Origin of the sequence: Hydrogenophaga sp. SL48, from assembly GCF_021729865.1 — a bacterium.
Taxonomy (GTDB): Bacteria; Pseudomonadota; Gammaproteobacteria; order Burkholderiales; family Burkholderiaceae_C; genus Hydrogenophaga.
Window position 1 is genome coordinate 675,817 of record NZ_CP063400.1, and the last position, 54,596, is coordinate 730,412.

The 54,596-nt window shown below is 65.9% G+C and carries 57 protein-coding genes and 1 pseudogene (2 of these 58 only partly in view); 31 read left to right on the plus strand and 27 right to left on the minus strand.

The genetic code is table 11. The features are described 5' to 3' along the window. Positions 1 to 834, plus strand: the 3' portion of a protein-coding gene (locus IM738_RS03235; protein ID WP_236964458.1) for an FGGY-family carbohydrate kinase. The gene continues 576 nt to the left of window position 1, outside the view; the window shows 834 of its 1,410 coding nt (coding positions 577–1,410); its start codon lies beyond the left edge, outside the window; its stop codon occupies positions 832 to 834. A 1-nt stretch (position 835) separates the two neighbouring features. On the opposite strand, the gene IM738_RS03240 is transcribed toward IM738_RS03235, so the two are convergent. Continuing rightward, the gene (locus tag IM738_RS03240; protein ID WP_236964459.1) at positions 836 to 2,329 is read right to left on the minus strand and encodes a potassium/proton antiporter; all 1,494 of its coding nucleotides are present in this window, start codon (positions 2,327 to 2,329) and stop codon (positions 836 to 838) included. 76 nt (positions 2,330 to 2,405) lie between these two features. Between IM738_RS03240 and IM738_RS03245 the strand changes: the two genes are divergently transcribed. Then, positions 2,406 to 3,503 carry an enolase C-terminal domain-like protein gene (locus IM738_RS03245; protein WP_236964460.1) on the plus strand — a complete coding sequence of 366 codons (1,098 nt, stop codon included), beginning with the start codon at positions 2,406 to 2,408 and terminating at the stop codon, positions 3,501 to 3,503. A gap of 10 nt (positions 3,504 to 3,513) precedes the next feature. Here the strand turns inward: IM738_RS03245 and IM738_RS03250 are convergent, their stop codons facing one another. Then, entirely contained in the window at positions 3,514 to 3,897 is a 384-nt protein-coding gene (locus tag IM738_RS03250; protein WP_236964461.1) for a VOC family protein, read from the minus strand. Between the two features lie 151 nt (positions 3,898 to 4,048). Between IM738_RS03250 and IM738_RS03255 the strand changes: the two genes are divergently transcribed. Both IM738_RS03255 and IM738_RS03260 read left to right on the plus strand, forming a co-directional pair. Further along, positions 4,049 to 4,480 carry a DUF2267 domain-containing protein gene (locus tag IM738_RS03255; protein ID WP_236964462.1) on the plus strand — a complete coding sequence of 144 codons (432 nt, stop codon included), beginning with the start codon at positions 4,049 to 4,051 and terminating at the stop codon, positions 4,478 to 4,480. Then, positions 4,477 to 4,989 carry a GNAT family N-acetyltransferase gene (locus IM738_RS03260; RefSeq protein WP_236964463.1) on the plus strand — a complete coding sequence of 171 codons (513 nt, stop codon included), beginning with the start codon at positions 4,477 to 4,479 and terminating at the stop codon, positions 4,987 to 4,989. Before IM738_RS03255 ends, IM738_RS03260 begins: the two co-directional genes overlap by 4 nt. A 125-nt stretch (positions 4,990 to 5,114) precedes the next feature. Here the strand turns inward: IM738_RS03260 and IM738_RS03265 are convergent, their stop codons facing one another. Genes IM738_RS03265 through IM738_RS03275 form a run of 3 tightly spaced genes read right to left on the minus strand, consistent with a single transcriptional unit; the run spans position 5,115 to position 5,875 of the window. Further along, a complete protein-coding gene (locus IM738_RS03265) occupies positions 5,115 to 5,279 on the minus strand; it encodes a type II toxin-antitoxin system Phd/YefM family antitoxin (RefSeq protein ID WP_236964464.1) in 165 nt (54 codons plus the stop codon). A 15-nt stretch (positions 5,280 to 5,294) separates the two neighbouring features. After that, entirely contained in the window at positions 5,295 to 5,675 is a 381-nt protein-coding gene (locus IM738_RS03270; RefSeq protein WP_236964465.1) for a type II toxin-antitoxin system VapC family toxin, read from the minus strand. Further along, complete coding sequence (locus IM738_RS03275; RefSeq protein ID WP_236964466.1) at positions 5,672 to 5,875, minus strand: type II toxin-antitoxin system VapB family antitoxin; 204 nt, start codon at positions 5,873 to 5,875, stop codon at positions 5,672 to 5,674. The genes IM738_RS03270 and IM738_RS03275 overlap by 4 nt, the downstream gene beginning before the upstream one ends. Positions 5,876 to 6,017: 142 nt before the next feature. Between IM738_RS03275 and IM738_RS03280 the strand changes: the two genes are divergently transcribed. The 4 genes from IM738_RS03280 to IM738_RS03295 all read left to right on the plus strand — a co-directional run bounded on the left by IM738_RS03280 (position 6,018) and on the right by IM738_RS03295 (position 7,976). Beyond that, on the plus strand, positions 6,018 to 6,293 hold the full coding sequence (locus tag IM738_RS03280; protein ID WP_236964467.1) for a type II toxin-antitoxin system Phd/YefM family antitoxin: 276 nt from the start codon (positions 6,018 to 6,020) through the stop codon (positions 6,291 to 6,293). 5 nt (positions 6,294 to 6,298) lie between these two features. After that, positions 6,299 to 6,619, plus strand: coding sequence for a type II toxin-antitoxin system RelE/ParE family toxin (locus IM738_RS03285; RefSeq protein ID WP_236964468.1), 321 nt, complete (start codon positions 6,299 to 6,301; stop codon positions 6,617 to 6,619). A gap of 102 nt (positions 6,620 to 6,721) precedes the next feature. Continuing rightward, on the plus strand, positions 6,722 to 7,258 hold the full coding sequence (locus IM738_RS03290) for a hypothetical protein (protein ID WP_236964469.1): 537 nt from the start codon (positions 6,722 to 6,724) through the stop codon (positions 7,256 to 7,258). Between the two features lie 52 nt (positions 7,259 to 7,310). Further along, positions 7,311 to 7,976: a hypothetical protein gene (locus IM738_RS03295; RefSeq protein WP_236964470.1), complete on the plus strand. Its 666-nt coding sequence runs from the start codon at positions 7,311 to 7,313 to the stop codon at positions 7,974 to 7,976. An 81-nt stretch (positions 7,977 to 8,057) separates the two neighbouring features. Here IM738_RS03295 and IM738_RS03300 read toward each other — a convergent pair. Next, a pseudogene (locus IM738_RS03300) lies at positions 8,058 to 8,661 on the minus strand (acyl-CoA dehydrogenase family protein); the annotation flags it as partial. A 106-nt stretch (positions 8,662 to 8,767) separates the two neighbouring features. Here IM738_RS03300 and IM738_RS03305 point away from each other — a divergent pair. Together IM738_RS03305 and IM738_RS03310 are read left to right on the plus strand one after the other, a co-directional pair. Further along, complete coding sequence (locus IM738_RS03305) at positions 8,768 to 10,027, plus strand: AAA family ATPase (RefSeq protein WP_236964471.1); 1,260 nt, start codon at positions 8,768 to 8,770, stop codon at positions 10,025 to 10,027. Then, positions 10,024 to 10,599: a hypothetical protein gene (locus IM738_RS03310; RefSeq protein WP_236964472.1), complete on the plus strand. Its 576-nt coding sequence runs from the start codon at positions 10,024 to 10,026 to the stop codon at positions 10,597 to 10,599. Before IM738_RS03305 ends, IM738_RS03310 begins: the two co-directional genes overlap by 4 nt. A 132-nt stretch (positions 10,600 to 10,731) precedes the next feature. Here IM738_RS03310 and IM738_RS03315 read toward each other — a convergent pair whose 3' ends face one another. Next, complete coding sequence (locus IM738_RS03315; RefSeq protein WP_236964473.1) at positions 10,732 to 11,919, minus strand: acyl-CoA dehydrogenase; 1,188 nt, start codon at positions 11,917 to 11,919, stop codon at positions 10,732 to 10,734. A 120-nt stretch (positions 11,920 to 12,039) separates the two neighbouring features. On the opposite strand from IM738_RS03315, the gene IM738_RS03320 reads away from it, so the two are divergent. Next, complete coding sequence (locus tag IM738_RS03320) at positions 12,040 to 12,924, plus strand: LysR family transcriptional regulator (protein ID WP_236964474.1); 885 nt, start codon at positions 12,040 to 12,042, stop codon at positions 12,922 to 12,924. Between the two features lie 168 nt (positions 12,925 to 13,092). On the opposite strand, the gene IM738_RS03325 is transcribed toward IM738_RS03320, so the two are convergent. Beyond that, positions 13,093 to 14,034: an AraC family transcriptional regulator gene (locus IM738_RS03325; RefSeq protein WP_236964475.1), complete on the minus strand. Its 942-nt coding sequence runs from the start codon at positions 14,032 to 14,034 to the stop codon at positions 13,093 to 13,095. Between the two features lie 361 nt (positions 14,035 to 14,395). Between IM738_RS03325 and IM738_RS03330 the strand changes: the two genes are divergently transcribed. From IM738_RS03330 to msrA, 5 genes are all read left to right on the plus strand, one after another. Further along, positions 14,396 to 14,869: a (2Fe-2S)-binding protein gene (locus IM738_RS03330; RefSeq protein ID WP_236964476.1), complete on the plus strand. Its 474-nt coding sequence runs from the start codon at positions 14,396 to 14,398 to the stop codon at positions 14,867 to 14,869. 13 nt (positions 14,870 to 14,882) lie between these two features. Continuing rightward, positions 14,883 to 17,132 (plus strand): xanthine dehydrogenase family protein molybdopterin-binding subunit, encoded by a 2,250-nt coding sequence (locus tag IM738_RS03335; protein WP_236964477.1) that lies wholly within the window; start codon positions 14,883 to 14,885, stop codon positions 17,130 to 17,132. 19 nt (positions 17,133 to 17,151) lie between these two features. Further along, entirely contained in the window at positions 17,152 to 17,595 is a 444-nt protein-coding gene (locus IM738_RS03340; RefSeq protein WP_236964478.1) for a cyclophilin-like fold protein, read from the plus strand. Positions 17,596 to 17,616: 21 nt separating this feature from the next. After that, on the plus strand, positions 17,617 to 18,666 hold the full coding sequence (locus IM738_RS03345) for an XdhC family protein (protein WP_236964479.1): 1,050 nt from the start codon (positions 17,617 to 17,619) through the stop codon (positions 18,664 to 18,666). A gap of 103 nt (positions 18,667 to 18,769) precedes the next feature. Continuing rightward, entirely contained in the window at positions 18,770 to 19,303 is a 534-nt protein-coding gene (gene msrA / locus IM738_RS03350; protein ID WP_236964480.1) for a peptide-methionine (S)-S-oxide reductase MsrA, read from the plus strand. A 128-nt stretch (positions 19,304 to 19,431) separates the two neighbouring features. Here the strand turns inward: msrA and IM738_RS03355 are convergent, their stop codons facing one another. From IM738_RS03355 to aztA, 4 genes are all read right to left on the minus strand, one after another. Continuing rightward, the gene (locus IM738_RS03355; protein WP_236964481.1) at positions 19,432 to 20,310 is read right to left on the minus strand and encodes an EamA family transporter; all 879 of its coding nucleotides are present in this window, start codon (positions 20,308 to 20,310) and stop codon (positions 19,432 to 19,434) included. Between the two features lie 73 nt (positions 20,311 to 20,383). Further along, positions 20,384 to 21,316, minus strand: coding sequence for a metal ABC transporter substrate-binding protein (locus IM738_RS03360; RefSeq protein WP_236964482.1), 933 nt, complete (start codon positions 21,314 to 21,316; stop codon positions 20,384 to 20,386). Positions 21,317 to 21,332: 16 nt separating this feature from the next. After that, complete coding sequence (locus IM738_RS03365; RefSeq protein ID WP_236966451.1) at positions 21,333 to 22,157, minus strand: metal ABC transporter permease; 825 nt, start codon at positions 22,155 to 22,157, stop codon at positions 21,333 to 21,335. 89 nt (positions 22,158 to 22,246) lie between these two features. Beyond that, positions 22,247 to 23,056 (minus strand): zinc ABC transporter ATP-binding protein AztA, encoded by an 810-nt coding sequence (aztA, locus tag IM738_RS03370; RefSeq protein ID WP_236964483.1) that lies wholly within the window; start codon positions 23,054 to 23,056, stop codon positions 22,247 to 22,249. A gap of 94 nt (positions 23,057 to 23,150) precedes the next feature. On the opposite strand from aztA, the gene IM738_RS03375 reads away from it, so the two are divergent. From IM738_RS03375 to IM738_RS03400, 6 genes are all read left to right on the plus strand, one after another. Further along, the gene (locus IM738_RS03375) at positions 23,151 to 23,663 is read left to right on the plus strand and encodes a Fur family transcriptional regulator (protein WP_236964484.1); all 513 of its coding nucleotides are present in this window, start codon (positions 23,151 to 23,153) and stop codon (positions 23,661 to 23,663) included. Next, entirely contained in the window at positions 23,660 to 24,319 is a 660-nt protein-coding gene (locus IM738_RS03380) for an ABC transporter ATP-binding protein (protein ID WP_236964485.1), read from the plus strand. The genes IM738_RS03375 and IM738_RS03380 overlap by 4 nt, the downstream gene beginning before the upstream one ends. Beyond that, positions 24,316 to 25,527, plus strand: a complete 1,212-nt coding sequence (locus IM738_RS03385; RefSeq protein WP_236964486.1) for an FtsX-like permease family protein — start codon at positions 24,316 to 24,318, stop codon at positions 25,525 to 25,527. The genes IM738_RS03380 and IM738_RS03385 overlap by 4 nt, the downstream gene beginning before the upstream one ends. A gap of 5 nt (positions 25,528 to 25,532) precedes the next feature. After that, positions 25,533 to 25,772, plus strand: coding sequence for a hypothetical protein (locus IM738_RS03390; RefSeq protein ID WP_236964487.1), 240 nt, complete (start codon positions 25,533 to 25,535; stop codon positions 25,770 to 25,772). A gap of 110 nt (positions 25,773 to 25,882) precedes the next feature. Then, positions 25,883 to 26,449 (plus strand): DUF3299 domain-containing protein, encoded by a 567-nt coding sequence (locus tag IM738_RS03395; protein ID WP_236964488.1) that lies wholly within the window; start codon positions 25,883 to 25,885, stop codon positions 26,447 to 26,449. An 82-nt stretch (positions 26,450 to 26,531) separates the two neighbouring features. Continuing rightward, positions 26,532 to 27,488 carry an AEC family transporter gene (locus IM738_RS03400; protein ID WP_236964489.1) on the plus strand — a complete coding sequence of 319 codons (957 nt, stop codon included), beginning with the start codon at positions 26,532 to 26,534 and terminating at the stop codon, positions 27,486 to 27,488. 111 nt (positions 27,489 to 27,599) lie between these two features. Here IM738_RS03400 and IM738_RS03405 read toward each other — a convergent pair whose 3' ends face one another. Beyond that, complete coding sequence (locus tag IM738_RS03405) at positions 27,600 to 28,055, minus strand: hypothetical protein (protein ID WP_236964490.1); 456 nt, start codon at positions 28,053 to 28,055, stop codon at positions 27,600 to 27,602. Positions 28,056 to 28,116: 61 nt separating this feature from the next. Beyond that, entirely contained in the window at positions 28,117 to 28,656 is a 540-nt protein-coding gene (locus IM738_RS03410) for a GNAT family N-acetyltransferase (RefSeq protein ID WP_236966452.1), read from the minus strand. A gap of 192 nt (positions 28,657 to 28,848) precedes the next feature. On the opposite strand from IM738_RS03410, the gene rpsP reads away from it, so the two are divergent. The 6 genes from rpsP (at position 28,849) to IM738_RS03440 (ending at position 32,812) form a co-directional block, all read left to right on the plus strand. Beyond that, positions 28,849 to 29,106, plus strand: coding sequence for a 30S ribosomal protein S16 (gene rpsP, locus IM738_RS03415; protein WP_077334312.1), 258 nt, complete (start codon positions 28,849 to 28,851; stop codon positions 29,104 to 29,106). 47 nt (positions 29,107 to 29,153) lie between these two features. Next, positions 29,154 to 29,744: a ribosome maturation factor RimM gene (gene rimM / locus IM738_RS03420; protein ID WP_236964491.1), complete on the plus strand. Its 591-nt coding sequence runs from the start codon at positions 29,154 to 29,156 to the stop codon at positions 29,742 to 29,744. Positions 29,745 to 29,755: 11 nt separating this feature from the next. Continuing rightward, the gene (trmD, locus tag IM738_RS03425; protein ID WP_236964492.1) at positions 29,756 to 30,532 is read left to right on the plus strand and encodes a tRNA (guanosine(37)-N1)-methyltransferase TrmD; all 777 of its coding nucleotides are present in this window, start codon (positions 29,756 to 29,758) and stop codon (positions 30,530 to 30,532) included. Positions 30,533 to 30,677: 145 nt separating this feature from the next. Beyond that, positions 30,678 to 31,034 (plus strand): 50S ribosomal protein L19, encoded by a 357-nt coding sequence (gene rplS / locus IM738_RS03430; RefSeq protein ID WP_077334306.1) that lies wholly within the window; start codon positions 30,678 to 30,680, stop codon positions 31,032 to 31,034. A 119-nt stretch (positions 31,035 to 31,153) separates the two neighbouring features. Next, the gene (locus IM738_RS03435) at positions 31,154 to 31,852 is read left to right on the plus strand and encodes a CoA pyrophosphatase (RefSeq protein WP_236964493.1); all 699 of its coding nucleotides are present in this window, start codon (positions 31,154 to 31,156) and stop codon (positions 31,850 to 31,852) included. 30 nt (positions 31,853 to 31,882) lie between these two features. Further along, complete coding sequence (locus tag IM738_RS03440) at positions 31,883 to 32,812, plus strand: CobD/CbiB family protein (protein ID WP_236964494.1); 930 nt, start codon at positions 31,883 to 31,885, stop codon at positions 32,810 to 32,812. A gap of 8 nt (positions 32,813 to 32,820) precedes the next feature. Here IM738_RS03440 and rsgA read toward each other — a convergent pair whose 3' ends face one another. Both rsgA and IM738_RS03450 read right to left on the minus strand, forming a co-directional pair. Beyond that, the gene (rsgA, locus tag IM738_RS03445; RefSeq protein WP_236964495.1) at positions 32,821 to 33,816 is read right to left on the minus strand and encodes a ribosome small subunit-dependent GTPase A; all 996 of its coding nucleotides are present in this window, start codon (positions 33,814 to 33,816) and stop codon (positions 32,821 to 32,823) included. Beyond that, complete coding sequence (locus IM738_RS03450; RefSeq protein WP_236964496.1) at positions 33,813 to 35,081, minus strand: M48 family metallopeptidase; 1,269 nt, start codon at positions 35,079 to 35,081, stop codon at positions 33,813 to 33,815. The genes rsgA and IM738_RS03450 overlap by 4 nt, the downstream gene beginning before the upstream one ends. Before the next feature lie 96 nt (positions 35,082 to 35,177). Here IM738_RS03450 and orn point away from each other — a divergent pair, with 96 nt between their 5' ends. The 3 genes from orn (at position 35,178) to IM738_RS03465 (ending at position 39,744) form a co-directional block, all read left to right on the plus strand. Next, entirely contained in the window at positions 35,178 to 35,777 is a 600-nt protein-coding gene (gene orn, locus IM738_RS03455) for an oligoribonuclease (RefSeq protein ID WP_236964497.1), read from the plus strand. A 103-nt stretch (positions 35,778 to 35,880) separates the two neighbouring features. Further along, the gene (locus tag IM738_RS03460) at positions 35,881 to 37,470 is read left to right on the plus strand and encodes an inorganic phosphate transporter (RefSeq protein ID WP_236964499.1); all 1,590 of its coding nucleotides are present in this window, start codon (positions 35,881 to 35,883) and stop codon (positions 37,468 to 37,470) included. Between the two features lie 354 nt (positions 37,471 to 37,824). Next, positions 37,825 to 39,744 carry a DEAD/DEAH box helicase gene (locus IM738_RS03465; protein ID WP_236964500.1) on the plus strand — a complete coding sequence of 640 codons (1,920 nt, stop codon included), beginning with the start codon at positions 37,825 to 37,827 and terminating at the stop codon, positions 39,742 to 39,744. Between the two features lie 131 nt (positions 39,745 to 39,875). Here the strand turns inward: IM738_RS03465 and IM738_RS03470 are convergent, their stop codons facing one another. The 11 genes from IM738_RS03470 to IM738_RS03520 form a co-directional block, all read right to left on the minus strand. After that, positions 39,876 to 41,843: an acyltransferase family protein gene (locus IM738_RS03470; protein WP_236964502.1), complete on the minus strand. Its 1,968-nt coding sequence runs from the start codon at positions 41,841 to 41,843 to the stop codon at positions 39,876 to 39,878. 95 nt (positions 41,844 to 41,938) lie between these two features. After that, positions 41,939 to 43,081, minus strand: coding sequence for a hypothetical protein (locus IM738_RS03475; RefSeq protein ID WP_236964503.1), 1,143 nt, complete (start codon positions 43,079 to 43,081; stop codon positions 41,939 to 41,941). Positions 43,082 to 43,182: 101 nt separating this feature from the next. Then, positions 43,183 to 45,117, minus strand: coding sequence for a polysaccharide biosynthesis protein (locus IM738_RS03480; protein ID WP_236964504.1), 1,935 nt, complete (start codon positions 45,115 to 45,117; stop codon positions 43,183 to 43,185). A 29-nt stretch (positions 45,118 to 45,146) separates the two neighbouring features. Further along, positions 45,147 to 45,707, minus strand: a complete 561-nt coding sequence (locus tag IM738_RS03485) for a sugar transferase (protein WP_236964506.1) — start codon at positions 45,705 to 45,707, stop codon at positions 45,147 to 45,149. Beyond that, entirely contained in the window at positions 45,704 to 46,651 is a 948-nt protein-coding gene (locus IM738_RS03490; protein ID WP_236964507.1) for a UDP-glucose 4-epimerase family protein, read from the minus strand. The genes IM738_RS03485 and IM738_RS03490 overlap by 4 nt, the downstream gene beginning before the upstream one ends. Further along, positions 46,652 to 47,596: a glycosyltransferase family 2 protein gene (locus IM738_RS03495; protein WP_236964509.1), complete on the minus strand. Its 945-nt coding sequence runs from the start codon at positions 47,594 to 47,596 to the stop codon at positions 46,652 to 46,654. Positions 47,597 to 47,669: 73 nt separating this feature from the next. Beyond that, the gene (locus IM738_RS03500) at positions 47,670 to 49,373 is read right to left on the minus strand and encodes a DUF2142 domain-containing protein (RefSeq protein WP_236964511.1); all 1,704 of its coding nucleotides are present in this window, start codon (positions 49,371 to 49,373) and stop codon (positions 47,670 to 47,672) included. A gap of 33 nt (positions 49,374 to 49,406) precedes the next feature. Then, positions 49,407 to 51,581 carry a glycosyltransferase family 2 protein gene (locus IM738_RS03505; protein ID WP_236964513.1) on the minus strand — a complete coding sequence of 725 codons (2,175 nt, stop codon included), beginning with the start codon at positions 51,579 to 51,581 and terminating at the stop codon, positions 49,407 to 49,409. An 8-nt stretch (positions 51,582 to 51,589) separates the two neighbouring features. Continuing rightward, positions 51,590 to 53,683, minus strand: coding sequence for a glycosyltransferase family 4 protein (locus tag IM738_RS03510; RefSeq protein ID WP_236964514.1), 2,094 nt, complete (start codon positions 53,681 to 53,683; stop codon positions 51,590 to 51,592). 169 nt (positions 53,684 to 53,852) lie between these two features. Continuing rightward, complete coding sequence (locus IM738_RS03515) at positions 53,853 to 54,458, minus strand: class I SAM-dependent methyltransferase (RefSeq protein ID WP_236964516.1); 606 nt, start codon at positions 54,456 to 54,458, stop codon at positions 53,853 to 53,855. Positions 54,459 to 54,532: 74 nt separating this feature from the next. After that, positions 54,533 to 54,596: the 3' end of a hypothetical protein gene (locus IM738_RS03520; protein ID WP_236964517.1), read on the minus strand. 818 nt of this gene lie beyond the right edge of the window; the window shows 64 of its 882 coding nt (coding positions 819–882); the start codon falls outside the window, past its right edge; its stop codon occupies positions 54,533 to 54,535.

Consider the following 54,596-nt stretch of genomic DNA (forward strand, 5'->3'; position numbering starts at 1 on the left):
GCCGCGCTGTTCGCGCCGCTGAAAAAAGCCTGGGAGGTGCTGGGCCAGGTGAAGCCCGCCCTGGCCGCGCGCCTGCAGCTGCCCGCCACCTGCCAGGTGCACGTGGGCGTGCACGACAGCAACGCCTGCCTCGCCCGCCACCTGCACGCCGTGCCCCACGGCACGGTGGTCTCCACCGGCACCTGGTGCGTGGTCATGGCGCCCGGCGGCTCGGCGACGGCGCTCGCGCCCGAGCGCGATGAACTGGTCAACGTGTCGGTGGAAGGCGGGGCCGTGCCCACCGCGCGTTTCATGGGCGGGCGTGAGTTCGCCGCCCTGTGCGACGGCGCCGACCCCGCGCTCGCCACGCTGGTCGCGCTCGACGAGCTGCTGGCGCAAGGCTGGGCGGCCACGCCGTCGTTCGCGGAAGCCGGGCCGTATCAGGGCCAGCAGGGCCGCGTGTGGCAAGACGGGTGGGCACAGGCCGGTGGCACACAGGCGGTGCCCGCGCACCTGCGGCCGGCGCTCGCGGCGCTCTACTGCGCCGACATCACGGCCGAGCTGGTGGCGTCGCTGGCCACCGGCGACGCCTCGGCGCCCGCGGTGGTGGAAGGGCCGCTCGCGGGTAACGTGGTCTACACCACGGCGCTCTCGGCGTGGCTGGCCGGCCGCCGTGTGCTGCGCTCGACCGATGCGCTCGAAGGCACGGCCCGCGGTGCCTGGATGCTGGCCGACTGGCCCGCGCGCGCACGGCTCTCGGGCTGGTACGAGCCCTTGCCGGTGGTCGGGCCGGATCTGCGGCAGCGGCTGCAACGCTACCGGGACCAACGCACGGCCTTGCTCCAGGCCGCGTGAATCACCCCAGCCGGATGCCCACCCGCGTGATGCGGTTGCCGTCCATCTTGCGCACGCTCAGCTCGGCGGCGCCCAGCAGCGCGCCGTCGCCCACCACCGGCGGGCGGTTGATCTGTTGGTTCAGCCAGGCGGCCACGTCGGTGGTGGATTCCGCCGGCATCGGCAGCCCGTAGAACCCGCACAGCGTGTCCATCGGCGTGGTGGCGTCGATCACGAAATCGCCGAACACCAGGCGGTTGCCCAGTTCGTCCTTCGGGTCCGGCAAGGCCACGCCCAGGCGCCGCGCGCTCCAGGCGATCGTCCCGCCCTGCAGCAACAGCGAGGTGAGCACCACCACGAAGGCCACGTTGAAAAACGTGCGGGCCCCGACCACCCCCGCCAGCAGCGGGTACACCGCCAGCACGATGGGCACCGCGCCGCGCAGCCCCACCCAGCTGATGAAACCGATCTCGCGCCCGCTGAAGCGGAACGGCACCAGGCACAGCCACACCGAGACCGGCCGGGCCACCAGCATCAGCACCGCCGACACGCCCAGCGCCGGCCACAGCGAGCGCAGCATGTCGCTCGGCGTCACCAGCAGGCCCAGCAGCAGGAACATGCCCGCCTGCGCCAGCCAGGCGTAGCCGTCCATGGCCGAGAGCGCCCGCCGCACCGGGTGCCGCGCCCGGTTGCCCACCACCACGCCCATGGCGTACACCGCCAGAAAGCCCGAGCCGCCCAGCCAGGTGGTGGCGGCGAACACCGCCAGCCCGCCCGACACCACCAGCAGCGCGCGCACGCCGCCGCCGCCGTCCGACCCGCGGCCCAGGCCGTTGAGCAAGGCCGCCAGGGCCCAGCCGCTGCCCAGGCCCATGGCCGTGCCCCAGCCCAGGTGCAGCAACAGCGCCCACACCGCGTGCAGCACCTGCTGCGCGTCCCACGGCGTTGCGACGGCGTTGACCGCCTGACCCGCCGTGGCCAGGCCGATGAAGGTGAGCGTCAGGTACACCGCCATCGGGTCGTTCAGGCCCGACTCGATCTCCAGCGTCGCGGCCACCCGCTCGTTGAGCGTCACGCCCGAGGACTTCAGCAGCGAAAACACCGCCGCCGCGTCGGTCGAACCCACGATGGCGCCCACCAGCAGCGCCAGCGGCCAGCTCAGGTCCAGCAGCCAGCGCGCCGCCAGGCCGGTGATGACCGCACACACCAGCACGCCCAGCGTGGCCAGCAGCAGCGAGGGCTTCAAGCCGGTGCGGAAGGTGGCGTAGTCGGTGCGCAGGCCGCCGTCCAGCAGGATCACGGCGAGCGCCACGTTGCCCACCCAGAAACTCAGGCCGAAGTCCTCGAACACCAGGCCACCGGGCCCGTCCACCCCAGCCAGGATGCCCACCAGCAGGAACACCAGCAGGAACGAGAACCCCACCCGCGCCGACAACACCCCGGCCAGCACGCTCACGAACACCAGCGACGCGGCCACGAGCAGCGGCAGGGCGAGGAAGTCGAGCGAAAGGGTCATGGCGCAAGCTAACAGATTGCGTGCCAATGCAGAACCCGAGGGCTACCATGGCGGTCAGTCTTGAAAGGAGAACACCATGGTTGCCCATGCTCTTTTGACGGTTCGTGACCTGCGCGTGCGGGCGGTCCATGTGCCCTTGCGCATTCCTTTGCAGACCAGCAGCGGCACCATCCACATCGCGCCGCTGGCCCTCATCGACCTGCTCACCGACGAGGGCGTCACCGGCTCCACCTACCTGTTCTGCTACACGCCGCTGGTGCTCAAACCGGTGGTGCAGCTGCTGAACGAGCTGGTTCCCGTGATCCGGGGCGACGCGGTCGCGCCGCTGGAACTGGACCGCAAGCTGCGCGCGCGGTTCCGGCTGCTCGGGGTCAAGGGCGTGGTGGGCATGGCGCTGGCGGGCATCGACATGGCCGCCTGGGACGCCCTCGCCACCGCGCAGGGCCTGCCGCTGGCGCGGCTGCTGGGCGGCGAGCTGCGGCGCATCCCGGCCTACAACAGCTGCGGGCTGGGCATGATCGGCGCCGAGCGCGCCGCGGCCGAGGCCCAGCAGCTCGCGGCGCCCGGCTTCCCCGCCATCAAGGTCCGGCTCGGCTACGCCGACCTGGCCACCGACCTCGCGGTGGTGCGCGCCGTGAAGCGGGCCATCGGCGACGGCGTGCACCTGATGTCGGACTACAACCAGGCGCTGTCCGTGGCCGAGGCCAGCTCGCGCATCCAGGCGCTGGACGGCGAAGGCCTTTACTGGGTGGAAGAGCCCACCTCGGCCGACGACCACGCCGGCCACGCCCAGATCCGCACCCGCACGCGCTCGCGCATCCAGATGGGCGAGAACTGGTGGGGCCCGCACGAGATGGCCGTCTGCGTGGCCGCCGGCGCCTCGGACTTCGGCATGCCCGACGCCATGAAGATCGGCGGCGTGACCGGCTGGCAACGCGCCGCCGCCATCGGCGAGACTGCCGGCCTGCCGCTGTCCAGCCACCTGTTTCCGGAAGTCAGCGCCCACCTGCTCGCCGTCACGCCCACCGCCCACTGGCTGGAATACGTCGACTGGGCCGACCCGGTGCTGCAGGAGCCGCTGCGGGTGGAGGCAGGCCACGTCACCCCGCCCGATGTGCCCGGCACCGGCATCCGCTGGAACGAGGACAGCATCCAGCGCTGCCTGGTGCCCTGAGCCCCGAGTTCTACGCCGGTAGGTCCTCGTGGAGGCAGAGGTAGTTGCCCTCGGTGTCCTTGAACCAGGCGGCCTTCTCGGCGCCGAGCACGCAGACGTGGTTCACCGTTTTCAGGCCGGGGAAGTCGTAGTCCTCGAACACCACGCCCGAGCGTTTCAGCTGCTCGATGCTGGCGGTGATGTCGTTCACCTGGAAGCTGATCGCGGTGTGGTCGGCCTTGGTGCCTTCGGGTTTGGGGAACAGGGCCAGCGTGCTGCCGCCGACCGAATAGACGAACTTGCCGTCGGGCTTGAACCCGCCCGGCGACAGTCCCAGACAACCCTCGTAGAACGCCCGTGCGCGGTCGATGTCTTTCACGGGCAGCATGGTGGTGACAGAAGCAGTGGACAACATACCCAGTCCTTTCGCTCGATCCGGCCACGTTCGCGCCGCCTGGCGCCCGCCAGGCCACCGGGCCGGCACATCAGCATAGGCTTCCCGGTGCGCGGGCGCCAGTGGCCCTCATCGGGTGGTGCGGGCATGGCTCGAACTACCATGCCCACCCATGACGCTGCCCTTCGAATACCAGAACCCCACGCTCCAGTTCGAGCGCTTCATGGTCGACGCCCGCGACTGCGCCGGGCTGCCCACCACCAACATGGCGTGGAACATGGTGGTGGGTGTGCTGCACGCGTTCCGCCAGCGACTGACCGTGCCGCAGGCCCTCGCTTTTGCGGCCGTGCTGCCGCCCGTGACCCGCGCGCTCTTCATCGAAGACTGGCCCATCGACCAGGCGCCTGTGCCTTTTGGCGGGCCGGCCGAGTGGCTGGCGGACGTGCGCTCCGTTCGCACGGAGCACAACTTCTCGCCGGCCGATGCGGTGGTGTCCGTCGCCACCGCCCTTCGCCGGCATGTGGACGCCGCCGCCTTCGAACGGGTGCTGGCGCAGCTGCCGCCCGAGGCCAGCCGGTACTGGCAGGCGAGGCCCGCCCCATGACACCCACTCGGCTTCAACTCCAGCGCTGGCAAGCGCTCACCAGCGAACAGCAGCAATCCGTGCTGGCCCTGCACATCCCGCCCGAGCAGATTGAATTCGCCGGGACGATGGCGCAGGCGGTCGCGGTGGGCGAGGGCGCCAGCCCCGACGAAGTGGCCGGCCTGGCCGTGCTTCAAGCCGATGTGCCGGTCGGCTTCGTGGTGCTCTGCCGGGGCTCCCGGCTGCCGGAGTGGGCGCCCACCGGCGCCGTCGCCCTCAGGGCCATGCGCATTGACAGCCGCGAACAGGGCAAAGGCCACGGCAAACACGCGCTGGCCCTGGTGGAAACCTGGCTGGGGGAGCACTGGCCGGTTTGCCCGTTGCTCGCGTTGTGTGTGGACGACCAGAACCTGGCTGCTCGGCGCGCCTACGAAGTGGCGGGGTTCACCGAGTACACCGAGCCCAAGGCTGGGCGCATCGGGCTGGTGCGTTATCTGGCCAAGCCTTTGAAGGTGGCTGCGCGCTCATAGCACCCGACGGCCGGTTCAACACCACCGGCCGCAGGCGCTCAGCTCTCGTCGTCCAGCAGGCGCTGCAGCGCTTCTTCTGTCAGGCCCTGCGCGGCAGCACTGGAGGCGTTCTGCGCCAGCGAGCCCTACAGGCGGTTCGCGCAGAAGTTGCGCATGGCCTCGTGGTCCTGCGCGCTGACCATCACGCCCACCACGCGGCCGTGCTTGAGCACCTGGACGGGCCTGTGCTGAACTTGATCAAGCAACTTCCCGAAGTGGGTCTTGGCTTCGGTGGCAGTGCAGGAGCGCATGGTCTGTTGGCCTCCTCAATGAGTGGCCGCGGTGTGCGCCACGCCCAACCGCTCGGCCAGCCCGACCAGCCGCCGGTCCAGCGTCCACAACCGCGCGCCCGGTGTGATGAGCGCCGACGCCAGCAGGCCCAGATCCACCAAACCGCATCCTTGGCCGTACAAGCGTTCGCGCTCCACAAACGCCATCACCTCGTCCACCGTGGCCACCTTGGCCGGTTGCAGCGCCGCCAGATCGGCCAGCGTCTGCACTCGGGCCGGGGGCGTGCCGCAGGCCAGTTCCGCCCGCACCCAGGGGTGGGTCAGCACGGCGTCCTGCACCAGCAGGTTGGCCAGCTCTTCGTTGCGGCTGCGAAAGTGGTCCACCCACACCGAGGTGTCCACCAGCACCGCCGTCATTCGGCAGGTTCCTCGCGCCGACGTGGGATCTCGGCCATTTCGGGCGCGGCCGCACCCAGCGCCGCCAGCCGCTTGGCCGACTGCACCCGCACAAAGGTGCGGAACACCTCGCGGAACAGGTCGGCCTTGTCCATGGACGGGTCGGCGACTTGCAAGGCCCGCTCGTACAAGGCGTCGTCGATGGTGACGGTGGTTCGCATTGGGGCGCTCCGGTTTGTAGATTCAAAGACGCATCAGTTTTGATGCGATAAAGCATCATATAGAAGACACATCAAAGCCTCAATGCATGGCTTGACCCAGACCAAATACGGGCATAAATTCAGTCCACCCCAAGGAGGCGCCATGCAAGCCCGCGAACACATCCGATCCATTTCCTACCTCAAGAGCCACGCCGCCCAGATCTCTGAAGAGGTGGCCGCCACCGGTGCGCCGGTCATCATCACCCAGAACGGCGAAGCCGCCATGGTGATCGAGGGCGTGCAGCAGTACCAGGACAAGGAAGACCTGATCGCCCTGCTCAAGCTGCTGGCCCTGGGTGAAAAAGACCGGCAGGCGGGCCTGGGCCTTTCGGTGGAAGAATCCCGCGCACAACTGGCACAACGGCGCCAGCAGCGCTGAACGCCATGGCCATCGTCATCCTGCCGGACGCGCAGGCCGACCTGCTGGACCTGCAGGACTACATGCTGGAGCGATGGACGCCGGAGCTGTGGGTGGCCGCCGAACAAGACATCTTTGACCAGCTCGCCCAGGTGGACTCGGGTTTCATCACCGGCCCGGTGATTCCTTTGCTCGCCAGCGTGGGCATGACGGACTACCGGACCATCCTCAGCTCACACCACCGCATCCTGTACCGCCAGATCGACGGGAATACTTTTGTGTATGCGGTGGCTGGGCAGACGCAGGATTTTCAGACGCTGTTGCTCAGGCGGTTGTTCAGGCGGTGAGAGTGGGGAAAAGGCAAGACCTCACCTTAATCCGTCTCTGTAGGTTCGAAAGTCTATGCGCATTAACATTTCTCGATTGCATCACCTGAGGTTTATGTTCGTATGAATAATTCATTGTTCTTTTCTCGGTCCATTGTTGCTTTTGTTGCGTCTTTTTTCTGTGCTCATCTGCATGCATCCCCGGTTGATTTGATTGCATTGATGGATGCGTTTTGTATTGGGGCTGATGGTGATGTTAAATCGGCAGAAAAAATGGCAATTGCTTCGGGTGGGAAGCGGTTGTCCAAAGATATGTTGCATCTCGACCCGGCTGTAGCTAGGGATGGCGGTAGTGGATTCACTGTTGTTCGAGGGAAAAAGAAGTATGTCGTTATGATTACAAATAAAGGCGCCTGTTCCATTCTTTCTGTTAGCACGTTGCCGCAGGATCTGAAGCTTCTTCTTGAAAAAACCTACCCTTTGCGTAAAGTTTTGGATGATGGAAGCGGTCCCCAATTTTTAACTATGTGGAAAGTTCTTCAGCCTTCGATGTATGCTGGATCTGTTATTTCAATGAATGCTGCAAGATCCGGTTTCGGAGCGGATGGGGCGGTTTCTCTGGGTTATTTATCATCTAAGCTTGTTCAAGCTGAAAAATAGATAATTTTTTTGGAGAGTCTTCTTTGGAAGTACATTTTTATGAAGTGCAGCAATGACCGCTCAAGCAGCTGATTTGATTTTTTTTGAAGGTAAAGAGTACGTTACGTTCGATGAGCCGCTTTCATTTCTTGAAGGGCTACCGGAGTTTTTGGATTTGAATACTGGAAATATTAAAGGGTATGTTGCATTGTGGGTGGTTGTCGCTAATCGTTTGTTTATCGCTTCGCTAAATGGTTATGTGCCTGGAAGGACTGATAAGGGGCTTGGACTTGTTTTTTCCAATGTTCAGGCACCTATTTTTGCGAGTTGGTATTCTGGAAGGCTTCGACTTTTAGGTGGTCAACTACTCAGGCGTAGCGAAATAAATCCAATCTATCAGCATGAGGTTTTACTGGTTGTGAAGAATGGGGAGATCCAGGAGTGTTCGTTGCTTGATAGAACTGGCGAAGCCGTCTGTCATGAATTCGATCCAATGTTGTCTGTGTCGATTGAGTTGCTTGAAGGATTTTCTCCTGGGGTGATTGATTTGGTTCGAAATTTGGGTGTTTCTAGTTTGGGTGATCTTGTTGAGTTTGATGGATTGGAGTTCGCCAAGGCGACGGGGCTGGGTATCGATGCGGTAATTGACATAAAGAATGCACTTTCAACTTATGGGCTTTCATTTGGTATGCATTTGCAGGGCTGGCCACCGAAGCAAAGTCCGGTGAGGCCGCTTTGATCTGATGTGCTTCTTATAGCTAATGGAGCAGAAAAAAAGGGCTGCCAGTGGCAGCCCTTCTTGTTGGGAAGCGCGAAACGATCAATTCGCAAACGCCGCAATCCCGGTTATCGCCCGGCCCAGAATCAGCGCATGCACATCGTGCGTGCCTTCGTAGGTGTTCACCACCTCCAGGTTCACCAGGTGGCGGGCCACGCCGAACTCGTCGCTGATGCCGTTGCCGCCCATCATGTCGCGGGCCATGCGGGCCATGCGGGCGATGTCGAGCGACTTGCCGCAGCTGTTGCGCTTCAAGATGCTGGTGATCTCCACGGCGGCGGTGCCTTCGTCCTTCATGCGGCCCAGGCGCAGGCAGCCTTGCAGGCCGAGGCTGATTTCGGTCAGCATGTCGGCCAGCTTTTTCTGGCAGTTGGTTGGCGGCGAGCGGGCGGCCGAACTGCTGGCGGTCCAGCACGTACTGGCGGGCGCAGAAGTAGCGGTCTTCTGCGGCGCCCAGCGCGCCCCAGGCGATGCCGTAGCGCGCGCTTTTCAGACAGGTGAACGGGCCTTTCAGGCCGCGCACGTCCGGGAAGGCGTTTTCTTCCGGCACGAACACCTCGTCCATCACGATCTCGCCGGTGATCGATGCGCGCAGGCCGACCTTGCTGTGGATCGCGGGGGCGCTCAGACCTTTCCAGCCTTTTTCTGAGCAAGACCTGACTCAGTTCTCCTTCCTCGCAAATTCCCTCGCTTCCAATATGCTTGTGCAAGCTCTGAAGTAAATTCAAGGCTTCTCTTCTCAAGGGGCATCAATGCTCAAGTACTTACAGCTGTCCAATGTAGGCCTATCTCCCAGCACACGGGTGGAGTGGGCGCCACGGTTGAACTTGATTGCTGGCGATAACGGGCTGGGCAAGAGCTTCCTATTGGACTTGGCTTGGTGGGCCCTCACGCGCACCTGGGCAGGCGCTACCGCATTGCCGATGTCACCCAAGAAGGCCTCGGTTGAGTTCGGCATCAAAGGCAAGACGGCTGCGCCCAAGGTGATCAGCTCCACGTATTCCAAGGCAGACGGCAGCTGGCCGCTGCCCGCTGCGCGCCCGGTGATGCCAGGCATCGTGGTGTACATCCGCATCGACGGTGGTTTCTCGGTATGGGACCCGGCGCGCAACTACTGGCGCACCGACCCCGCCCGCCCGGATGCCTACCACTTCAAGGCCGAAGAGGTGTGGAATGGTCTGGAGGTGAATGGACAACGCGTGTGCGAAGGGCTGGAGCGCGACTGGGTGAACTGGCAGGAAGGGCGCAAGCCGCAGTTCCGGGCGCTGGAGAAAGTGCTGGAAGTGATGTCGCCGCCGCTGGAACCTTTGCGTGCGGGACAGCCACAGAGAGTGTTCATTGGTGAGGGGCGCGACCGCCCGACGCTGCTGGTGGGCAACCAGACGGTGCCGGTCGCGCTGGCATCAGCCGGTGTGCGAAGGGTGCTGGCGCTGGTTTATTTCCTCGTGTGGGCATGGCACGAGCACAACGTGGCGGCCAAGCTGCTGGGCAAGAAGCCTGAAGACCGCTTCGTGATCTTGTTTGACGAGCCCGAAACCCATTTGCACCCGCGCTGGCAGCGCACGATTGTGCCGAGCATGCTCAAGGCGATTGACGAGCTTCGGGGATCGAAGAGCACGCCCCCCCAGGTGCTGGTGGCAACACATGCGCCCTTGGTGGCTGCATCCATTGAGCCGCTGTTCGACGCGGCGCAGGACGACTTGATCCATCTGTCTCTGGTCAATGGACAGGTGCAGCTCGAACAGGGCTCCTGGGCCACGCAGGGCGATGTGACGAACTGGCTGGTGTCGGAGACGTTTGGTCTGGAGCAGGCCAGGTCCATCGAGGCAGAGCAGGCGATTGAGGCGGCCGAGGCCTTCATGCGGGACGAAAAACACCTGCCCGCCGGGCTCGACACGAAAAAAGCCATTCACACCCGACTACAGAAGCTGTTGCCCGCTGGTGACGAGTTTTGGCCCAGGTGGCTGGTGCACACGCAGGCGGTGCGAGGCGCGAAGGGGGCCGGCGCGTGATCCGGGCACCCAAGGTCAAGAAGCCGGTTGCCTTTGATGCCAAGGTGAACACGCCGGGCGATGCGTGGCTGAAGGCTAATCCGAACGCCAAGCGGCCCAAGGCGCTTTGGGAGCCCTACACGGCCACACTGAGCCAAGCCTATGGAAACCGCTGCGGGTACGCCGCGATGCTGGACCCGACCGGCGGCTCGGTGGACCATTACCTGAGCTTCAAACACCACCCGGAGCTGGCGTACGAGTGGAGCAACTACCGGTTTGCGTCCAACACCCTCAACTCATCCAAGCGCACGGCGGACGACACGGTATTCGACCCACAGGAAGTCAAACCGGGCTGGTTCAAGATCTTGTTGCCATCGCTGCAACTTGTGGTAACCGATGCTGTGCCCAGAAGTCACAAGGCCAAAGCGGAGTTCACCTTGAAGCGCCTCAAACTGCGTGATGGCGAACGCATCATCCGGTGGCGATGGTCTTGGTACCAGATGTACCTCGACGAGAAGCTAACCCTTGAGGGCCTGCGCGACGTTGCGCCCTTGATCGCCGAGGCGGTAGAAGCCCAGGCAGCTGCAGGTTAAGGGACCCACATATGCAGGAAATATCGGGTGCATAGATCGCGTTGTCGTGCCAGATTCAGCGCATCAGTAGCGGGTTTACCAACAAGAAGGGCTGCCAAAGGCAGCCCTTCTTGTTTTGCGGAATGAACCCAATCAATTCGCAAACGCCGCAATCCCCGTGATCGCCCGACCCAGAATCAGCGCATGCACATCGTGCGTGCCTTCGTAGGTGTTCACAACCTCCAGGTTCACCAGGTGGCGGGCCACGCCGAACTCGTCGCTGATGCCGTTGCCGCCCATCATGTCGCGGGCCATGCGGGCGATGTCGAGCGACTTGCCGCAGCTGTTGCGCTTCAAGATGCTGGTGATCTCCACGGCGGCGGTGCCTTCGTCCTTCATGCGGCCCAGGCGCAGGCAGCCTTGCAGGCCGAGGCTGATTTCGGTCAGCATGTCGGCCAGCTTTTTCTGGATCAGCTGGTTGGCGGCGAGCGGGCGGCCGAACTGCTGGCGGTCCATCACGTACTGGCGGGCGCGGAAGTAGCAGTCTTCGGCGGCGCCCAGCGCGCCCCAGGCGATGCCGTAGCGCGCGCTGTTCAGGCAGGTGAACGGGCCTTTGAGGCCGCGCACGTCGGGGAAGGCGTTTTCTTCCGGCACGAAGACTTCGTCCATCACGATCTCGCCGGTGATGCTGGCACGCAGGCCGACCTTGCTGTGGATGGCGGGGGCGCTCAGGCCCTTCCAGCCTTTCTCCAGGATGAAGCCACGGATCTGGCCGCCGTCGTCCTTGGCCCAGACCACGAACACGTCGGCGATGGGGCTGTTGGTGATCCACATCTTGGCGCCACTCAGGCTGTAGCCGCCGGGCACGGCCTTGGCGCGGGTGACCATGCTGCCGGGGTCGCTGCCGTGGTTGGGTTCGGTGAGGCCGAAGCAGCCGATCCATTCACCGGTGGCGAGCTTGGGCAGGTATTTCTGCTTCTGCGCTTCGCTGCCAAATTCGTTGATCGGCACCATCACCAGCGAGCTCTGCACGCTCATCATGCTGCGGTAGCCGGAGTCCACGCGCTCCACTTCGCGCGCCACCAGGCCGTAGCAGACGTAGTTGAGGCCGCTGCCGCCGTAGGCCTCGGGGATGGTCGGGCCGAGCAGGCCGAGTTCGCCCATCTCGCGGAAGATGGCCGGGTCGGTCTTCTCGTGGCGGAAGGCCTCGGTCACGCGGGGCAGCAGCTTTTCCTGGCAGTAGGCGCGGGCGGCGTCCTGCACCTGGCGCTCGTCGTCGGTGAGCTGCGCGCTCAGGTGGAACGGGTCTTCCCAGTTGAAGGTGTTTTTGCTGGTGGCCATGGCGTGTCTCCGGGTCGGGTTGGAAGAGGGGCTGGAAGAGCGGTTTGGGGGCGATTGTCGGCGCCGCATGAATAGCTGTCTAATATTGATTGCCGATTGATCAATACAAACCCTGTATTCATGGAATTTCGCCACCTGCGCTGTTTCACCGTGCTCGCCGAGGAGCTGCACTTTGGCCGCGCCGCCCAGCGCCTGGCCATGACGCAGCCGCCGCTCTCGCTCAACATCCAGCAGCTCGAAGCCTCGGTGGGCGCGCGCCTGTTCGAGCGCAACAGCCGTGGCGTGGCGCTTACCGCCGCCGGGCTGGCCTTTCTGCCGCGCGCGCAGGCGCTGCTGGAGCAGGCGGCCACGGCGGCGCGCGAGGCGCGCGACGTGGGGCAGGGGCTGGCCGGGCAGTTGCAGATCGGCTTTGCCGGCACGGTGCTCTACCGCGGCCTGCCGCAGGTGCTGCGCGACTTTGCCGCCGCGCACCCCAAGTTGCGGCTGGCGCTGCGGGAACTCTCCAGCAGCGAACAACTGGTGGAGCTGGTGCACGACCGGCTCGATCTGGGCTTCGTGCACACCACGCGCGTGCCGGCGGGGTTCTCGCAGATTTTGGTGTCGAGTCAGCCGTTCATGGCCTGCCTGCCGTCATCGCACCCGCTGGCCAAAAAGAAGCTGCTGTCGCTCGATCAACTGAAGGGCGAGGCCTTCGCCATCGTGATGCGCGCCGTCTCGCCCGACTACCACGACCGCATCCTCGCCGCCTGCGCGGACGCGGGCTTCGAGCCGTCGCTGGCGTTGGAGCTGCGGCACTGGCTGAGCGTGGTCTCGGTCATCGCGCAGGGGCTGGGCGTGGGCCTGGTGCCGGCCGCGCTGCAACAGGCCGGCCTGCCCGGCGTGGCCTTCGTGCCGCTGGCCCAGCCGCTGGCGCCCTACGACACGCACTGCCTCTGGCGCACCGGGCGCGATCAGGCCGCGCTCGGGGCGTTTCTGGCGGCGGTGCGCGAGGTGGCGGCGAGGTGAGGACCGGGCCGCCCTGTGACAAGCTCAGGCCGGAAGGCTTCCGGCGCGAAGCACCCAGCCGGGGATGCGGCGGAACCGGCTCCGCCGGGCCGCATCGCATAGCCCCCTGAAGGGGGTCGCGCGCAGCGCGGCGGGGGTGAGCCCAGTCAGGCGGCGGGGGTGTTCACCTCATGCCGCCACAGGCTCCTGCTGCCAGCGGAAATCGGCCACGTCTTTCGAAGGCGGCGCGCCGAACGAGCGGCGGTACTCGCGGCTGAACTGCGACGGGCTTTCGTAGCCCACGCGAAACGCGGCGGTGGACGCCTCCATGCCTTCGGAGAGCATGAGGCGGCGCGCCTCGGTGAGGCGCAGCTGCTTCTGGTACTGCAGCGGGCTCATGGCCGTCAGCGTCTTGAAATGGTGGTGGAAGGTCGAGAGGCTCATGCCCGACTCGCGGGCCAGCGTCTCGACCCGCAAGGGTTCGTTGAAGCGGGCGTTCAGGCTGGCGATGGCGCGCGCGACCTGGTGGCTCTGGGTGTCCACGGTGGCGATCTGGCGCAGGCGCGCGCCGGCTTCGCCGGTGAGCAGGCGGTAGTGGATCTCGCGCTTGATCAGCGGCGCCAGCGCCGGGATGTGTTCGGGCTGGTCGAGCAGCGCGAGCAGGCGGTCGAAGGCTTCGAGCAGGGGCGTGGTGAGGGCGCCGGTGGTCATGGCGCGGCTGTCGCGGGCCACGGTCCCTGCGGGCGCCGCGGGTGACTCCAGCATCAGCGAGGCGATCTCGCGCCAGTCCAGGCGCAGGGCCACGCCGAGGTACGGGCGCTCGGCGCTGGCTTCAACCACCGCCGACCTCACCGGCAGGTCCATCGACGTGATCAGGTAACGGTCTTCGCCGTAGCACAGGGTTTCGTCGCCCAGCGTGACACGCTTGCTGCCCTGCACGATCACGGCCACGCAGGGTTCGTAGACGCTGCAGGTGTTCAGGAAGGGCTGGTCGATGCGGATCAGCATCAGCCCCGGAATCTCGGGCGGCATGTGCGGCGAGCTGTCGATCGCCCGCTCCAGCAAACGCCGGACGATGGATGAGCGCGCACCGGGTGCGGGTGCGGGTGGGGTGGAGGAAGGATCGGGCATGGCGGGGCGGTGGTGTCAGGGCTGCGGGCCATGGTATCGGCACTTGCCCGTTTGTGCAGCGCGCTCGCAGGATTGGGCAAGCATGGCGCAGGTTCAGGCTAACGCCGGGCGGGTGCCCTGGTCGACACTGGCGCCCTTCCCGGGGCTGAGAGGCTGAGAGTCTTTCGCTCATGCCCGCTCAACACGCCAAAACGCACCCGCTCTGCGTTGCAAATGCGCGCCATAGCCCGAGCTATGGCTGTGCTTTGCGCCTTGATCGGGCACGTTTTGGCGCGTTACTCGGACACGCTCGAAAAACTCTCAGCCTCTGAGGCCGCTGGAACCCCGCATCCCCGTCACCCCGTTTTCAGGAGACCCCCCCATGACCACCTTGCAAGTCAACGGCCGCGCACAGCAGCTGGACGTCGATCCCTCCACGCCCGTGCTCTGGGCGCTGCGCGATTCGCTGGGCCTGACCGGCACCAAGTTCGGCTGCGGTGCGGCCCTGTGCGGCGCCTGCACCGTGCACGTCGACGGCCAGGCCGTGCGCTCCTGCGTCACGCCCATCGGCAGCGTCGAGGGCAAGAAGCTCACCACCATCGAAGCCGTCACCGGCGGCACCGACCGCGTCGGCAAGGCGGTGCACGCGGCCTGGGTGAAGCACGACGTGGCCCAGTGCGGCTACTGCCAGAGCGGCCAGATCATGAGCGCCACCGCGTTCCTGAAATCGCTGCCCAAGGGCAAACAACCCGCCGCCGCCGACATCGACGCCGCCATGGCCGGCAACGTCTGCCGCTGTGGCACCTACGCCCGCATCCGCGCCGCCGTGGCCGACGCCGCACGCACCCTGGCCTGAAGGAGACACCACCATGTTCAACGACTCCACACAAGAACTCCCGCGCGCCCTGCAACTGATGTTGGCGCGCGACCAAGACCCGGCACCCGTGGCCGAACTGCCGCGCCGCGCCTTCCTCAAGCTCGGTGCCGCCAGCGGCTTTGCGCTGGGCGTGTTCCCGCTGCTGTCGCAAGCGCAAGGCACGGCTGCACCGGCCGCCCTCAAGCCCACGCAGCTGCCCGGCGCCTTCGTGGCCATCGCGGCCGACGGCACCGTCACCGTCACCGTCAACCGCCTCGAATTCGGCCAGGGCGTGCAGACCGCGCTGCCCATGATCCTGGCCGAGGAGCTGGACGCCGACTGGAGCAAGGTGCGCAGCCAGCTGGGCACCAACGACATGGCCTATGCCGACCCGATGTTCGGCATGCACCTGACCGGTGGCTCCAACTCCATCAAGCACAGCTTCACCCAGTACCGCGAGCTGGGCGCGCGTGCCCGCGCCATGCTGGTGCAGGCGGCCGCCACGCGCTGGGGGGTGGACGCCGCCAGCCTGCGCACGGAAAACGGCGCGGTGCTCGGCGCCGGTGGCCGGCGCCTGGGCTACGGTGAGCTGGCCGAAGCCGCGATGGCCTTGCCGGTGCCCGCCAGCGTCACGCTCAAAGACCCGAAGCAGTTCCGCCTGATCGGCCGGCCCACCACCCGGCTGGACGCCGCCGCCAAGAGCAGCGGCCGGCAGGACTTCGGCATCGACGTGCGCCGCCCTGGGCAGCTCACCGCCGTGATCGCGCGCCCGCCGGTGTTCGGCGCCAAGCTGAAGTCGGTGGACGACACGGCGGCGCGCGCCGTCAAGGGCGTGAAGGCGGTGCTGCGCGTGCCGCTGGACCGGGGCGCCGAGGGCGTGGCCGTCATCGCCGACGGTTACTGGCCGGCCAAGACCGCACGCGACGCGCTCAAGCTCGAATGGGACACCGCCGCTGTCGAGAAGGTGGACAGCGCCCGCCAGCTGGTGCAGTACCGCGAACTGGCCGGCCAGCCCGGCGCGAAACACTTCGACGCCGACATGGCGCCGCTCGAAGATCCGCAGAAGAGGGCCCCGAAAAAGATCGAGGCCGAGTTCGTGTTCCCCTACCTGGCGCACGCGCCGATGGAGCCGCTGAATTGCACGGTGGAGCTGTCCGATCAGGGCGCCACGCTGTGGGTCGGGTCGCAAATGGCCGGGCTGGACGGCATGGCCGCTGCGCGCACGCTGGGCCTCAAGCCCGAGCAAGTGAAGGTGCTGGTGCAGTCCGCCGGCGGCGGGTTTGGCCGCCGCGCCATCCCCACCAGCGACTACGTGGTGGAGGCCTGCACCATCGCCAAGGCGGCCCAGGCCGCCGGCCTGCGTGCGCCGGTGCGCACGCTGTGGAGCCGCGAGGACGACATCAAGGGCGGCTACTACCGCCCCATGCACCTCCACCGCGCGCAGGTGGGCTTTGACGCGGAAGGCAAGGTGCTGGCCTGGGACCACGTGATCGTGGGCCAGTCCATCCTGGCCGGTTCGCCCTTCGAGGCGATGATGGTCAAGAACGGCATCGACGCCACCGCAGTGGAGGGCATGCGCACGCCGTACCCGCTGCCCATGCGGCTGACGGTGCACCACCCCAAGGTCAACGTGCCGGTGCTGTGGTGGCGCAGCGTGGGCAGCACCCACACCGCCTTCGTGATGGAAACGCTGATCGACCAGATCGCCCGCGAAACCAGCCAGGACCCGGTGGCCTACCGCATGAAGCTCATGGGCGCCGAGCACCCGCGCCACCGCGCCGCCCTGCAGCTGGCCGTGGACAAAAGCGGCTACGGCAAGAAGCAGTTGCCCGCCGGCCGCGCCTGGGGCGTGGCGGTGCACGAGTCCTTTGAATCGGTGGTGGCCTACGTGGTCGAGGCCTCGGTGAAGGACGGCCAGCCCGTGCTGCACACGGTCACGGCCGGCGTGCACTGCAACCTCGTGGTGAATCCGCGCACGGTGGAGGCACAGGTGCAGGGCGCGGCCCTGATGGGCCTGGGCATGTGCCTGCCGGGGGCGGCCATCACGCTCAAGGACGGTGTGGTCGAGCAGCAGAACTTTGGCGACTACACGGTGGCGCGGTTGACCGACATGCCGGCCATCAGCGTGCACACCGTGCCCAGCGCCGAGCCGCCCACCGGCATGGGCGAACCGGGCCTGCCGCCGCTGGCACCGGCGTTCGCCAACGCGGTGAGCCGCCTGACCGGCAAGCCGCTGCGCGAACTGCCGTTCAAACTGGCCTGACGGTGAAAGGACCGATGCCGTGAAGCCACACTTTTCACGCAGGGCGCTCATGGCCTGTCTGATGATCACGGTCGGCACTGCCGGGGCGCAAACCGCGTCGATGAAGGGCGCCCTGCGCATCCGCATCGACGTTGGCGGACAGGTGCTCACAGCCACCTTGGCCGACAACCCGACCACGCGGGACCTCATGTCGCAGCTGCCGCTGGTGCTGACCGCCAAGGACTTCATGGCGACCGAGAAGGTTGCCTATCCCCCGCGCAAGCTGTCGGTGGATGGGGCGCCAGCGTCCTACACGCCAGTGGAAGGCGACCTGTGCTACTACGGACCGTGGGGCAACCTGGCCTTGTTCTATGCGTCCGGAAAGCCCTCGCCGGGTCTGGTGCTTCTGGGTCGGTTCGATGGCCCTGTTGACGCTCTGCGGAAACAAGGCGAAATCGCGGTGCGGATCGAGCGGGCCCGGTAGGCCCAAAGGAAGGACACACAGATGGAAGATCTCGACACCCAGGTCCTGCGCAGCGCGCAGGCCTGGCACACAGCGGGCCTGCCCGTGTTGCTCGTCACGGTGACGCGCACCTGGGGCTCGTCGCCCCGGCCGCCGGGCTCGCTCATGGCCATCAACGGCCGGGGTGAAACCGTGGGCTCGGTCTCGGGTGGCTGCATCGAGGACGACCTGATCCGCCGCGTGCGCGAGGAGGGCCTGGACGCGGTGTGCGCCCAGGGCCGGCCCGCCACGCTGCGCTACGGCATCTCGGCCGACCAGGCACACCGCTTCGGCCTGCCCTGCGGCGGCACGGTGGAGCTGGTGCTGGAGCCGGTGGCCGCGCACAGCCAGTTGGCGCTGCTGCTGCAGGCCAACCTGGAGCGGCGCAGCACCCAGCGACGGCTGGACCTGCGCAGCGGCGCGGTGGAGCTGCAACCGGGCCGGCGCGACGGTGTGCCCGAGCTGAGCGACGACGCGCTGGTCACGCACTTCGGGCCGCGCCACCGGCTGATCCTCATCGGCGCGGGTGACCTCTCGCGCTTCCTGAGCCAGATGGCGCTGAGCCTGAATTTCGAGGTCATCGTCTGCGACCCGCGCGAGGAACAGCGCGCCAGCTGGTCACTCGACGGCGTGACCCTCAGCCACGAGATGCCGGACGACCTGGTGCTGCGCCTGCAGCCCGACGCGCGCACGGCGGTGGTGGCGCTGACGCACGACCCCAAGCTCGACGACCTGGCGCTGATCGACGCGCTGCAGTCCGAGGCCTTCTACGTCGGCGCCATCGGCTCGCGGCGCCACACCGCGCTGCGGCGCGAGCGCCTGCGCGAACACTTCGGCCTCGGCGAGGCCGAGCTGGACGCGCTGCACGGGCCGGCCGGCCTGTACATCGGCAGTAAGACACCGGCCGAGATCGCGCTGTCCATCATGGCCGAGGTGGTTGCGGCGAAGAACGGCTTGCAGCGGGCCGCGCTGGTGCCGGTGGCCGAGGGCAAGGCGGCGCAGCCGGGCGGCGGCGTGTCGCCGGTGGAACTGCCTGCCAGTTGCGCGGTGTGAAGGGTGTGGTGGGGAGCGGGGAAGCGGTGGGCGCCGCCCGACCCGACCCCGCCCCGAGTGGGTGCTTGCCGTGGCCTGCATACTGCGGGCCAAGGAGTCCACCATGAACCATTCAACCATCGTGCTCGGGGGCGGCTGCTTCTGGTGCACCGAGAGCGTGTACAAGGAAGTGCGCGGCGTGACGGACGTCGAGTCCGGCTACAGCAACGGCCAGGTGCCCCAGCCCAGCTACGAAGACGTGTGCACCGGCGAGACCGGCTGCAACGAGGTGGTGAAGCTGACCTACGACCCGGCGGTCATCAGCACCCGCGAGATCCTGGAGATCTTCTTCGTGGTCCACGACCCGACCACGCTGAACCGCCAGGGCAACGACAGCGGCACCCAGTACCGCAGCGGCATCTACTTCACCGACGACGAACAGCGGGCCACCGCGCAGGCGCTGATTCACGAGCTGACGGCCGAGAACGCGTTTGGCCGACCCATCGTGACCGAGCTGCTGCCGCTGGCCAACTACTGGCCCGCCGAGGACTACCACCAGGACTTCTTCGAGCGCAACCCGCACCAGGGTTACTGCATGGCCGTGGCGGCGCCCAAGGTGGCGAAGTTCAGGAAAACCTTCGCGCGGCTCGCGAAATAAGGCCCCCGTGCATCCCGCGCCTGTATCGGCGCGGACCGGGGCTCCGCCGCTGCGCGGGTCGCTGCCCCCCAAGGGGGCTGATCCGCCTTGGGGCGGCCCGGCGGAGGATGGTGGCGGTGCTCAGGTGCTCAGGTGCTCAGGCGAGCCCGAAGCCGGGGCCACAAGACAATCACGGCCAGGCCGCCGAGCACCAGCGCCGCCGCGCCCAGCTTCCAGCCCGGCAAGCTTTCGCCCAGCGACAGCGCCGAGGCGCCCATGCCAAACACCGGCACCAGCAGCGCCAGCGGCGCCACGGTCGCGGCCGGGTGGCGGGCGAGCAGCCAGTTCCACACGCCGTAGCCAAAGAGCGTGTTGCCCAGCGCCTGCCAGAGCACGCTGGCCCAGACCAGCGGCGTGGCTTGCATGATGGCGCTCTGCATCAGCGCCGGCCCTTCGACCAGCCATGAGATCGCCAGCAGCGGCGGCACCGCGAACACGCTGCTCCAGACCATGAAATGCAGCATGTTCACCGGCCCGAGCGACTTCACCACCAGGTTGGCGCCGGCCCAGAAGAAGGCGGCCGACATCACCAGGCCCAGCCCCAGCCAGGTGACCACGGCCGCGTTCAGGTTCAAGGCGATCACACCCAGCCCGGCCAGCGCCAGCAGCAGGCCCACCACCTGAAAGCCGCGCACGCGCTCGCCCATGAGCGCGAGCGACAGTCCGATGGTGAAAAACACCTGGATCTGCACCACCAGCGACGCCAGCCCGGGCGAGATGTGGCCCTGCATGGCCAGGAACAGCAGGCCGAACTGGCCCACGCCCAGCAGCACACCGAACGCGGCCATCTTGCGCCACGGCGCGGTGGGCCGCGGCACGAACAGCAGCCAGGGCAGGGCAGAAAAAGCGAACCGCAGCGTGGCAAACAGAAAGGGCGGCAGACCGTCCAGGCCCCAGCGGATGACCACGAAGTTGGTGCCCCAGACAAACACCACCGCAAGGGCGAGCAACAGGTGGGTGATCGGCAATCGGGGCTCCGGCAGATGGGAAGCCCGCCAGTGTAGCCACGCGCCTACCAGGGGGCGCGCGCCTGCGCGACGCTCAGTGGCCTTTGATGGCTTGCGTGAGCGCGGTGGTGTTGGCGCGCATCATCGCCACGTAGGTGGTGGCCGGGCCTCTGGCGTCGGACAGCGAGTCGGAGAACAGTTCACCCGCGGGTTGGACGCCGGTCTCGCGGCCGATCTGCGCGATCAGGCGCGGGTCGGAGATGCTCTCGACGAACAAGGCCTTGATCTGTTCTTTCTTGATCTGGCGCACCAGTTGCGCCACGCCCTTGGCCGAGGCCTCGCTCTCGGTGCTCACCCCCTGGGGCGCCAGGAACTTCACACCATAGGCCTGGGCGTAGTAGCCGAAGGCGTCGTGCGAGGTGATGACCTTGCGTTGTGTGGCGGGGATGGCACCCCAGGCGCGCTGGATGTCGGTGTCCAGCGCCTGGAGCTCGGCGCTGTAGGTGGCGGCGTTGCGTTGGAAGGTGTCGCATCCCGCTGCGTCGGCCTCGCACAGACCCTTGGCGATGTTGCCCACGTAGACCATCACGTTGGGTACGGATTGCCAGGCGTGGGGGTCGTTCTCTTCGTGGTGGTCTTTGGTCTTGTGGTCGTGCTCGCCTTCGGCATGGATGGGCTTGATGCCGCGGCTGGCCACCACATGCCTGCCCTTGTAGCTGGCGGTGTTGAGCAGGCGGCCCATCCAGCCTTCGAAGCCCAGACCGTTTGAAAACACGATCTGCGCCTGGCCGACCAGCCGGGCCTGCGAGGGGGTGGGCTGGAACACATGCGCGTCGCTGCCGGGACCGACCAGCACGTTCACCGCCACACGCTCGCCGCCGACCTGTTTGACCAGGTCGCCGAGGATGCTGAAGCTGGCGACGGCCTTGATGGGCGCTGAGGTCTGGGCCTGCAGCGCGGGGCTGAGCGCGGCAAAGGCCGCACCGATGGCGGAGGCGATGAGGTGATGGCGCAGAGAAGGGTTCATGGAGGTTCCTTGGGGTTCAGGCTTGCAGGTGGGAAGTGGCGGGGCGCTGGTGGCGCAGCGCGCCGTGCGGGGCGAAGAGCAGCGACAGCAGGTAGGCCACGCCGAGGCTGAGCACGATCACCGGGCTGGTGGGCAGGTCGGCGTGGTACGAGAGCAGCAGGCCGCTGAGGCTGGCGGCCAGCGCGAGCGCGGTGGCGAGCAGCAGCAATGGGACGAGGCGGCGCACCCAGAAGCGCGCGGTGGCGGCGGGCAACACCATGATGCCCACCGCCATGAGCGTGCCCAGCGCGTGAAAGCCGGCCACGAGGTTGATCACCAGCAGACAGAGAAAGCCATGGTGCGCCACCGGGCTCCAGCGGCTGACCTGGCGCAGAAAACCCGGGTCGAGGCATTCGAGCACCAGCGGTCGGTACAGCAGGGCGAGCGAGACGAGCGTGACCGCGCTGATGCCGCCGAGCAGCCGCAACGCCGCGTCGTCCAGCGCGAGCACGGTGCCGAACAGCACGTGCAGCAGGTCCACGCTGTTGCCTCTCACCGAGACGATGAGCACACCCAGCGCCAGCGAGAGCAGGTAAAAGGCCGCGAGGCTGGTGTCTTCGCGCAGCACGGTGTTGCGCGAGACCAGCCCGGACCCCACGGCCACCGCCAGGCCAGCGAACACGCCGCCGATCGTCATGGCCGTGAGCGACAGCCCGGCCACCAGGTAACCGATGGCCGCGCCGGGCAGGATGGCGTGGGCCATGGCGTCGCCCGTGAGACTCATGCGGCGCAGCATCAGGAACACACCCACCGGCGCGGCGCTGAGCGACAGCGCCACGCAGCCGAGCAGCGCGCTGCGCATGAAACCGAATTCGACCAGCGGGCCGAGCAGGGGGTGGGTGATGAGGTGCCCGGTCAGCCAGACCCAGAACGGAGAGGTGGTGAGGTCGCTCATGCCAGGGCCCCGGCCGCCTGGGCGCCGGCGTGAGCGGCGGTGTGCGAGGCCGTTGATGCCACGCACGGCGGCACGTCGTCCTCAAACGGCTCTCGCATGCGCTGCGCTTGCGCCCAGTGCGCGTCGGTCAGCACCCCGGCGGTGGGGCCAAACGCCACCAGCTCGCGCGCCAGCAGCAGGGTGAGCGGGAAGTGCGCGCGCACCTGCGCCAGGTCGTGCAGCACCACGATCACCGTCTTGCCCTGGTGCTTCCATCGGTGCAGCAGGGCCAGCAGGTCGGCGCTGGTGCGGTTGTCCACAGCGGAGAAGGGTTCGTCGAGCAACACCACCGGCGCGTCTTGAAGGATCAGCCGGGCAAACAGGGCGCGCTGCAACTGGCCGCCCGAGAGCGTGTCCAGCCCGCGCGACTCAAAGCCGGTGAGGCCGACCGCGGCCAGCGCCTCCTCGCAGAGGCGGCGGTGTTCGGCGGTGAAGCGCCCGATCACCCCCACGCGGTGCCACAGGCCCATGGCCACCATGCCGCGCACGTCGATGGGAAAGCTCGGGTCCAGCCCGCTGTGCTGGGGCAGCCAGGCGATGCGCTGCCCCGCCAGGCCACTCACGCTGCCGCTGATGGGGCGCAGCGCGCCCGCCAGCGCCTTGATCAGCGTGGACTTGCCCGCGCCGTTGGGGCCGACCAGCGCCACCAGCGAACCCGGCGGAATGCGCGCGCTCAGATGGTGCACGGCGGGGTGGCGGTCGTGGCCGAGGGTGAGGTTGTGCAGGTCGATCACCGGGGCTGTCGGGTCGGCGTGGGGGTGGGGCATGTCGGCGGCCGTTTAAACTGTTGCAACTGAATTGCGTTAATTTGCAAGGATGGCGATAGTAACGCAACTTTGTTGCAATAATCGAGGCGCGCCCATGTCCACCCGTCCAGCCAAAGAATCCGTCCTGGTGCCCCCCGAAATCCAGACCCGTCTGGAAGCGGCCGGGCTGCGCCGCACCCTGGCCACGCGCGCCGTGCTCGGCCTGTTCCTCGCGAATCCGCAGGGCACGCTGAGCCATGCGCAGGCGTTGGTTTCGCTCACCGCGCGGGGGCTGGACATCAACCGCGTCACGCTCTACCGCCTGCTCGACCGCCTGGCCGCCTGCGGCGTGTTGCAGCGCCACGCCGACGATGGCGCGCGCACCTGGCGTTACGGTCTGGCCGACACCGGCGAAGGCCTGGCGCCGCGCTTCGAATGCGATGCCTGTCACCGCCAGTTCCGCCTCACCGAGGCCAGCGCGCCGACCCAGGCCGTGGCGAGCGACCTGTTCCGCACGCTGGCCGGGATGGGCCATCAGGGCTTGCGCGTCGATGTGTCGATCCACGGCACCTGCGCGAGCTGCGTGCCGTCCGCCGACGGCGCCCATGGCGGGGAACCCTTGCCGTGATCGAAACGCGGGGTCTGAAGCACGCCTACCCGGGCGGTCCGGTGCTGCACTTTGACGACGTGGCGGTGCCGCAGGGCGGCACGCTGCTGCTGTCTGGCGCCTCGGGCAGTGGCAAGTCGACCTGGCTGGCTTTGGCCGCTGGCCTGCTCACACCGCAGGCGGGCGAGATGCGCGTGGCCGGGCAATCGGTGGCGGCGCAGAAGGCCGGTGAGCGCGACCGCTGGCGCGCGCGCTGCATCGGCTTCCTGCCGCAGAAGCTGTTTCTCAGCGAAGCGCTCAGCGTGGCCGAGAACCTCGCGCTGGTGTACTTCGCCAGCGGCCAGCCGGTGGACCGGGCGGCCATCGCACATGCCCTGGAGGCGCTGGAGCTCGGCGCGCTCGCCGCGCGAAAACCCTCTCAGATCTCGGGCGGGCAGGCGCAGCGCGTGGCGCTGGCGCGGGCCTTGTTGCTGCGCCCGCCGGTGCTGCTGGTGGACGAGCCCACGGCCAGCCTGGACGACGCGTCCTGCGCCGCCGCGCTGGCCCTGTTGCAACAGGGCGCGACCCAGACCGGCGCCACCCTGGTGATCGCCACCCACGACGCGCGGGTGCGTCAGGCATTGCCGGAGGCCCAGAGGCTGGCCTTCCGGGCAAGCGAGGCGGAGGCCACCGCATGAACGTGTTCGGCCTGTCCTGGCGCTACCTCTGGTCGCGGCCGCTGGCGACGGCGCTCAACCTGCTGCTGCTCACGCTGGGGCTGGCGTCGATGGCCTTTGTGCTGATCACAAAAGACCAGATCGATCGCGCTTTCGAGCGCGACCTGCAGGGCATCGACGCGGTGGTCGGCGCCAAGGGCAGCCCCATGCAGCTGATCCTGGCGGGCGTGTTCCACCTCGACGTGCCGCCGGGCAACATCGCGCTGGAAGACATGAAACAGCTGCAGTCGCACCCGCAGGTGGCGCAGGTGATCCCGCTGAGCCTGGGCGACAACCTGCAGGGCTTTCGCATCGTCGGCACCACCCACGATTACCCCGCCCACTATGGCGCCACGCTGGCGCAGGGCGCGCTGTGGGCCCAGCCGATGCAGGCGGTGCTGGGCGCTCAGGTCGCCCGCGCCACCGGGCTGGTGGTCGGGCAGGATTTCGCGGGTGCGCACGGCCTGGGCCACGGCGGCGCCGAGCACGGCGAGGCGCGCTACCGGGTGACCGGCGTGCTCGCGCCCTGCGGCTGCGTGCTCGACCGGCTGGTGCTGACCGCGACCGAGTCGGTCTGGAAGCTGCACGACGCCATGCACGCGACCGATGACATGGACGACGAAGACCGCGCCGCCATCGCCGCCGACCGCGAGGTCACGCTGGCGCTGGTCCGTTACAACAGCCCGCTCGCCGCCATGGCTTTTCCGCGCTTCATCAATCACAACACGGCCATGCAGGCCGCGTCGCCCGCGCTCGAAATCACGCGCCTCCTGAGCATGGTTGGCGTGGGCACGCGCGTGCTGCAGGGGCTGGGTGCGGTGCTGCTGGGCGTGGCCGGCCTGTCGGTCTTCATCGCGCTGTGGAGCGCGGTGCGCGAGCGCCGGGCCGACCTCGCCATGCTGCGCATGCTGGGCGCGCCGCCGCTGAAGGTGGGGGCGCTGTTGCTGTGTGAGTCGCTCTGGCTGGCCGCGCTGGCTTGCGCGCTGGGCCTGCTGGCTGCGCACGGGCTCACGGCCCTGATGGGCTCGATGTTGGTGGCCGAGCAGTCGCTCGCCATCTCGGGCTGGCAATGGGTGTCTGCCGAAGGGTGGGTGCCGGTGCTGGCCTTTGTCGTGGCGGTGGTGGCGGCGCTGGTGCCGGCCATCAGCGCCTACCGGGTCGATGTGACCCAACTGTTGAACACGAGGTGAATGAAATGAAGAAAACCGCTCTGTTGTTGCTCTGCGCTTTCATGGCCACGGCCGCCATGGCCCAGCATTCCGCCCAGGAGGTCAAGGAAGACGTCGCCCGCCACCGCGCCATGGCCGCTGCGCACGAAGCCGCCGCCAAGTGCATGGAGGCGGGCAAGGGCGAAAAGCTCTGCATCGCGGAACTTCAGACGGCCTGCAAAGGTCTGGCGATCGGGAAATACTGCGGGATGAAACACGGACATTGAGAGCCCACCCCCGCGCCGCCTTCGGCGTCACCCCCTCAAGGGGGCAACGCGATGCGGCCCGGCAAAGCCGGTTCCGCCGCGTTCTGGCAGTGAATTTCCTCTCTTCATATATGAATCATTTCCTTCGTGGCGCCTTGTTGCTGTTGGCTTGTTCTTCCGGGCTGGCTGGCGCTCAGCTGTCTTCGCCGCTGGGCACCGCTCCGGCCAGCAAGCCGTCGTCGGAGTCGGGTTCTGGGACAGCACCCACCGTGCCGCATGTGGCGGGGCAGGGGCCGGGGGTGCACAGCCCGCTGTCGCCGTTCGCTCCGCTCACCGCGCGTGCCGATGTGGTGGCGTGGTCGCTGCTGACCGACATCAAGACCCAGATCCAGAACCGGCGCATCGTGCCGGTGTACACGCCGGCCGTGACGGCGCTGAACCAGAAGACGCAGCGCCTGCAGGGCTTCATGGTGCCGCTCGGCCCAGGGGGGCAGCAGCGCCACTTCCTGCTGGCCTCGGTGCCGCCCACCTGCGCGTTCTGCACGCCCGGCGGGCCCGAGAGCATGGTCGAGGTGCGCACGCGCGAGCCGGTGAAGTACAGCCTCAATGCCGTCGTGGTCGAGGGCAAGTTCCATGTGCTGCAAAACGATCCTTACGGCCTGTACTACCGGATCACCGAAGCCATCGGGGTGAAGTGAGTGGGCGCTGCTTCGCGCAACGTGAAGCCTGTTCGTCCTCTGTCGCGCTGAAGCGGTAGTGCCCTCACGGTACGATCCCCGGGTGAACCTCAGCACCCACCCCGTCGTCGTCTCTCTCACCCCGGTGTTTCTGCTCATCGCGCTCGGTTACCTGGCCGGGAGGCTCAACTGGATCCGCGATTCGGCCGTCAAGGACCTGTCCAACCTGGTCTTCCTGCTGCTGATCCCGGCGCTGCTGTTCCGCACCATGAGCGCGGTGCATGTGGAGACGCTGGACCTGCGCCCGCTGCTGGCGTATTTCCCTGCGGCCTTGCTGCTGCTGTTTGCCTCGATCGCCTGGCGCGGCTTCAACCGCAGCAGCGTGGTGATGGCGCTCGGGGGCGTGTTCTCCAACATGGTGATGATCGGCATCACGCTGATGGAGCTGGCCTACGGCAAGGACGCGCTGGTCACGCTGCTCACGCTGGTGTCCGTGCACGCGCTGATCCTGCTGACCGTGGGCTCGGTGGTGCTGGAACTGGTGGTGGCGCGCGAGGCTCGGGAGGGCGGTGAGCGCGCCCCGCATGTGCTGGAGACCGCGTGGTCCGCGTTCAAAGGCGCGCTGATCCACCCCATTCCCCTGCCCATCATCAGCGGCCTGCTGTTCGCCCAGACCGGACTGACGCTGCCCACCGTGGTGGACAAGCCGCTGCAGCTGCTCGGCAGCGCCTTCGGACCGATCGCCCTGGTGCTGGTGGGCGTCACGCTGGCGCGCACGCCGCTGGGCGGGCACCTCAAGCCTGCCTTGTTGATCACCGTATCGAAGAACCTGGTGTTGCCGCTGATGGTGGGCGCCTCGGCCTGGGCCTGGGGCATCACCGGCCTGCCACTGACCGTGATGGTCGTGGCCGCCGCGTTGCCGATGGGCGCCAACGTGTTCCTGTTCGCGCAGCGCTACGAGGTGGATCAGGGTCTGACGACGGCCGCCATGGGGCTGTCCACCGCGCTGGCGCTGTTCACCCTCACGCTGGTGATGCTGGTCATGGCAGGAATCAGTTGACCTGCCGGCGCGAAGTGCATTGCCACCAGGACACCGCGGAACCGGCTTCGCCGGGCCGCAGGTGGCGCCCCTTGAGGGGTGCGCACCGCAGGTGCGGCGCGGGGTGAGCCTCTACTGACTGATTTTCTTGGCTTCTTCGATCTGGTACTCGAAGTAGTGCTGGATGCCAAAGGCCAGGCTGCCCATGAAGGCGATGGTGCCGACGAGCAAGGCCAGCACCAGGGCGCCGATGGTGAGCCAGTTCGTGCCGCCTGCGGCCGATTCGCTGTCCAGTCCGGGGTTGAACCAGGCATTCCACTTCGCGCGGTCGCTCAGGGCATAGACGATGGCCGCCAGGCAAGCCACAGCGATGCTCGCACCGAGGAACGGGATCAGTACCCAGGACAGCCGGTCGTCCTGCCCCAGCGTCTGCACACGCTCCACCCCCCACCAACCCAGCGCGGCGGCGATGGGGTGAAGCCAGCCGATCCAGTCGCTCAGCCCACGCAGGTAGAAGCGGTGCAGGCCCATGCTGCCGCCGAGCACCGCGAGCCAGACGGTCAGGGTCTTGTTCCTGGGGCGGCTCATAAGGAAACCTCCGCTCTTCGAGCTGCGGTGCGAGCTTGCTTGGGGCGGCCCGGCGCTGCGCTCATGCCGCGCGCCCGCTGTCTTCAGGCGGGGTGCTGTCGCCCGCGCCCAGGCTGCGCTGCATGATGACGATGTCGAGCCAGCGGCCGAACTTCCAGCCGCAGGACTGCACGACCCCCACCTGTTCAAAACCCAGCGCGCGGTGCACGCCGATCGAGCCGGCGTTGGCCGAGTCGCCGATCACCGCCATCACCTTGCGAACGCCGCTGCGCTCCAGCTGGGCCATCAGCTCCGCGAGCAGGGCCTTGCCCAAGCCTTTGCCGGCGGTGTCCGGCGCCAGGTAGATCGAATCCTCCACCGAAAAACGGTAGGCCGGGCGCGGCTTGAACCAGTTGCCGTAGGCAAAGCCCAGCACCTGGCCGTCTTCTTCGATCACCAGCCAGGGCAGGCCTTTGCCCAGCACGTTCGCGCGCCGCGCGGCCATGTCGGCCACGCTGGGCGGGGTGGTTTCAAAGGTGCCAGTGCCGTGCAGCACGTGGTGGCCGTAGATGTGGGTGATGGCGTCGAGGTCGTCTTCGAGGCTGGGGCGGATCAGGGGCATGTCGGGCAAGTGCTGGATTGAAGAGAGGGTGCTGCGAGGTTTGCCACACGGGCTATAATCGCGGGTTTTGTGGCGTTTCGCTGGCCGGGTGGTCAGTCGTGTGTCTCAGGCGCCGCAATGAATCGGGTTTATTCAGCCAAAAAAACCCATTGAAGCTCCGATCTTGGGGCTTCTCCACCCGAAGGATAAATCATGGTCGTCATTCGACTCTCCCGCGGCGGCTCCAAGTCGCGCCCGTTCTACAACATCGTGGTTGCCGACAAGCGCAACCGCCGCGATGGCCGTTTCATCGAGCGCATCGGCTTCTACAACCCGCTGGCCCGCGGTGGTGAAGAGCCCCTGCGCATCGCTCAGGATCGCCTGTCCTACTGGACCAGCGTGGGTGCCGAGCCGTCGGACACCGTGGTCCGCCTGGTCAAGCAAAACGCCGCCAAGGCCGTCGCCGCCTGATCGGTCTGGCCAGCCCGTCCAGGGTTGGCTGGTCTGCCTCCTTCCGCATGTCCAACAGCCCATTCGCCATCGCGTCCTTGCCGGACGATGCCATCGAACTGGGCCGGATTCAGGAAGCCTGGGGCATCAAAGGCTGGGTTCGCATCCTGCCGCACAGCGCCGACACCTCGGCGCTGTTTGAAACCTCCGAATGGTTTCTCCAGCCGCCCGAAGCCCGCTTCGCTCGCGGCTTTTCTGCGTTTTCGGGTGTCGTTCGCATCGGTGTGGCCGAGATCAAGGCCCACTCCGACGGCATCGTCGCCCGGCTGGAAGGCGTCGACGACCGAACGGGCGCCGAAGCATTGAAGGGCGTGCGCATCAACGTGCCGCGCAGCGCCTTCCCCGCCACCCCCGAGGGTGAGTACTACTGGGTTGATCTGATCGGCCTGGATGTGGTCAACCGCGAAGGCCTGCACATGGGCGTCGTGCGCGACCTCATGCCCACCGGGCCGAACTCGGTGCTGGTGATGGCGTACACCGAAACCGTCGATGGTCAGGAGCAGACCGCCGAACGCATGATTCCTTTTGTCGGCGCCTACGTGGACGACGTGGACCTCAAGGCCCGCCGCATCACGGTCGACTGGCAGCCAGACTACTGACGGAGCGCATCTTGCGCTTCGACGTCATCACGCTGTTTCCGGAGTTGTTCGAGCCGTTTTTCAAGAGCGGCATCACCCGGCGAGCTTTTGAATCCAGACAGGTGGACGTGCGGCTGTGGAATCCGCGCGATTTCGCTGAAGGCAATTACCGCCGGGTGGACGACCGGCCGTTCGGTGGCGGTCCTGGTATGGTGATGATGGCCGAGCCGATGTGGCAGTGCCTGCAGGCCATCCGCGCCGACCGAGAAGAGGCCGCAGACGCCCAGGCTCCGGTGGTGCTTTTTTCGCCCATCGGTCAGCGGCTGGACCATGCCGGTGCCACGCAGTGGTCCGCCAGCGCTGGCGCGGTGCTGGTGTGTGGCCGCTACGAGGGCATCGACCAGCGCTTCATCGACACCTGTGTGAACCGGCAGATCAGCCTGGGTGATTTTGTGCTGTCGGGCGGCGAGATCGCTGCGCTGGCCTTGCTGGATTCGGTGGCCCGCCTGATGCCCGGTGTGCTCAGCGACGAGGGCAGCCACCAGCAGGACAGTTTCAACCCGGCGCTCGATGGCCTGCTCGACAGTCCACACCACACCCGCCCCGAGGTCTGGCAAGGCCCACAGGGGCCGATGGCCGTGCCGGAGGTGCTGCTGGGCGGGCACCACGAACGCATCGCGCGCTACCGGCGCGAGCAGAGCCTGACGCTGACCGAGTGCCTGCGGCCCGACTTGCTGGCGCAGGCCCGGGAGGCTGGCAGGCTCACCAAAGCCGACGAGGCTTTTCTGCGCCAGTCAAAAAAGCTATAATCCAGGGCTTTTCGATCCTCTGACCGGCCGCCGTGACCGGGCCAGCCCGCAGCAAGCGCCAACCCGTTGGCAACCGCTGGACAGGGCCCCTGCCGGATTCGTGGCCTTTAGTGCAGCGCGGGCATGATCGTGAAATCAGGAAACCATGAACCTCATCCAGACCCTTGAGCAAGAAGAAATTGCTCGCTTGAACAAAACCATTCCGGCGTTTGCCCCTGGTGACACCGTGATCGTCAGCGTGAACGTGATCGAAGGCACCCGCAAGCGCGTGCAGGCCTACGAAGGCGTGGTGGTGGCCCGTCGCAACCGTGGCCTGAACTCCAGCTTCATCGTGCGCAAGATCTCCAACGGCGAAGGCGTGGAACGCACTTTCCCGCTGTACAGCCCGCTGATTTCCGCCATCGAAGTCAAACGCCGCGGTGCCGTGCGCCGCGCCAAGCTGTACTACCTGCGCGAGCGCAGCGGCAAGTCGGCCCGCATCAAGGAAAAGCTGGGCGCGTAAGCGAACGGTCCACAGCCGGGGGCAGACCGCTTCCGCTGCCCTGAAAAAAAGCCGCTCCATGGAGCGGCTTTTTCATGCCTGATCGCCGCACGTTGTGGTGTGCCCTATGCTTGAAAGCCATGTCCGATCCTGTGCCCCTCCGTTTCCCCCCGTCGTTTGATCCGCGCCAGGCGCCGGTGCTGAGGGTTTCGGGTGATGACGTTTTGCGTCCCCCCGCGCCACAGCGCCTGACCGTCCCGGGACTGCGTGCGCTGTTCCACAGCCCACCGATCTGGACCCCGGAATTGATCAAGGAAAAGAAGTTTGCCGACCGCGCGCCGGCGCAGGCCGCTGTGTTGTTGCCATTGGTCATGCACGAACGCCCGACCTTGTTGTTGACCCAGCGCACGGCCCACCTGTCGACCCACTCCGGGCAGATCGCTTTTCCGGGTGGCAAGCTCGATGACGTCGATGTCAATGCCACCGCCGCGGCCCTGCGGGAGACCCAGGAAGAAATTGGCCTGACGGCCGACTGGATCGAGGTGCTGGGGCATCTGCCCGAGTACGTGACCGGAACATCGTTCACCGTGACACCGGTGGTCGCTCTGGTGCGACCCGGTTTCGTGCTTCAGCCGAATCCGCACGAGGTGGACGATGTGTTCGAGGTGCCGCTGGACTTTCTCATGGATCCCGCCAATCACCACAGGCACGGATTTGAGTGGGATGGTGTGATGCGGGAGTGGTACGCCATGCCTTACCAGGACGGCGCCCGCGAGCGATTCATCTGGGGCGCCACCGCCGGCATGTTGCGCAACTTCTATCGCCTGCTGATCGCCTGAGGCGTCGCCACCCGTCGCTATGATGGCGCCATGAGTTTTTTCGCCATCCTCATCGCTTTGCTGATCGAGCAGACCCGCCCCCTGGGATTCGACAACCCGGTGCATGCCGGTTTGCGCAGCTGGGCCCGGATGGTCCGACGCAATCTCGACACCGGACAACCCGGACATGGCTGGCTGGCCTGGGCGCTGGCGGCGGGGGCGCCTGCGCTGGGTGCTGCGCTGGTGTATTGGGGCTTGTGGCAGTTCAGCAGCGTGCTGGCGTTCGTGTGGCTGGTGATCGTTTTGTATGTGACGCTGGGTTTCCGGCAGTTCAGCCACCATTTCACCGACATTCGCCAGGCGCTCGAAGAAGGCAACGACGTTCGGGCGCGTGAGAAGCTGGCGCAGTGGCTGCATGTGGAAACGGTCAGTCTGCCGCGCACCGAGTTGCTGAGGCAGGTGATCGAGCAGTCGGTGCTGGCCGCCCACCGCCATGTGTTCGGGGTGCTGGCGGCTTTTGTGGTGTTCTGGCTGCTGGGGCTGGGGCCTGCAGGTGCGGTGCTGTACCGCATGGCGGAGTACCTGTCACGCAACTGGAAGGCCCGGCCCGACGGAACGCCCAGCGTGCCGCTCCAGAAGGCCAGTGCGCGCGGCTGGGAGTGGGTGGACCACCTGCCCGCGAGGGCCACTGCGCTCGGTTTCGCGGTGGTCGGCAACTTTGAGGAGGCGGTAGCGAGTTGGCGCGGTGAGGCCGAGCTGTTTGCACCAGGCAGCGACGGCGTCGTGCTCGCTGCGACCTCGGGAGCGCTCAACGTGCGCCTGAGTTCCCGCGAAGGGGTCATTGAAGAATCAGACGGTGTCGCTGCGCGCCCCGAGCCGCAGCTGGCACATCTCGCGAGTGCGGTGGGCCTGGTGTGGCGCAGCGTGGTGCTGTGGATGCTGCTGCTGGCGCTGTTGACGCTGGCACGCCTGCTGGGCTGACCCTGCACTCAGTAGGTTCTGCGCGCCGAGAGTTCGGCAAACAACTCCTGATAGATGCGGTATCGGTTCTCCGAGATGGAGCCGGGGCCTTCTGCGCCCGGTCCAGCTGCAGCTTTCTGCACGTTTGTGAGCACCACACAACCCGGCTCGTGCAGGTGCGTGCAGTTGTAGAAGCGGCAGTGGCCGAGCGTGGCGCGCAGGTCGGGCATCAGGTGGGCGAGCTGCATGGGCTCGATGTGGTTCAGACCAAATTCCTGAAAACCGGGCGAGTCGATCAGCGCCGTGCGCCGTGTGTCGTCCACCCAGTACCAGGTGGTGCTGGTGGTCGTGTGCTTGCCCGAATTGAGCGCGCGGGAGATTTCGCCTGTGAGCGCCCTGGCATGCGGCACCAGCCGGTTCACCAGCGTGCTCTTGCCCACGCCCGATGGGCCCAGCACCAGGGTGGTCTTGCCGGCCAGTCGCTCCATGAGTGCGTCCAGACCGGCTTCGCTGCTGGCGGCGGTGTCGCCCTTGAGTCGCAGCGGCAGCACATCGGTGCCCATGCGGCGGTAGGGTTCCAGCCGCGCCCACGCGTGGTCGTAGGCGGGCTGCAGATCGCTCTTGTTGAGCACGATCAGCACCGGAATGCCTTCGGCTTCTGCCGCGATCAGGGAGCGCGCCAGCTGGCGCTCGGAAAACTCCGGGTCGGCCGCGACCAGCACCAGGATCTGGTCCAGGTTGGCCGCGAACGACTTGGTGCGCAGTTCGTCTTGCCGGTAGAACAGGTTGCGCCGTGTTTCCACACGCTCGATGCTGCCTTCATCGCCCGTTGGCATCCAGCGCACCCTGTCACCAACGACGGACTGGCTCTTCTTGCCCCGTGGGTGGCAGATGCGCCGTTGTCCGTCGGGGCTCTCCACGAGGCAATGGCGCCCGTAGGCCGCCACCACCAGACCTTCATCAAGACCGCCGGGTGCCCCCCTGGCGTCCACGGCATTGGCGCCAAGGGTCCGGGGCTGGCTCATGCGACAGCGCCTCGCAGCCGAGCAATGCGCTCACTGGCCGGCGGATGCGAATAGTAGAAGCGCGCGTAGACCGGGTCGGGCGTGAGCGTGCTGGCGTTGTCCTTGTAGAGTTTGAGCAGCGCGCTGGCCAGGTCGTTACCGTCGGTGTGTGCGATGGCGTAGGCGTCGGCTTCGAACTCGTGGCGACGCGAGAGCTGGGCCATGAGTGGTGAGAGGAAGTAAGTGAACAACGGCACCACCATCAGAAACAACAGCAGCGCGAGGGCGTCGTTGGGTGCGTCCATCGAGGGCAGCACGCCCAGGCCGTTGTAGAACCAGGCCTGGCGCGACACCCATCCGAGCAGTGCGAAACCCAGCAAACTGAGGCCGAACATCATCACGGTGCGCTGGAAGATGTGGCGGCGCTTGTAGTGACCCAGCTCGTGTGCGAGCACGGCGTCGATCTCGGGCGGGCTCAGCTGTTGCAGCAAGGTGTCAAAAAACACCACCCGCTTGGCGGCACCAAAGCCGGTGAAGTAGGCGTTGGCGTGGGCACTGCGTTTGCTGCCGTCCATCACGAACAGGCCCTTGGCGGCAAAACCACAACGCTTCATGAGCGCGTTCACCCGGTTCTTCAGCACCTCGTCCTGCAGGGGGTCGAACTTGTTGAAGAGTGGCGCGATGACGGTGGGGTAGAACACCAGCATCAGCAGGCTGAAGGCCATCCACGCGCCCCAGGCCCAGAGCCACCAGGCGGAGCCAGCGGCTCCCATGAGCCAGAGCACCAGCGCGGCGATCGGCAGCCCGATGAGTGCACCCACCATCCCGCCCTTGAGCATGTCGGCCAGCCACAGGCCCAGGCTCATCTTGTTGAAGCCAAACCGCTCTTCCAGCCGGAAGGTGGCCCACCAGCCCATGGGCAGCGTGAGCAGAGCACCGATCAGGGTGAAGCTGCCCAGCAGCGCGAGCTGCTGCCACATGCCCGGACCCATCCAGGCCAGCAGGGTCTGGTTGAGCCAGTGCAGGCCGCCGAGCAGCGTCCAGCCCAGCAGCAGAAAAGCCTCCAGCGCCGCTTCCAGCATGCCGAAGCGGGCCTTGGCCACGGTGTAGTCGGCCGCCTTCCGGTGAGCGTCCAGGCCGATCGTGGCCGCGAAGGGCTCGGGCACACCATCCCGATGGTGCACCACGTGGCGGATCTGCCGGCTGGAGAGCACGGTGCGCACGACGAGGCCGAGCACGAGCGCGACACAGAAGACCGCGGTGAAAGAGAAGGCACTTGCATCCATGGGGGGAGTCTATCGAAGTGATGGCCTCACCCAACAGAAAAGGTCTTGGCCATGGGGTCGCCAGAGTCCGGTCGGCGCATCGGTGAAAATCGGCGCATGAGCCTTCAACACACCCACCTGCCGGCCGATGCCGCCACCGCCACGCCATCCCTGCTGCCCAAAAGCGACCAGAATCTGATCTGGCTCGACTGTGAGATGAGCGGCCTCGATCCCGAGAAAGAGCGCCTGCTTGAAATTGCCGTGGTGGTCACCGGCCCTCACCTGGAACCCCGGGTGGAGGGACCCGTGCTGGTCATCCACCAGAGCGATGCGGTGCTGAACGCCATGGACAACTGGAACAAGGGCACGCACGGCAAGAGCGGTCTGATCGACAAGGTGAAGGCCAGCACCCTGAACGAAGCCGATGCGGCTGCCGAGCTGCTCGCCTTCATCAGCCAATATGTGCCGAAGAACGGTTCGCCCATGTGTGGAAACAGCATCGGGCAGGACAGGCGCTTTCTGGTGAAGTACATGCCCAAGCTGGAGGCCTATTTCCATTACCGCAACCTGGATGTGAGCACGATCAAGGAACTCGCCAAACGCTGGCGCCCGGAGGTGTACGACAGTTTCAAGAAGCACCAGAAGCACACGGCGCTGGCGGATGTGCACGAGTCCATCGACGAACTGGTGCATTACCGCACCCATTTTCTGCGCTGACAGGCTGGCACAGGACCCCTGTCCTTCGCCCGCTCGCACCGTCCTGTTGCGCCTTTTCGCACCCATGACCGTGTCAAAATCGTGAAGATCACGAGAAGCTCACATGACAAAAAAGACCCGTTCCAGCTTTGTATCCCGTCACATGGACTCCCTGCAACTGGGCGCCTCGGTTGTTTTTCTTTTGTTGGTGGGCCTCTACGCCTCCTTGACTGGGGCCAACGTCGCGAGCCTGTCGAGCTCCTCCATCTGGCTGTTGATCGTCGCGGCCGTGGTCGGTGGCTACATGGCGATGAACATCGGTGCCAACGATGTGGCCAACAACATGGGACCGGCGGTGGGTTCGGGGGCCATGACCATGGGTTGGGCCATTCTGGTGGCTGCGGTGTTCGAGGCCCTGGGCGCCATCATCGCCGGCGGTGACGTGGTTGGCACCATCAAGGGCGGCATCATCGACATTCAGCAGATCAAAGATGCATCGCAGTTCGCTTGGCTGATGTTCGCGGCCCTGCTGGCCGGTGCGCTCTGGTTGCACCTGGCCACTGCGATTGGTGCGCCGGTGTCCACCACCCACTCCATCATCGGTGCCGTCATGGGCGCCGGCATTGCGGCCGGTGGCTGGGATCTGGTGAACTGGGGCACCATCGGCAACATCGTCATCAGCTGGGTGATTTCGCCGGTATCCGGTGGCTTGGTTGCAGCTGCCTTCCTCTACCTCATCAAACGCAGCATCACCTACCGCAGCGACATGACGGAGGCTGCTGCCCGTGTCGTGCCCTGGCTGATCGCTGCCATGGCCTGGGCCTTCGGCACCTACATGCTGCTCAAGGGGCTGGGACAACTGGTGAAGGTGTCATTCTGGGTGGCCATCGGGGCTGGCGCTGTGCTGGGGCTGATCGCCTGGATGCTGGTGCGTGGGCCGATTGCGCGCAAGGCGCTGCTGCTGCACAACAGCAAAGATGGCGTCAACCGCCTGTTCACCTGGCCGCTGGTGTGTTCGGCAGCGCTGCTGAGCTTCGCGCACGGCGCCAACGATGTGGCCAACGCCGTGGGGCCCCTTGCAGCGATTTACGAGGCGGTGAAAGAGGGGGCTGTGGCCAGCAAGGCATCGACGCCCTTGTGGATCATGGTCCTGGGTGCACTCGGCCTTGTTGCCGGGCTGGCTTTGTACGGCGCTCGCCTGATCCGCACGGTCGGCAAGGAGATCACCGAGCTTGACAACATGAGGGCCTACGCCATCGCGATGTCGGCCACCCTGACGGTGATCGTGGCTTCGCAGTTGGGGATGCCGGTATCGACCACCCACATCTCCATCGGTGCCGTGTTTGGCGTGGGCTTCTTGCGTGAGTTGCTCAAGGTCAACTACGCCAAGATGGAGGCGGTGGTGTTCGCCGGCCATCAAGGCGCGGATCGGGCAGAGGTCGAGGCCTATCTTCAGCGCTTTGAGGCCGCTGAGGTGAGCGAGAAGAAGCGCATGCTCTCGGAGATGAAGAAGCGGGCGAAGGCACGTGAACTGGCCGTGGGCGCCGTGCTGGCCAAGAACGAGCAGAAGGCGCTGAAGAAGGCCTACAAGAAAGAGATCGTGAAGCGCTCCGCGGTGCTGCGCATTGTGGCGGCCTGGATCGTCACGGTGCCTGCCACCGCAGTGCTCGCGGCCGTTCTGTACAAGGCTGTTGCGGCTCTTTTGTCGGCTTGAAGTGGATGGATCTAAATAAATCTAGGGTTTTCCCTGAAAATCTGCAATAATCGCAGGCTGCACAGAAAACTGTGCTGATTTGTGCATCTGCCTCACACACCAGGCCTCCCGGTATTTGCGCTGTTCTCCCACCGGGAGCTTCAGCCCACCGCAGTATCACTGCAGTGCAACGGATGAGGCCAATCGTTCCGGGTGCCTTCGTTTCTTGAAGGCCCCTCGGCGCGTTGACCGTTTGATGGTTGATGTTTTGTAACCACGAACGGATCAAGCGCCAGGAGCGCACGCACCCACATTGGGTGTGGCTTATCCTGACCGTTTTGCTTCGATCAATTGCGCTGTAGCGCAAGGACGAACATGAGCGACTCTTTTGAAGCCCGCGGCGAATTCACGCCCGACACCCTGCCCGTTGACGCTGTCGCGGACGAATCCATCACCATCGTCGAGCCGTCGGCTCCCAACGGCTTCGCGCTGCTGGGCCTGGCGCCCGAGCTGGTTCAGGCCTGTGTGGACCTCGGTTACACCAGCCCGACCCAGGTTCAGAACAACGTGGTGCCCAAAGCCATGCTCGGCGAAGGCGAAAAGCGTTTTGCCGACCTGATGGTGTCCAGCCAGACTGGCAGCGGCAAGACCGCCGCCTTCCTGCTGCCCGTCCTGCACACCCTGCTGCAACAACAGGCCCAGGCCGAAGCCAACGAAAAGGCCGAGTTCGAGCAGAGCGTCGCCGACGCCCTGGCCCGTGGCGAAGTTGCCCCCAAGCGCGCCAAGCGCAAGGACCCGACCAACCCGCGCAACTTCAAGGCCGCCACCCCCGGCGCCCTGATCCTGTGTCCGACGCGCGAACTCGCCCAGCAGGTGGCCAACGATGCCATCGATCTGGTGCGTCATTGCCGCGGCCTGCGTATCGCCAACGTGGTGGGCGGCATGCCCTACCAGCTGCAGATCGCCAAGCTGCAAAACGCCGACCTCGTGGTGGCCACGCCCGGCCGCCTGCTCGACCTGCAGCGCTCGCAGCAGATCAAGCTCGACCAAGTGCAGTTCCTGGTGGTCGACGAAGCCGACCGCATGCTGGACCTCGGCTTTGCCGACGACCTGGCCGATGTCAACGACATGACCAGCCAGCGCCGCCAGACCATGATGTTCAGCGCCACGTTCGCGCCGCGCATCCAGCAGCTCGCCATGCGCGTGATGCATGACGGCGGCAAGCACGTGCAGAAGATCCAGATCGACAGCCCGCAAGAACAGCACGCCAACATCAAGCAGGTGCTGTTCTGGGCCGACAACGCCGACCACAAGCGCAAGATGCTGGACCACTGGCTGCGCGACACCAGCATCAACCAAGCCATCGTGTTCTCCAGCACCCAGATCGAGTGCGATGGTTTGGCCACCGACCTGCAGCAAGCCGGCTTCGCTGCCGTGGCGCTGCACGGTGCGCTCAGCCAGGGCATCCGCAACCGCCGCCTGATGGCGCTGCGCGCTGGCCAGGTGCAGATCCTGGTCGCCACCGACGTTGCGGCCCGCGGCATCGACGTGCCCACCATCACCCACGTCTTCAACTTCGGCCTGCCGATGAAGGCCGAGGACTACACGCACCGCATCGGCCGCACCGGCCGTGCCGGCCGCGACGGTCTGGCCGTGACCTTCGCCGAGCTGCGCGACCGTCGCAAGATCGGTGACATCGAGGCCTACACGCGCCAGCGCATCGCGGTGGAAACCGTGCCCGGCCTGGAGCCGCGCCAGCGCGCGCCGATGGCCGAACCGTTCGGCCGTGGTGGTCCTGGCGGCCGCCCTCAGGGCCGTGGCGGCAACGACCGTTTCGCCGACCGCCGTGGTGCTCCCGCTCCGCGCGGCCCGCGTTTCGAAGGCCGTGGCGACGCGCCGCGCTTTGAAGGTCGTGGCGATGCACCTCGTTTTGAAGGCAACCGTTTTGACAACCGGGGTGACGCTCCGCGCGGTGACGGCCGTTTCGAAGGCCGTCCTGCACCACGCAGCGAGGCGCGTTTTGACAGCCGCCCCGACAACCGTTTCGAGCGCGATGCCCGTCCTGCGGGTGGTCCCGGCCGTGGTTTTGGCGACCGTCCGCAGGCACCGCGTCCTGGCGCCAAGCCGCAAGGTTTCTCCAGCTTTGGCCGCAGCGACAACGGCGGTGACCGTGGTGGCGACCGCTTCAGCGACCGCGGCAACTCCGAGCGTGCCGCCCTGCGCGGTGGCGAGTTCCCCCAGCGCCGCACCGAAGGTGGCCCGGCCCGTCCGGTCGCTCGTCGCCAGCCGCGCTGATCGAAAATGGGTTTTGCAGAGGCACTGAGGGGCCTTCTGCGTCACCCGCAAAAAAGCCGCTCCTCGGAGCGGCTTTTTCATGTCTGCTGTTTCTCGCCTCTCTCGCTGACATCAACCCTGCGAGCGATGCGTCAGGGCGTTCTGAAGATCATCGGAGCCAACTGGTCCACGTAGTAGACCATGGCGCCGGTGGAGAGGTGACCGTAATCGTAGGACAGCGGCTGAACGGCATCGTCGGTCAGGCGGGTGAGGCAGCCCTGCGCATTGCAGAAGAAATCCATGCCGGAAATGAACTCGATGCCCATCTTCTGGGCGCGAGCCCGCATCCGGGCGGTGGCATTGCGCACCTCTGGATCAAGAAACGCTTCTGTCAGTCGCAGCGGCGGCCGGGCTTGCACCGACCCCTTTTTCCATTCCTCCAGGAGAATCTGGGGCAGGTGCTTTTTCCAGTACGGCACGGCGCCCAGCATGATGATGCGGGGCACGCCGGCCTTCTTGATCTCCTGCACCGTGGCTTCGAGGTTGCGAAGGTCGTAGCGCTTGTTGTGCCACCACGAATAGAGGATCACGACATCGGGCCTGGCATCGCGGATCGCCTGGATCGTGTCGTCGTTGAGGCTCTTGCACAGTGGTCGCGGCTCGATGCCCAGGACCGACGGGCAGATCGCGGCGGTGCGTTCCCCCAGGCCGAACGTGTACTTGCCTGATTCCTGCAGTGCTTTGAAACCCGGGTACAGCGAGCCCGCGTGGGAGTCGCCCCAGATGAACACCAGCGGACGCTTCTTTTCGATGCAGAAGGCTTTGTAGTTCGACGGCGGCAGCTTGTAGTCCAACATGCAGTCCTGGTCGCGCCAGCCTTCGATGATGGCCGTGCGCCCGCCCTTGGACATCATGTCGCGCACGATGTCGGGGAAACGGTCGTCAAAGCCGTTGTTGCGGTAGGTGGCGTATCCCGAACCTGCTGCCAAGGCCATGGCGACGCACAATGACGCCGTCATGGTCTTGCGGTTCAGGCGACCGAACCGGATCGGTTTTTCCACCAGCCGGTAGGTCAGCCAGGCCAGGGCCACCGCGAGCAAGACCCAGCCCGTCTGGTGTTCCCAGCGGGGCAGGTCGCCGGCTTCGATGTGGGCAAACGACAGCAGCGGCCAGTGCCAGAGGTAGAGCGGGTAGCTGATGAGCCCGATCCACACGAACGGCTTGCTGGCCAGCACATGGCGGTTGAACCAGGCGTGCGGACCCGCCGCGATGAGGAGCACCGACCCGAGGGTGGGCAGCACCGCCCACCAGCCCGGGAAACGCCGTTCCGGGTTGATGGTGAACAGCACCAGCAGCAGAAGGCCGGCGCCGGTCCATGCCAGCAGGTTGCTGGGTTTGGGGGTGGCCGCGGGCAACGGCGGTGGATCGGTCCAGAGCCCCCGTCTGAACACGGCACCCAGACCGACGCGGTGCACGTGCATGGCCGCCAGCATGGCGCCGACCAGCAGTTCCCAGAAACGCGATGCGGGGTTGTAGAACGCGGCGGTGATCTGGCCGCGCACCAGGTAGAGGTTGATCAGGAAAGAGACCAGCATCAACACGGCGATCCAGCGCATGGCGTTCAGGCGCCAGCGGTGGACCGCCCACAGCGTCAGCGGCCAGAGCATGTAGAACTGCTCCTCGATCGCCAGTGACCAGAGGTGCAGCAGGGGCTTGTTGGCCGACGCGGCGTCGAAGTAGCCCGCTTCGTTCCAGAACGCAAAGTTGGAGACAAACGCACTGCCCGCCAGGATGTGTTTGCCGACCTGCTTGTAGTCCACCGGGAGCAGCTGGAACCAGCCCGTCACGATGACGGTGGTCAGCACCAGGAGCAGGGCAGGGAAGATGCGTTTGATGCGGCGCGCGTAGAAATCAATGAAGCTGAAGCGCTGCTTCTGAAGGCCCGCCAGGATGATCGAGCTGATCAGGTAGCCGGAGATGACGAAGAAGATGTCCACGCCGACGAAGCCGCCCCGGATCTGTTCGGGAAACGCATGGTGCAGCACCACCGACACCACGGCGATGGCGCGCAGGCCGTCGATGTCGGGGCGGTAGTGGGTGTGCACGGAATCGGTGGACACGGATGGACAGAGGAAAGCCGCACACGCCGATGGGTTGCATCAGGCGATCGAAGGCCCGGATCGAGGCGCCGGTGCCCCCTTTCTGGTGTTCCGGCTCAGGCGTAGAGTTCGCGCGCGATGCGCAATGCCAGCGTGTCTGGCAGCGCAACGTCATCGAAAGTCAGCGTTTGTCCGGCAATGACCGGGCGTGTGATCACGGCGTCCTGGATCATGCCGATGGGCACATGTCCGCGCACATCGCTGATGCGGGCCGCTTCGCCACGCACCTGAAATCCGCCAATGGCGCGATTGATGCGTGTTCCCACGGGCAGGTCGGTCTTGGCGATGCCGACGATGGACACCGTGGGCTGGCTGGAGTTGTTCAGCAGAACACCACCGCCATGGAGCACACGCCTCACCGTCTTGATGATCTCGTACTGGCACAGGTGGAACGGGCGGACGAGCACGTAGTAGGGGCCGTCACCGAGCTTGAGGTAGTTCAGTGCCTTCCACTCCGACTGGTCGTGGGTGCCGACCACGAACACCCCTGCGTTGCCGGGAGAGAGCACGTAGTCCGAAATGGCCTGTCCGACCCCGGCTGCCGTGCGGGCAAGTTCGATGGCCGCCTTGGTCACGTCGGTCGCCTTGGGCCCTTCCATGCCCTGGCGGGTGATGGTGCCGCCGAAGCCATTGGCAACCAGGGCCTGCTCGATCTGGATCTTGGTGCCGTCGGTGAAGGAGGTCGTCTGCTCGACACTGATGCCCTGTTTGCCGGCCCAGTAAGCCATCTCTTCGGGCTTTGGAAGGTGGTTCAGAAAGCCCTTCATGTTGCCGTACACCAGCGGCTTGAAGCCCATCATCACGGCTTCTTCGCGCAAGGCGGCGATGGAGCCGGGCTGATCGCCCTCGGCTTCGGTGAGCAAACCCTTGTCAGCGAACCAGGAGCCGGTCGTGACGTGGAACTCGGAGTTCATGGTCACCACCGGCTTGCCGGCGCGCAGGGCGGCGTCGATCACGCTGGTGGCGTGCAGCACGTCGCCGCTGCATTCCACGATGAGGTCCGACTTGTCCAGCAGTTCCTGGACCGAGTGCGTGAGTTGTTCGGGGAAAGGAAATCCGTCCGGCTGTCCCAGGGGGCGGCGCGTGAGCACCGCGCTCAGGGTGAGATCGGTTGCGTGGTTGTGCACCAGGCGGGCGAAACCGCTGGCGATGAAGCCGGTGCCCACCAGGCCAATGCGTTGCTTGTTCGAACTGTTCATGTCTGTGTGACCTTTGATCGGTAAGGAGGGGGAAGGGCCTGTGGCGGTCGGCGAATGGCCTGGATCGATCACGCCCCGCCCAACAGGACCTGCGGGGATGGCTACACGCTGTAGCGCAGACGGCTGTCCGGGCCGGCGGCTTCCAGGCCCTGATCGGTGGGTGAATAGCCCGCCACCAGCTCGATCAGGAGCTCTTTGGTGCCTTCCACATCACGTCGGTCCAGCAGGGCCTCGAGTTGTTGGAGCTTGTCCTGCAGCACAGGCCAGGCGAGAAACTCCTCGTGGGCCTTCATGATGCGGGGATGCGAGGTTGGACGCGGGTTGTTACCGATGAGCAGCTCTTCGAACAGCTTCTCGCCGGGGCGCAGGCCGGTGATCTCGATTTCGATGTCACCGTCCGGGTTGTTCTCGCTGCGCACACACAGACCCGAGAGCTCAATCATGCGCGTGGCGAGGTCGAAGATCTTGACCGGGTCACCCATGTCCAGCACAAACACGTCGCCACCCTTGGCCATGGCCCCCGCCTGGATGACCAACTGAGCGGCTTCCGGGATGGTCATGAAGTACCGGGTCATGTCCGGGTGGGTCACCGTGATGGGGCCTCCGTCGCGGATCTGACGTCGAAATCTGGGCACCACCGAGCCCGATGAGCCCAGCACATTGCCGAACCGCACCATGGAGAAACGGGTCTTGGACGGGGTGTCGGCCAGCGCCTGCAGCGCCATTTCGGCCAACCGTTTGCTCGCACCCATGACGTTGGTGGGGCGCACGGCTTTGTCGGTGCTGATCAGCACAAAGTCGGTCACGCCTTCTTCGGCAGCGATGCGGGCGGCGGTCAGCGTGCCCAGTGTGTTGTTCCGGATGCCCTCGATCGGGTTGTGCTCGACCAGTGGCACATGTTTGTAGGCTGCGGCGTGGTAGACCGTGTCGGGCTTCCAGTCGGACATGATGTCGCGCAGGCGCTGGGCGTCGCGCACCGAGGCGAGCACCGGAACCAGCAAAGTGCGTTCGTTGTCGGTTCTTTCTGCCAGTTCCTGGTGGATTTCGTACAGCGCGAATTCGCTCTGTTCCACCAGCACCAGCGTGGTGGGCGCCACCGCCAGGATCTGGCGGCACAGTTCGCTGCCGATCGAGCCACCTGCACCGGTCACCAGCACCACTTTGTCTGAGATGTTCTTGCCCAGCAGGATGTGGTTGGGGCTCACCGGCTCGCGGCCCAGCAGGTCGTCGATGTCCAGCTCGCGCAAGTCGGAGGTGCTGACCATGCCTTGAGCGAGTTCGCTCACGGCGGGCAAGGTGCGCACCTGCACGTGGGCACGGAGCATCTGCGCGATCATCTCGTTGCGGCGGTGCCGGCTCACCGAGGGGATGGCCAGCAACACCGTGCTCACCTGCAGCGAATTCACCAGACCCGGAAGATCCGCTGGGCTGTAGATCGACAGCCCGTTGAGCACGTGGCCGTGCAGGCGGTCGTCGTCGTCCAGGAAACCGACCACCCGCATCTCGTGGCTGTTGGCCATGGCGCCAGCGAGTTGCCGACCCGCATTGCCTGCGCCATAAATCAGCACACGGGGCAGCGCCACCATCTTGAGCTGGTTGCGGTACAAGCCGCCCAGCCAGAAGCGCGCCAGCATGCGCGACGCGCCTACCGTGAGCAGCAGCAGCATCGGCTGGATCAGGCCCACGGTGCGGGGTACGCCATCGACGCCGAAGGCCGTGAACACCGACGCGAAAAGCAGCGCGTACACGGCAATGGCCTTCATCACCGTCATCAAGGCAGACAGTCCCGAGTAGCGAAAGATGGCGCGGTAAAAACCGTTGACCACGAAGATGGGCAGGGCCACCGCCAGCGAAACCACCACCGCCCACAGCGGTTGCCAGTAGCTGTCGCCGGCAAGCCTCACCCATTCACCGAGTCGCAGGTAGAAAGCCAGCCAGACGGTCAGCACACAGAGCGCGGCGTCGACGGACAGCACCACCACACGTTTGGCGGGCCTCGGCATGGCCAGGATGGGCAGGGCAAAACGGTTGAGCATCGGTGTCTTCTTCGCGGTCTGGCGGTGATTCAGTGGTTGACACCATCGCGGCGCAGCACCCGCCACACCGTGAGGAAAATGATCTTCAGGTCAAACCCGAACGATTGACGCTGAAGGTACTCGGCGTCGAGGCGGACCTTGTCCGGAATTGGCAGCTCGTCGCGTCCATTGATCTGGGCCCAGCCCGTCAGACCGGGGACGAGACGCTCCACGCCCGCCTCCGTGCGCAGCTGGATCAGATCATGCTGATTGAACAGGGCGGGGCGGGGACCCACAAGGCTCATGTCGCCCTTGAAGATGCTCCAGAGCTGCGGCAGCTCGTCCAGGCTCGTTCGGCGCAAAAAGGGTCCCACCGGCGTCAGGTATTGGTCGGGCTCCGACAGCAGGTGGGTGGCCACGGCGGGCGTGTCCAGTCGCATGCTTCGAAATTTGGGCATCTTGAAAATGCGGTTGTTCCGACCCACCCGATCACTCCAATAAAGTGCTGGTCCGGGGGAGGTCCAGCGGACCAGCAGGGCGATCAGCCCGATCGGCACCAGCAGCAACGAGCCGACACAGAGCACGAAAAAGAGATCGAAGGAGCGCTTCATCCCTTGACATCCTGTACCGTGAGCTTCAGGCCCTGCTGCACCGTCCACGGAGGCGTCCAGCTCAAAACCTCCCGAGTATGCCCGATGTCGACCTGCAGCGACCCTGTCAGCCGTTCGATTTGAGGGGTCTGACCGGTCAGACGGCCCGCCAGACGCAGCCAGGAGACCGGCACCGGCAGCAGCCTCGCAGGACGTCCCATGGCCGCCGCCAACCCCCGGATCAGTTCGGGGGTGGACATGTCGTGGTCGTCGGACGCGAGAAGGGTTTGACCGGCCGCAGCAGGGTGGTCGATGCAGATCTGGAGCAAGTCGGTGAGATTGCCCAGGGCCAGCAGGGACCGCCGGTTGTGAATGCCCCCGAGTGGCAGCGGAAGGCCTCTGGCCACCCATTGCATCAGCCGCAGGAAGTTGGCTTTGGCACCGGGGCCGTAGACCAGGGGGGGGCGCACGACCACGATCTCCAGCCCCGTGGTCGCCGCCACCGCCCACAGGGCCTGCTCGGCTTCCCACTTGGATTGCCCATACGCATCTTGAGGGGCAGGTACCGACTTCGCGTGAAATGGGGCGCCGGGGAACGTCTGCTCGCCATGCACTTTCAGCGAGCTCACGAACACCAGGCGCCTGACGCCGGTAGCCGCAGCGGCCACGGCCAGCGCCCGCGTTCCATCGACGTTGACACGGCGAAACGCACCCTGCGGATCAGGGTCTTTATCGTGCATCACATGCACCCGCGCCGCGCAGTGCACCACGCAGTCCACATCCTTCAGTGCGTCTGACCAGGGGGTGTCGGGCCCGATGTCTCCAACCACGCGAGAGCCGTCCGGAGGGGAACTTTCGGCGGTGCGCACCAAAGGCACCACAGTGCGCCCTTGCGCCCGCAGGCTCGTGCACAGGGCGCGACCCACGAAGCCGTTGGCGCCGGTGATGGCGATCGCTCCAGCCATTTACCGCTTCTGGTCCCGGTTTTCGAGGGTCAGCGCCCGGACTTCCTCCATCAGCTTGCGGTTGGCCGAGAGCAGGTCGGCGACAAACGCGATCAGGATGGTGTGGAAGCCCATGATCAGCAGCGAGCTGGCCAGGATCAGCGACTGCACATGGCCGTCGTAGTCCTCGGTCAGCCATTTGTAGAGGAATCGCAGGCCGATCAGGAAACCCAACGCAAAGAGGGTCAGCCCGATGGACGCAAAAAACCGGAACGGCCGGTAGATCACGAACACGCGGATGATGGTGATGATGCTGCGGCGGATGTACGAAGAGATGCTCTTGACCAGGCGAGAGGGTCGCAGGTCGCCATTGACCCGGATCGGCACCGAGGTGATGGCCATGTTCTTCTGCCCCGCCTGGATGATGGTCTCCAGGGTGTAGGTGTAGTCGCTGAACACGGCCAAACGGCGCGCGGCCGAGCGGCTCATCGCGCGGAAGCCGCTCGGGGCGTCGGGGATGTTGGTCTTGCTGGCCACCCGGACCACCCAGCTGCCCAGTTTTTGCAACAGCTTCTTGACCGGGCTGAAGTGCTCGATGGCCTCGATGGGCCGGGCGCCCACCACGATGTCGGCCTTGCCGTCCAGAATGGGCCGGGTCAGTGCGGGGATGTCGTCGGCGTTGTACTGGTTGTCGGCGTCGGTGTTAACGATCACGTCCGCGCCATGCTCCAGACAGGCCTGCAGACCGTTCATGAAACCTCGCGCCAGGCCCTGGTTGGTGGTGTGGCGCACCACGTGGTCCACGCCATGTGCCAGGGCGACCTCGACCGTGTTGTCGGTGCAGCCGTCGTCGATGATCAGCCATTCCACCTGGTCGAATCCGGGCACCTGACGTGGCAATGCGGCCAGGGCAATGCCCAGGGTAGCTGCTTCGTTGTAGCAGGGGATCTGGATGATGAGTTTCAAGAGGGACTCCGTTGAATGGTGATCTGGTTGATCTTGTGTCGGGGGCTTCAGCAACCTGCGCGATGGAGCGGGGTCAGAGTGCGCAGCCGTCGGTTCGAAGGTGGCCAAAACTGCCGTCCCGGAACTCGGCCATCAGCCGGATATCGCAGACGACCAGTGTGGCGGGGATTCGGCGGGCGGTGAAGGCGAAGCCTGCGTTCATGGCCTGTGGCGTGCCCAGGGCCGCGGCGACGTCCTCGCGCTTCACCTGCACTGGCATGGAGGCAATGAATTGATTCTTCGCGAGAATCCAGAGGCGCTGCACCTTGTCGCCCCGCTGCGCGTCAAACACCCAGCCTTTGGCACGCAATTCCCCATTCGTGAGGGTGAGTGTTTCGAGGCGTCCGGTCACGGTGTCGCGCAAGGGCACCTGCAGCGGCTCGGTCTTGAGGGGGCTGTGATCGGTGTAGGCGAGGTTCTGTGGCAGGTCCTGCAGCGCCTGCTGCTGCTTGAGCAGGACGACCGGCGACGAGGCCCAGAAGACCCCGAGGGCGCTGGCGGCGAACAATGCGGTGACCGTCTGCTTGAACCACCCGGGCTGGCACAGCACGAAGAACGGGAACCAGATCACTGGCAGCAGGTAAGCGTAGTAGCGGGGCTGCAACCCGGACAGCATGCCGTTGCCCAAATAAGCGCGGTAGCCGAACACCAAGTGCAAGGTCAGGGTGGCCAGCGTGGCCAGCGCCAGCGCATCGAAAAAGCGGATCGCCATGCGGTCTGCGGTCAGCAACGGCGTGCTGAACCTCACCACCAGCCAGCCCACCAGGGGCAAACAGACCATGGTGTAAAAAACCGGCAACCACCGCTCGTCGATGGGGGCCACGCTCAGGTGAGACAGGATGCCCGGCAAACGCCGCCACATGGTGTAGACGTACTCTTGGCTGTAGCCCAGAAAGTCCAGCGGGGCCTGCGGCGGCACGAGCACATAGAGGTCGGAGGGCTTGGGAAACAACGTGCCATGCGTCAGCCGGGTCACCACGTAGTAGCCCCCGACCAAGGCCACGAACACGGCGACGTGGCGCCAGGTGCTTTGAAGCAGCAGAACAGGGTGAAGACGGCGCAGGTTCAACACCGCCAGGGCGCCGAAAAAGAACACCATGAAGGCCATGCCGGTGGCCTTGGTCAGAAAGGTGATGAGCAGGCCCAGCAACAAGATGGTGTACGACCCGGTGTGGCGCCCGGTGCGGGCCGGGTTCATGGCGCGGGCGAGGCCGTAGAAACCCATGGCCATGCCGGTGTAGAGCAGGGTGTCGTTGGTGACGCTGCCAGCCAGGTAGGCAAACATGGGAATGCCCGCGCAGGCGAACAGCGTGAGCGCGACCGCGCCTGGCTGCATCTTGAATTCGCGCGCGGTCAGCACCGTGAAGATCAGACCCAGGCCGACGAACGCCACCCCGAACAGGCGGAACACCAGGTAGTTTGCTTTGGGGTTGAGGGCAAACACCTTGCCCACCACACCCAGGGCGCTGTAGTACAGCGCCGGGTGCGCCAGGTAGTTGGGGGATTGTCCGAAGCCCATGAGCTTGCCCGTCTTGAAGTCGGGCAGGGAGGCGGGCGACTGGATGCTGTCACGGATGTAGGACAGGTGTGGCACCTCGTCCGGCGGGTAGCTGTAGGGCGTGTTGTAGGCCATCACCACGCTCTGCAGCACGATGAACACGAGCATGAACAGCGCCAGCGGCATTTGGGCCCAGGTGCGGTAGCCCTGGGCACAGGCGGAGAACAGGCGCTTGATCATGTGCGGGTGGTCCGGTGATGGCGTTGGTGCACGTCAGACGGACTCGGCGTGCCGGACGCGAGGAGGCCACGCGAGACCGAAGTCCTCGTGGTCCAGCGTCAGGTTGGGGCTGTAGGCCGGGTCGTTCGCCATCAGCGTTGGCCAGCGCTTCCACATGTGATCCACCTCGTTCTTGAAGCGGGCCTTTTTCTCCGGCGTGTCTTCGTAGCCGCGCGTGGCCGACTCGTGGTGGAAGAGCACGGCATGCGGCGTGTAGAGATTGCGCAGGCCGATCTCGATGAATTTGAGGCACAGGTCCACGTCGTTGCAGGCCACCTTCAGGTTGACCGAGTCGAAGCCGCCCACGCGATCAAAGTGCTTCTTCTGCACCGCCATGCAGGCGCCGGTGACGGCACTGAAGTTGCTGGCCAGCGAGGCGCGCCCCACATAGCCGTGCGACTGATTGAAGAACCCCTTGTGCGAGTGGCCCGCCCAGCCGCCGATGCCGACGATCACGCCCGCGTGCTGGATGGTGGCGTTGGGGTACAGCAGCTTGGCGCCCACGGCGCCGATGCCGGGGCGGCACGCCTGGCTGACCAGCTCTTCCATCCAGTCGTGGGCGATGACCTCGATGTCGTTGTTGAGGAAACACAGCACCTCGCCGGTCGCCTGGGCGGCCGCCAGGTTGTTGATGGCCGAGTAGCTGAAGGGCGAGTCGTCGCGGATGACCTTGAAGTTGTCGGCCTGCGCCTGCTCGGCGAAATAGGCGAGCGCGGCCGGATCGTCCGAGCCATTGTCCACCAGCAGGATTTCGTAGTTCTTGTAGCTGGACTTGGTCTTGATGCTCTCGATGCACACCTTGACGAGCTGCAGCGCGTTGCGCGTCGGGATGATGATGCTCAGCTTGGGCGCGGGCGTCGGCACGCGGTAGCGCACGCGGTAGCCGTGGCCGATGAACTGCGCGCGCGCGCTGACCTGGGTGCGCTTGAAGTGGTCGTTGAGGGCGCGCTCGCCCGCCAGCATGGCGTAGGGCTTGATCGTGAGGTCGGCTGTGGCGGTGCTGCCGGCATGGGCGCGCCAGTGGTAGAGGATGAAGGGCACGTGCACGATCTGGGCGGGCGTGACGTGCTCGATCACGCGCAGCACCAGGTCGTAGTCCTGCGCGCCGGCATAGGCTTCCCGCAGGCCGCCCACCTGGTTCATCAGGTCGCGCCGGTAGAAGGCGAGGTGCGTCACGAGGTTGTGCGAATAGAACAGGTCGAGGTTCCAGTCGCACTTGAAGTAGGGGTCGTAGCGCTTGCCGTCGTCACCGATCTTGTCTTCATCCGAATACAGCAGGCGCGCGTCCGGGTGCTGGGCGATGGCCTTGACCATGTACAGCAGGGCGTGCGCGGGCAGCACGTCGTCGTGGTCGAGGAAGCTGATCCAGTCACCGGTCGCCAGGGTGAGCGCGCTGTTGGTGGCGGCAGAGATGTGCCCGTTCTTCTCGCGGAACACGATCTTGATGCGGGGATCGCTCGCCGCCAGCTTTTCCAGAAAGGGACGCACCTCGGGATCGGGCGATGCGTCGTCGGCGATGCACAGTTCCCAGTTCGGGTAGAGCTGGTCCTTGACCGACTGGACCGCCTGGTCGAGCCAGTCGAGGTTGGCGTTGTAGGTGGGCATGACCACCGACACCAGCGGCTGTTCGACCAGGGCCGCCAGCTGCTGGCGCATCAGCCCAACCGCTGCGGCATCGGGCGTGTCGTAGCGGCGCACCCACTCCTGATAGTCGCGCGGGTCGAAGGCCTTCGGGGCATGGTCGGCCACCGCAGCATCGGGCGAGAGCGCGTCGGGCGCGGCGGCGTGGCGCGCCTGCTGCAAGGCCATCTGCCATCCCTTGCCGGCCGCCATGGCTTCGCGGAACACACGCACCGAGTACGTCACGTCCTGCGCGAGCACGCTGAGCTTGCGCAGCGGCGCCGTCACGCGCCAGCTGCTGGACCGGTACATGTTCTGAATGTGTGCGCTGTGCACCTTGGCCGCCTCCTGGTGCGCGAGCACCTCGTTGGTCAGCACCGAGATGCGCTGCTGCGCCACGATCAGCTGCAGGTTGCGGTCGGTGTAGTCCTGCAGCAGGTCGAGCAACTGCTGTTCACGGTCTTTGAGTTCTTCCGCCAGTTGCAGGCGCTCGTCTTCGACGGGTAGGGCGCTGGGAGCGGAGGTGGCGGTGGAGTCGTTGCTTTGCATGGGGGCGATCAGATCAGGTCGGCTGTGCGCAGCTCGCGCAGGCGGCTGCGGTAGGCCGCGGCCACCGCTTCGATGGAGTAGTGGGTCTGGATGTTGTGGCGTGCCGCCTGGGCCACGGCCCGGGCTTCGTTGCGCTGCTCGAACACCCGGCGCATCTGCTGGCGGGCCTGGTCAACATCGGGGTCGCACCAGTACTGGCCTTCATGGAGGATGTAGTCGCTCGGCGTCAATGCGACGAGGGGGCCATCCACGAGGAAGCTGGTCTGCGGGGTGCAGAAGTCCACGTTGCCCGAGAAGTGGGTGGTGACCGTGGGCAGGCCCAGCAACATCGACTCGGCGATGATGCGGCCGAAGCCCTCGGAGCGGTGCAGCGACACATAGGCATCGCACGAGGCCATGAGCTGGGTCAACTCGACACGGCCCATCGTGCGGTCGATCACCACCACGCGGTCATCGCCGTTGAGCTCAGCCTCCAGGGCCTGCCAGGCGGCCGACGTGCGGTCCAGGCTGATGGCCTTGATCACCAGACCGACACCGCGCTCGGTGCCAAAGGCCGACTTGAAGGCGCGCACGGCCGCGATCGGGTTCTTGCGCGACAGCCAGGAGTTGCCGTCGAACATCACGAGGAAGTGGAAGCGGTTGGCCGGCAACCCGAACTGCGCACGACTGGCGCCGGTCGGTGCGGGCACTTCCACCGCCAGGGGCATCTTGCGCACCGGCTTGTCGGTGCGCCCAGCAAAGGCGTTGCGAACGAATTCGCTGAACACCCAGATTTCATCCACCGAACCAATGACGCCCATGAGGTGTTCGGGCCAGACGGGCAGCTCCCAGTGCCAGGCGCCCACGTTGTAGGTGCCTGAATTCAGCAACTGGCGCCCACCCTCCATGCCCAGGCGGATGATTTCCGTGGGGGGCAGGCAGTACAGCGAGACCGGCCAGCGCGGCTGATCGACGATCAGCGAGTCCAGCGAGTGGTCCAGCTTGTCGGGCCCGGGGATGGGCACGTCGATCACCGCGTGCGGAACACCCGCGAGCTGCGCCGAACGCGCGGCCATGCGCACGTCTTCCGCGATGCCGATCACACTGCGGGCGTAGCCGACGATGTTGATGCCCGGCTGTTCGGTCGACGGGTCGGCGAAGAGCTCGGACACGCCGGCGTACTCGGTGTTGCCGTGCAGCGCCCACCAAGCCAGCAACTGCTCGCAGCCCGCCTTTTGGCGCAGGTCAAACGCCTGCTGCAGGTCGCCACGCGTGCTCCACACCATGTAGACCGGGTAGGGCAGGGGCACGGCGCAACCACCGCCCGGCGCCTGCAGGGCGTTGAAGTCGGCGGCCCGCTGGTGCAGTTGCCGGCGCAGGCCGGTGTGGTTCATCAGGGACCACGCCGGCACCGCGAATTCCGCGCAACCACTGCGGTGCCACCACAGCAGACCGTTGAACCCGTTCTTCTCGGACACGGGGGCGAACTGCGACGGGTCCAGATCGCTGCGCCCCGCAACGATCAGCGAAAGCACGTGTGGCCATGGCCATTGGCCGTCGCCGTGGGCATCGACAGCCAGCAACTCGGGCGCCGGTCGCCAGTCGACGCGCAGGTGCTCTTTGTGGCCGAAGTTGAACCACCAGCGCAGGAAGCCGATGCGGCCTCCGGCGCTGCCAATGTCGTGCGAGCCCTGTAGGTCGGGGCGGTCGCCCCAGATCAGTTGCAGCGGCTTGGGCAGGCAATCGGTGAACGCTTCATGGCCGATCACTGCTTCACGGCTGTGCTCCCGGAAACCGGGCATGAGATCGAGCACCGTCGGCCAGTTGCCCTGCAGCGCATACGACAGCCCTGTGCCGCCTTCTTCCAGGAAGCGTTCAACGCTGTACGAGGAGAGAAAAGACCGGTCCGCGTCACTCAGACACCACTCGGTCTCGGGGTATTCCAGGTACAGCCTGCGCTCCCACCAGACGTAGAAGACGATGCGGTCCTGAACACGAAGAAGGTCAAAGTGCTTCAGGTCCGGGCGAATGGCCACCACGACCTGGAGGCCCGCCGGCACGCTCATGGGCCAGTCCACCTGCCCTGTGGGCGCTTGCGCAGACCAAGCGGTATGTGATGTCACCAGTGTTCCTGTCATCGAGAGCCCGGCAGGGGCAAGTCAAGTCCGTGGACGAAGACCCCAGCCGGCTGCTCCGGCAGCCCGTCCCGGGCAACCCGCGATTATAAGTTCGACCAGTAGGTGAACCGGTTCAGGCGTCACTGGCGGCCAGGGTCGTGCCGCGTTCAAGGACTCACTTCTTGCAGAGCAAAGCGGTCCAGGGCAGTGGGGTGCGAACCTCCAGAACAGTGAACTCCGTCGAAACGAACTTGATGAACTGCCTGGTGCTCCAGTGCTGGACATGCCCAGGACTGTTGCCAAAGTCTCGGAAATAGGAGCCGCGCAAAAAATTGAGCATGCGCCAGATGGGTTCATTGGGAACGCTGAGCAGGAAGTGGTCTGCATCCATGGCGCGCAGGCTCTTCAGGCCCGCGGAGGGGTCGGGCAGATGTTCCAGAACCTCACAACAGACCACCAGGTCAAAGTGCCCAGCCGGATGGTAGTCCTCAAGTTTGGCCAGTTCCCACGACACCCTCGGGTCGGTGAGTTGGTTTCGGGTTTCATTCATCACGGCCTCCGACAGTTCGGTGGCATGAATTCGTGCGCGGGTTTCTTTCAGAAGAATCTCGGTCACATGTCCTTCACCGGAACCGATCTCCAGAATGGCTTGCGGATCGGATTGGGCCGCGAGCGTGCCGATCGCATGGTCAAAGCCTTGAACCAGGTACCGGGCCAGCGGGTTCCTGGACGAGTATTTGGTCCCGATGGTACCGACCACAATGCCGTTTTCTATCCTCATCTCATGGTTCCTGTGTTGTTCCGCTGGAATGTACTTCCGGCGAATATGGGCCGCTTGTTCAGTGTGTGGGGGATTCAGTCGGTCACGCTCGGTGTTTTGCTGCGAACGAGCTGGGCCAGGGTCAGCGCGCCCAACCAG

What these genes read in the sequence shown, in the direction of transcription:
- IM738_RS03330 (WP_236964476.1), top strand. Translation starts at nt 14,396, where the DNA reads ATGACCACCTTGCAAGTCAACGGCCGCGCACAGCAGCTGGACGTCGAT.
- IM738_RS03440 (WP_236964494.1), top strand. Translation starts at nt 31,883, where the DNA reads ATGAGTTTTTTCGCCATCCTCATCGCTTTGCTGATCGAGCAGACCCGC.
- IM738_RS03275 (WP_236964466.1), bottom strand. Translation starts at nt 5,875, where the DNA reads ATGCGAACCACCGTCACCATCGACGACGCCTTGTACGAGCGGGCCTTG.
- IM738_RS03365 (WP_236966451.1), bottom strand. Translation starts at nt 22,157, where the DNA reads ATGCGCAGCGCGCTGCTCGGCTGCGTGGCGCTGTCGCTCAGCGCCGCG.
- aztA (WP_236964483.1), bottom strand. Translation starts at nt 23,056, where the DNA reads ATGCCCCACCCCCACGCCGACCCGACAGCCCCGGTGATCGACCTGCAC.
- IM738_RS03265 (WP_236964464.1), bottom strand. Translation starts at nt 5,279, where the DNA reads ATGCGCTCCTGCACTGCCACCGAAGCCAAGACCCACTTCGGGAAGTTG.
- IM738_RS03260 (WP_236964463.1), top strand. Translation starts at nt 4,477, where the DNA reads ATGACACCCACTCGGCTTCAACTCCAGCGCTGGCAAGCGCTCACCAGC.
- orn (WP_236964497.1), top strand. Translation starts at nt 35,178, where the DNA reads ATGAGCCTTCAACACACCCACCTGCCGGCCGATGCCGCCACCGCCACG.
- IM738_RS03460 (WP_236964499.1), top strand. Translation starts at nt 35,881, where the DNA reads ATGACAAAAAAGACCCGTTCCAGCTTTGTATCCCGTCACATGGACTCC.
- IM738_RS03515 (WP_236964516.1), bottom strand. Translation starts at nt 54,458, where the DNA reads ATGAGGATAGAAAACGGCATTGTGGTCGGTACCATCGGGACCAAATAC.
- IM738_RS03475 (WP_236964503.1), bottom strand. Translation starts at nt 43,081, where the DNA reads ATGAACAGTTCGAACAAGCAACGCATTGGCCTGGTGGGCACCGGCTTC.
- IM738_RS03250 (WP_236964461.1), bottom strand. Translation starts at nt 3,897, where the DNA reads ATGTTGTCCACTGCTTCTGTCACCACCATGCTGCCCGTGAAAGACATC.
- IM738_RS03500 (WP_236964511.1), bottom strand. Translation starts at nt 49,373, where the DNA reads ATGATCAAGCGCCTGTTCTCCGCCTGTGCCCAGGGCTACCGCACCTGG.
- IM738_RS03375 (WP_236964484.1), top strand. Translation starts at nt 23,151, where the DNA reads ATGTCCACCCGTCCAGCCAAAGAATCCGTCCTGGTGCCCCCCGAAATC.
- IM738_RS03335 (WP_236964477.1), top strand. Translation starts at nt 14,883, where the DNA reads ATGTTCAACGACTCCACACAAGAACTCCCGCGCGCCCTGCAACTGATG.
- IM738_RS03240 (WP_236964459.1), bottom strand. Translation starts at nt 2,329, where the DNA reads ATGACCCTTTCGCTCGACTTCCTCGCCCTGCCGCTGCTCGTGGCCGCG.
- IM738_RS03280 (WP_236964467.1), top strand. Translation starts at nt 6,018, where the DNA reads ATGCAAGCCCGCGAACACATCCGATCCATTTCCTACCTCAAGAGCCAC.
- IM738_RS03315 (WP_236964473.1), bottom strand. Translation starts at nt 11,919, where the DNA reads ATGGCCACCAGCAAAAACACCTTCAACTGGGAAGACCCGTTCCACCTG.
- rsgA (WP_236964495.1), bottom strand. Translation starts at nt 33,816, where the DNA reads ATGAGCCAGCCCCGGACCCTTGGCGCCAATGCCGTGGACGCCAGGGGG.
- IM738_RS03465 (WP_236964500.1), top strand. Translation starts at nt 37,825, where the DNA reads ATGAGCGACTCTTTTGAAGCCCGCGGCGAATTCACGCCCGACACCCTG.
- IM738_RS03385 (WP_236964486.1), top strand. Translation starts at nt 24,316, where the DNA reads ATGAACGTGTTCGGCCTGTCCTGGCGCTACCTCTGGTCGCGGCCGCTG.
- IM738_RS03305 (WP_236964471.1), top strand. Translation starts at nt 8,768, where the DNA reads ATGCTCAAGTACTTACAGCTGTCCAATGTAGGCCTATCTCCCAGCACA.
- IM738_RS03360 (WP_236964482.1), bottom strand. Translation starts at nt 21,316, where the DNA reads ATGAACCCTTCTCTGCGCCATCACCTCATCGCCTCCGCCATCGGTGCG.
- IM738_RS03390 (WP_236964487.1), top strand. Translation starts at nt 25,533, where the DNA reads ATGAAGAAAACCGCTCTGTTGTTGCTCTGCGCTTTCATGGCCACGGCC.
- IM738_RS03505 (WP_236964513.1), bottom strand. Translation starts at nt 51,581, where the DNA reads ATGCAAAGCAACGACTCCACCGCCACCTCCGCTCCCAGCGCCCTACCC.
- IM738_RS03325 (WP_236964475.1), bottom strand. Translation starts at nt 14,034, where the DNA reads ATGCCCGATCCTTCCTCCACCCCACCCGCACCCGCACCCGGTGCGCGC.
- IM738_RS03490 (WP_236964507.1), bottom strand. Translation starts at nt 46,651, where the DNA reads ATGGCTGGAGCGATCGCCATCACCGGCGCCAACGGCTTCGTGGGTCGC.
- IM738_RS03450 (WP_236964496.1), bottom strand. Translation starts at nt 35,081, where the DNA reads ATGGATGCAAGTGCCTTCTCTTTCACCGCGGTCTTCTGTGTCGCGCTC.
- IM738_RS03320 (WP_236964474.1), top strand. Translation starts at nt 12,040, where the DNA reads ATGGAATTTCGCCACCTGCGCTGTTTCACCGTGCTCGCCGAGGAGCTG.
- IM738_RS03290 (WP_236964469.1), top strand. Translation starts at nt 6,722, where the DNA reads ATGAATAATTCATTGTTCTTTTCTCGGTCCATTGTTGCTTTTGTTGCG.
- rplS (WP_077334306.1), top strand. Translation starts at nt 30,678, where the DNA reads ATGAACCTCATCCAGACCCTTGAGCAAGAAGAAATTGCTCGCTTGAAC.
- IM738_RS03285 (WP_236964468.1), top strand. Translation starts at nt 6,299, where the DNA reads ATGGCCATCGTCATCCTGCCGGACGCGCAGGCCGACCTGCTGGACCTG.
- IM738_RS03435 (WP_236964493.1), top strand. Translation starts at nt 31,154, where the DNA reads ATGTCCGATCCTGTGCCCCTCCGTTTCCCCCCGTCGTTTGATCCGCGC.
- msrA (WP_236964480.1), top strand. Translation starts at nt 18,770, where the DNA reads ATGAACCATTCAACCATCGTGCTCGGGGGCGGCTGCTTCTGGTGCACC.
- IM738_RS03410 (WP_236966452.1), bottom strand. Translation starts at nt 28,656, where the DNA reads ATGCCCCTGATCCGCCCCAGCCTCGAAGACGACCTCGACGCCATCACC.
- IM738_RS03395 (WP_236964488.1), top strand. Translation starts at nt 25,883, where the DNA reads ATGAATCATTTCCTTCGTGGCGCCTTGTTGCTGTTGGCTTGTTCTTCC.
- rpsP (WP_077334312.1), top strand. Translation starts at nt 28,849, where the DNA reads ATGGTCGTCATTCGACTCTCCCGCGGCGGCTCCAAGTCGCGCCCGTTC.
- IM738_RS03405 (WP_236964490.1), bottom strand. Translation starts at nt 28,055, where the DNA reads ATGAGCCGCCCCAGGAACAAGACCCTGACCGTCTGGCTCGCGGTGCTC.
- IM738_RS03270 (WP_236964465.1), bottom strand. Translation starts at nt 5,675, where the DNA reads ATGACGGCGGTGCTGGTGGACACCTCGGTGTGGGTGGACCACTTTCGC.
- rimM (WP_236964491.1), top strand. Translation starts at nt 29,154, where the DNA reads ATGTCCAACAGCCCATTCGCCATCGCGTCCTTGCCGGACGATGCCATC.
- IM738_RS03295 (WP_236964470.1), top strand. Translation starts at nt 7,311, where the DNA reads ATGACCGCTCAAGCAGCTGATTTGATTTTTTTTGAAGGTAAAGAGTAC.
- IM738_RS03480 (WP_236964504.1), bottom strand. Translation starts at nt 45,117, where the DNA reads ATGCTCAACCGTTTTGCCCTGCCCATCCTGGCCATGCCGAGGCCCGCC.
- IM738_RS03245 (WP_236964460.1), top strand. Translation starts at nt 2,406, where the DNA reads ATGGTTGCCCATGCTCTTTTGACGGTTCGTGACCTGCGCGTGCGGGCG.
- IM738_RS03345 (WP_236964479.1), top strand. Translation starts at nt 17,617, where the DNA reads ATGGAAGATCTCGACACCCAGGTCCTGCGCAGCGCGCAGGCCTGGCAC.
- IM738_RS03485 (WP_236964506.1), bottom strand. Translation starts at nt 45,707, where the DNA reads ATGAAGCGCTCCTTCGATCTCTTTTTCGTGCTCTGTGTCGGCTCGTTG.
- IM738_RS03255 (WP_236964462.1), top strand. Translation starts at nt 4,049, where the DNA reads ATGACGCTGCCCTTCGAATACCAGAACCCCACGCTCCAGTTCGAGCGC.